Raw genomic sequence first — 57,671 nt, 5'->3', positions numbered from 1 at the left:
GTTCTGGCACAAAAATTAATTAAAGATGTGTGCCCAGATGCAGAGAGAGGCTGGTTAACTTTGGCTCAGCAACTAGCTGTCAGTCCAGATGCGCTCCCCGCACTTGAAATCGATAATGCAGCATTGGTTATTCAAGCCACGTTAGCAGGGCAAGGTATTGCATTGGTAAGACGGCGCTTAATCGAAACTCAACTTCAACTTGGTCAGCTAGAGATTTATCCAAACTTTGAATATCAATGCCAATTTAAGTATTACCTTGCTGCGCCGCCCGATCATTTTAAATGGCAAAAAGTACGGCTGTTTAAAGCTTGGTTGCTTGAGCAGTTTGCTATGGATGATCAGCAGTTTGATAGTGGAAATAATCAATCTGAAGACTTTTAATAAGTATTGCTCGTGGGATATGTAAAAGCTTGCACTGGTAATTTATCAGTCTTTTAGGTGGGTTTAGCGCAGATTTCTTGCAGTTTTATTAGAAACTGCTAATCTGTACCCCTAACTTTTACAGTGACGTAAATTAATGATTAAACGGATTTTAATGACAACAGCGTTGTTGTTGCCTAGTTTTGTCTGTGCGCAGCAATCAACTCCTTCAGAAGCTTGCCAATCTATGCAAGCAGAACGTGTAGAGTTACAAATAGCCCTGCGCAAAACCAATCTTCTCGACAAAATTGAAGCTTATAAACAACGCATTCAAAGCTTGTCGGCACGAATATCTGAAACATGCTTTAGTGAAGAGCAAATAGCAGAGCTTAAATCGTCTTTGTATAACCCTGACATTAATGAGCTTGAAAACACTTTGGCAGAGCCATTAACTGAGCAAGCCTACATTAGCAAACAAGCTGCATGGGAGCGCTTTTATGTTATGCCGCCACGTTGCGCTGCTCGCTCATTACAGCTGCAAAATCTAGAGTCGTGCTTTGAAAATAAGCAAGTTCAGTTTCAGCAGTTTGATATGTTATGGCAGCAAAAAAATGCTCAACTTGCCCGAACAGAAGCAAAGCCTACTGACCCTTTTCATGAGTTTGTATTACCCAGTAAAGCTGAGCGCGCAAAAATTAGTATGGAGCAAGAGCTAAAGCGCTACAGTTATGGTACAGATTCGTTTTTACCAACTAACATAATTGTGTTGTGTGTTTTAGCTGTACTGGTGTTTTTTGGTTTGATATTTGTGTTTCATTGGATAATGCGCCCACGTCCAATTGTAAAGTGAGCCAAATGGGAAGTTAGCGAGAGTAAAGGGGAAAGTTGCAAGGGGAAAGGTTCTAGGCAAGATAAACACTGTTTTTAGTCGTTAGATGTTAGGTGTCAGCCGAGCTATGGGGTTGGTTAGGTCGGGTGTTCTTCCCAGCGATTTAAGCCTTGTAGGAGGTACTTTAGTGCCGAATAGAATCAAACATAATCCATGTAAACCTTTTCAAATTTTCTATATTCAGACGCGCGAAACAAGTTTCACGCCTACGGGGGGAAGCATAGGCGTATGGGTTTAGGCGCTAGGACGCGATGTAAAATCGCTGCTACAGACTAGCATCTCGTTTCTCGCTACTTTTCCCTCGTAACTTAAGACAATTCCCGGCTAAAGCCAGTCCTACGGGCTTTAGCCTCGAAACTTGTAACTTTCCCCTTGTAACTCGTAACATTATCACTCATCCGTTTTAAACTGTTTGGCGCGCTCTTCTGCGTCAATCAAGGCTTGTGATTTTGGCTGTTTGGATTTGCTTTCAATCACAGGCTTCTCGTCTGAACTGGGATCCCAAGCAGGGTCAAGTGATAAGTTGGCAAATGGGTTATGTGGCTTATCATCTTGTTGCTCTAACTCTTTATCAGCCTCTTTAAGCTCATCGTCGTCATTTAACTCTTTAGAAACATCAACCGTTTCTTCAATTGGCTGTGTCGGCTCTTCTAAACTAAATGAAGCGGGTTCATCTTGCAGCTCTTGCTCAAGTGCTTGTAAAGCTTTAGCTAAATCATCATCGCTAATATCGTCTTGATCAGCTGTTGTATTTGGTGCAGTGACTGTTTGATCTTGTTCAGTGAAATGATCAGTAAAAGATAAATCATCATCCATTAATGAAGATAAGTCATACTCAGGTACCTCATCTTTTGCAGGTTCATCATCAGCGATAGGCTCTTTAGTTGAGTATTCATCAAAACCAAACGATGAAGATGCAGTAAAGCTAGGCTCTTCTATTTCTGGTTTCTCAAGTTCGTCAATTTCAGGTTTTTCAAGCTCTTCTACCTTAGCTAAAACTGGCTCATCGTCAGCGATAGGCTCTTTAGTTGAGTATTCATCAAAACCAAACGATGAAGATGCAGTAAAGCTAGGCTCTTCAATTACTGGCTTTTCAAGTTCGTCAATTTCAGGTTTTTCAAGCTCTTCTATCTCAGCTAAAACTGGCTCATCGTCAGCGATAGGCTCTTTAGTTGAGTATTCATCAAAACCAAACGATGAAGATGCAGTAAAGCTAGGCTCTTCAATTGCAGGCTGATCAAGCTCACTAATTTGAGGCTTTTCAGGCTTTTCTATCTCAGCTAAAACTGGCTCATCGTCAGCGATAGGCTCTTTAGTTGAGTATTCATCAAACCCAAACGATGAAGATGCAGTAAAGCTAGGCTCTTCTATTTCTGGTTTCTCAAGTTCAGTTATTTCAGGAGCCTCTAGTTCTGGCTCTTCAAATGGCTGGGTCTCAGTGATTCGTGGTTCGTCTTCTGCGATAGGCTCTTTAGTTGAGTATTCATCAAAACCGAAAGAAGATGTAGTAAAGCTTTGCTCTCCTAAGGCCGGTTCATCTTGTTGAACGTCATCAGATTGACTATCTACTTCTTCGTTAACGGTGAACGATGAAGAAAGGTTTGCGAGTTTAAGCTCTTGCTCTAGCTCGCGTTGTTCATCTAAAAAGTCATCTTCAGAATCATGCGTGTTTTTCTCGTCGTAGCCAAGTTCAAGATCTTTAAATTGATGGGCATTAGCAAAATCATCTGCAGGAGCGGGTTCTTCTGATGTTTTAGATTCTTGCTCGTCTGTATCATGCTGAGCACTAAAGTGCATAAGTTCAGATAGTTCATCACTGCTTTGTGTTTCGATTGCCGAAAAAGCATTGTCAGGTACTATATTGCTGTCCGCATGCGGATGATCTTGTTCTTCACTAAGCACGGCGGCAGTTGCATTTTTTAACTCTTCAGCTTCTTTTTCAGCGGCAGCTTGCGCTTCTGCTGCGGCTTTTAATGCTTTAGCTTGCATCAAGCTTTGTTCAAGCTCTGAGTCTTCGTCTGCTTTTTTGCTTTGACGAATACGCACAATCACTAAACCTGCAACAAGTAGCACCAACAACACAATTAGGCTTGGCATAAATAATGAGCTTGAAGAGCTATCATTGTTTTCTGGAATTGGAGCTGGAGTTGGTGCCGGAATAGGTATTAGCGCCGAATCTACTTTTGTTTCAGGTTCAACTGGTTTTTCAGCAGGTGCTGTTTCAGCTTCAGCACTTTGGGGTTTAACTGCAACAGCTTGCTCTTGAATTGCAGGGTTGGTAGTTGATTCTACTACAGGTTCTTCAGGAGCATCAGAAATCGTAATTCGATCAACTTTTGCTGGCATTTCTGTTTGCTCTGCAGGTGTTGAACTTTGCTCTATTTGCTGTTGCTGTGATACAGGCTCTTGAACTTGGGGTTCTGCAGCTAATTGCTCTGGCTGAGTTTGCTGTTCGTTGATTTCAGAAGGTTGCTCAACAGCTGGTGTAGTCTCTTCTTCAGGCGTAGCTAGAATTGCACCAGAATGTACATTAGGGTTGGCTGCTGTCGCTGAATTAACAGGAACGATTTCTTTAGTTTGTTGTTCTAGTTTTTCAAAGCCAGCTGCGTTATTTACAGGGGTGGGATTTTTACAGTTTTTTTCATAGTTTCTGGCAGCAGATCGGTAGTTCTTATTGCTGGTATTAAAGCGATACTCGTGCATTTGCTGTTTTAACAAAATACACATAGCTTCGTTGTACTGCGCTTTACTCGTAAAGCTTAAGCTTAGGAGTAATAAGCAAAAAGTTGTTCTAATAATTGGCATAAGTTCAGACCAGTAAGGTTTAATTGATGAGCCGACAGTTAATTAATTCTAAGCTGAGACGGGTAATTTATCCACATTAGGTTAACAAATTACGACTATTCGTATTAGCTAATCAATTACCATGAGCGCACGGTATTCGTCGTAAGCAAATTGGTCGGTCATACCGCTGATATAATCTTGAATTAGGCGGCAGCGATAATAAAATTCGTAGGCGGCAAAATGATCTGGTTCGGCTTTTAGGGCATCAATGGCTTTTTGGTAACTATTTAAATGTTTATTAGACAGCTTTTTAACTAGGCGTGTTTCAATTAAATAGTTTTGATCGCCTCTTAAAACACGCTTAAAAGCTTCTGCATCAAGGGTAAGTAAAGGTTTATAGCAATCGAGTAAACCGCTAATAATACGGTAACCTTGCAGCTCTAAGCGCTCTACTTCTTTGTGGCAAAATACATGCTTTAAAGCTACCTGTTTTAAAGTGAGCGTAACGGCGTGCAAGTGACTGCGGTCTTCTAATAAAGCCTGATTAAAATCACCGTGATAAATGGCTTCTATATTATTAATAAACCGGTCTGCCGCGTAACTTACCAATGGGTGTAGCAAAGTAACTCGCAGATAGATAAAAAACTCACTGTTAAAATTGTAGGGCTGCTCTTGAGCTTTACTTAATGCATAATCAATCGCTTTTTCGGCAAAGTCACTGTGCTTAGTATCGTTAATGGTTAGGTTAGTGAGTGTGCGGGTGTATTGATCTTTTAGCTTTTCACATAGCGACTCAACACTAATAATGCCCTTTTCTACGGCATCTTCAATATCGGCTAAACAATACGAAATATCGTCGGCAGCTTCCATAATATAGCTAGCAGGATGACGGCAGTATTGCTCAATTTCGAGCTCAGTTTGCAGTGCATCTATAAAAGGTTTTTCGCTAAAGTAATAACCCACTTTTTTCATCAGGTAATTTTTATCTTGCGGACTGTCTTTTTTCGTCATGCTGGCCGGGCGGGTGTATTTTAAAATTCCGGCACTTTGGCTGTAGGTTAAGTTTAGTGATAGTAATGAATGAATTATGCGAATACCTTGGGCATTACCTTCAAAGCTTTTGATGTCTTGTGCTAGGTGTTTAAAGATCACACTAATGCCAATACCTTTACAGCGCTCTGGTGTTAGTGCGTCTAAGTGTTTTTCAAACCATTGGTTGATGGCTGCCTCGCCAAAGTGACCAAATGGCGGGTTGCCGATATCGTGCATTAGGCACGCCATTTCTACTAGGCTTTCAAGCGGTCGTTCAAGCCCCGCTAGGCCATACTCTTTTTGTTTTGCATCACTAAGCTTATTAAAAATTGTTTGTACTATAAAACGGCCTACTTGTTGTACTTCAAGCGAGTGAGTTAGTCTTGAGCGCACTGCGGCGTTGCGTTCGAGTGGAAAAACTTGGGTTTTTTGTTGCAAGCGGCGAATTGCAGCGCTGTTAATAATGCGGCCCCGATCACTTTCAAGCGCAGTGTGTAAATTATTGGTAGAACGCATTTCGCGTGCTGGAGTTATTTTCTTACCAAAATCGATCATTTCTCATTCCCACAAAGCGGTAAAATCGGGCTTTTGCGTGTTGTTAGCAAAATTTTGCCAGTTATTAAATTAAATCTAACAGCTTGTATCTTAAATTAAAATATCCATTTTTATTAAAGTTATTACTTTAAATAAGGACCTTTATTCATATATTATTCAGTTCTACGCACTTCTTTATTATCTTTAATTAGAAAGGAAAGCCTTTTGGCTGTATAAAAATGATGTCGGAAGTGACAGATTTAAAGTAAATGGTTCACGTTTAAAACGTAGTGTGAAAAAGCTAGAAAGCATGATCACAAAATTTTCAAAACAGTTTGATAAAGTCACTGAGCAAATCAACAAATTGAATTAAAAAGGGTTTCGCATGCGTATTTGGCAATTAGTTTTAGCAAGTTTATTAGCGTTCAGCTCGATAGTAAAAGCGGAGCAAGAACAATCGGTCGTACTTATTTCGATAGATGGGTTTCGTTGGGATTACATTGAAAAACACCATGCAAAACATTTAAAAGCAATCAGTGAGCAGGGTGTTAGAGCAACTAAAATGCGCCCTGTTTATCCGACCAAAACTTTCCCTAATCATTTGTCGATTATCACCGGTTTATTACCTGTTAATCATGGCATTGTTGAAAACCGCTTTTGTGATACTGAGCGCAACGATTGCTACAAAATGGGTAAAGGGAAAGACGATAGTACATGGTTTAGTGGCATTCCGCTTTGGAACCTCGCACAAATGCAAGGCTTAAAAGCAGCAACCTACTTTTGGCCTGAGTCAGATGCGCGCTTTAACGGCATGCTGCCTGATTACTTTTATCATTATTCTAAACACAGTGATTACCAAAAGCGTGTTGATCAAATTATTCAGTGGTTAAGCTTGCCAAAAGCACAGCGCCCACGTTTGGTGATCAGTTATTTTTCGCTGGTAGATAGCATGGGACACGAGTTTGGTCCTGATGCTAAAGAAACCTATGATGCGGTGCAAAAGTTAGATAGTTTAATGGCGGATTTATCTAGCCGCTTAAAAGCGCTTGATGAAAACATTAATCTAGTGATTGTGTCTGATCATGGTATGGCGTCTGTTGATCCAAACCTTAGTATTAAAATTGATAGCCTACCTCAAGACGAAAACTTTATAGTGCAAAACACCGGTCCACGTGTTTTATATTATGCAAAACCAGATAGTAAAGCCGACATCAGTGGGTTTAGTAAAAAGCTCGCAAAAGCGGCTGAGGGTCGTTACATCGTGCTAACTGAACAGCAAAAGCGTGGTTATCACTATAATAAAGGCCCGCGAGTTGGCGATATTATTTTGCAAACCGATGCACCTCGTGTGTTCACTGATAGTAAAATGGCAGGCTATTTGGGCACTCATGGCTATGCCTATAGCGAAGATATGGCTGCAACTTTTATTGCCAACGGACCTGCCTTTAAACAAGGCCTACGTGTAGATGAAGTAAGTAATTTAGATGTATATCCGCTTATCGCCAAAATCCTTGGTCTTGAGATTTTAAGCCCAATCGATAGTGACGGCGCAAGTTTATTCCCAGTGGTAGTTGAAAAGCTGTGAGGGGAAAGGAAGCTGTAAGCTTTAAGTCATAAGTTTTAATTTAGTTTGTGGCTGACCTTGCCAAGGTTAAATACGATATCGTAGGCGTGAAATTTATTTCGCGCGAAACAAGTTTCACGCCTACGAGTGAAAACGTTTGGCGCTGGGCGCTAGGATTTAGGCTCTTTGACGCGATATAAAATCGCTACTACAGACTAATATCTCATATCTCGCATCTCGAAACTCGTAACCTATAACTTTGTCACCCAGCCATATTCACCATGGCTTTGAAATTTATAACTTTGGTTATTGGCATCAAATTGGCCTTGTAGGGTATTTTCTGTGAGGGTCATCACCGCTTGATAGTCAGCTTTAGCATGAGCATTGACCTTCCCAAACACACTTCTATCGCCATTACTGGCTTCTATAATGTTACTGATCTCTACGGTGTAACTAAGATATTCGTCTATTACTAAAATAAAGTTATCGCCGGGTTGTAAGGTTTTAAGGGTATCTAAATCAAACTCGCTGAATGCGGTGTTTGCTAACTGTTCGGGTAAACGGCCTTGTTTATATAGGTAATCGTGTGCGCGGTCAGATAACTGGTTAAGGGGCGCAGTTAAGTTCACAATTGGCTGCGGGGCTATTTGATCTGCTTCAGCTTTGTAAGAGGCAATAAACTGCTGAGTGCTGGGTTTTGTTTTAAAACCATCACTTTGAATATGCCATTCATTCAGTGCAAAGGCTGTAAGCGGCAAAATAAAGATTAATGCAAGCGTCCTGTTCACATGTTTCTCTTACGGGTTTTTATGTTAACTTACTGTTAGTTTTTACCTTAAGTTAACAAGTTGGTCAATAGATAATCAGTAAGTAGTTGCTTTTATTATCGTGTCGATAAAATTAATTTGTTTTACTCGATTGCTAATGCTGAGCATAATCCGCGTTTTTTTGTCACTGAAACTCCAAGATTAGAGGTACCGACCATGCGCGGCTGGATCATTTATAAAGATAGCCAAGGTTTGTTAAAGCAAGAAACCTATGAAGTAGAACGTTTACTTGCGGCAGCAAAAGAAGAGGGTATAGAGTTACAGGTTTATTCGCCTGATCAATTTGATCTCACTATCACTCGTGAAGATGGTAAAAGTATTTTAATTGATGGCCAGTCAGTACAACTACCAGATTTTGTTATTCCTCGCATGGGTGCAAGTACAACGTATTTTGCGCTGGCGATTATTCGCCACCTTGAGCGCTTGGGTGTTTACTGTGTAAATAGCTCGCAATCAATTGAAACAGTTAAAGACAAACTGTTCGCGCAGCAAATTCTAGCTGAGTGTAATTTACCAACACCAAATACTATGCTGGTTAAGTTTCCAGTGAATATTGATTTAGTTGAAAAGCAAATTGGCTTTCCTGTGGTTATTAAAACCTTATCAGGCTCGCAGGGCAGTGGCGTATTTTTATCAAAATCAAAAGAAGAGTTTGATGACTTAATGCAGCTTATTGAGGCTGCAAATCCACAAGCAAACATTATTCTACAGCAGTTTGTTAAGTCCAGCCATGGCCGTGATTTGCGAGTACTTACTATCGGTGGTAGAGCGGTAGCTTGTATGGAGCGTAACTCACAAGGTAAAAACTTTAAAGCCAATGTGAGTGCCGGTGGTACAGGTAAGTCATTCCCTATTACACCAGAAATTGAATGGCTTGCAACACAAACTGCCAACGTACTTAATCTTGATGTAGCGGGCATTGATTTATTGTTTGATGAGCAACACTTCAAAATTTGTGAGGCAAACTCAAGCCCAGGTTTTGAAGGCTTAGAAGGTGCACTGGGTATTGATGTAGCCAAAGAAATTTTGCACTTTATTCGCATTCGCTTAGGTATTTTCGATAAGCCTACCGTGGTCAAAGAGCCTTGTTTAGAGGTGGTTTAATTTTGTAGAAGGCGTGTTACTAACACGCCTTTTTTGTCTCATCTGTATAGTAATCAAATCTTAAAATACTACAAAAGTGTACAGTGCCATTTAGCAAATCATAGGATATGGTAGATTTTTAATTGCCATGGAGTATGTGTACATGAGTCAGCTCATCAGCCGAGCAACTGCGGGGTTAGTGGCCGTTATTATTGGCTTTACCAGCTCAATAGCGCTTATTTATCAGGTTGTTATGGTTTTAGGTGGCACGCCTGATTTAGTTGCTAGTTGGGTGCTAATGCTCGGTCTTGCTATGGGATTGAGCTCAATTGCTTTGTCTTATTATTATAAAGTGCCCATTCTTATCGCTTGGTCAACAACTGGTGCGGCACTACTTATTTCAAGTGCCCAAGGGTATAGCTTAAATCAAGCTGTTGGCGCGTTTATGTTCTCTGCGGCGCTGGTGTTTTTGTCTGGCATTACTGGCATATTCGAAAAAATGATGAACAAGATACCAAGCCAACTAGCTTGTGCCATGCTTGCTGGCGTACTGGTGAATTTTGGTATTGATGTATTTAATTTTATGAACGAGCTACCTTTAGTGATTGGTTTAATGGTGGCCGTATATTTGTGCGGGAAACGCTATTTCCCGCGTTTTGCTATGCTTGCCGTGGTTGTGGCTGGCTTTTTAATGGCAGGTCTAACGGGGCAAATCGATACAACTAGTTGGCAATGGAGAATGAGTGAGTTTGCTTATATTGCTCCTGAGTTTGATCTTAACGCTATGATAAGCGTTGGTTTGCCGCTATTCATTGTGACCATGACATCGCAAAACTTACCAGGTATTGCCGTGTTAAAAGCACACCATTATAAAGCACCCGTGTCGGCCGCTTTAAATGTTACCGGGCTATTAAATGTGATTATTGCGCCATTTGGTGGCTATGCCATTAACCTTGCGGCCATCACCGCTGCCATTTGTATGAGCCCTGAGGCTGATAAAGACCCAAGCAAACGTTATTGGGCAAGCATTGCTGGTGGTGTGTTTTACATTATTATGGCGCTCCTTGCAGCTACGCTAGTTGGTTTGGTAGCAAGCTTGCCACAGGCATTGATTTTGGCGTTGGCAGGCATTGCCCTATTTGCAACCATTGCCAGTAGCTTACAGCAAGCATTAACTGAGGCGTATTATACCGAAGCCGCTATCGTGACCTTTTTAGTCACAGCTTCAAACCTAACCTTATTCTCGGTCGGTTCTGCATTTTGGGGAATTGTTGCAGGTACGGTGACCTTAGTTATGACACGTAAAGATTGATGTCAGGTTTCTATATTAAAAAGGCCCTAGTTACTGTATATAATAGCTAGGGCCTTTCGTTATTTAAGTAATGGTTTTATCACTTCAAACATGGCATTGATATGGTCATCACGGGTATTCAATGCAGGTATATAACGGTATTTATCACCGCCTGCATGTTCAAAAATTTCGCGATTTTCACCTTCTATTTCTTCTAATGTCTCTAGACAATCGGCACTAAATGCAGGGCTGATGATTGCAATATCTTTAATGCCTTCAGCAGGGTAGCTTTCAAGTGTTGCGTCAGTGTAAGGCTTTAACCATTCTGCTTTACCAAAACGGCTTTGGAATGTAGTTACAGCAAAGTCTTTCTCAAACCCAAGTTTTTCGGCAACTAAACGAGTAGTTTGCATACAAAAGCAATAGTATGGGTCGCCATTTTCTAAAAACTGTTTAGGTGTACCGTGGTACGAAAACACTAGCTTTTGTGGTGTGCCGTGGGCATTTAAATCTTCGCTAATGCTAGCAGCTAAAGCATCAATGTATATAGGGTTATCGTGATAACCATTAATAAAGTGAAGCTCTGGCACCCAGCGCCACTTACGCAGTACATCTGATACCGCATCAAACGTTGAACCAATGGTAGTGCTTGAATATTGCGGGTACATTGGCAGCACAATAACGCGTGTGATGCCTTTTTCGCGAAGCTCTTCAAGGCCAGCTTCAATTGATGGGTTACCGTAGCGCATCGCCATAACTACATCGGTGTCTTGGTGTCCTTTTTCCTTTAAAAGGGCTGCCAGCTTTTTGCTTTGCTCTCGGGTAATGTGAGTCAATGGTGAGCCGTTTTCAGTCCAGATACTTTTATAAAGTGCCGCTGAGCGTTTTGGGCGTAAAGTAAGTACAAAGCAATAAAGGATGATCATCCAAATAAAACGTGGGATCTCAACGATGCGAGGATCTGATAAGAATTCGCGCAAGTAAGTTCTAAGTGCCGCGGTAGTAGGTGCATCTGGGCTACCTAAGTTGGTCAATAAAATGCCCGTTTTTTTGTTGAATCGGCCATCATGTGGCTTATCGGTTATGGCGGAAAATCGCGACACTGAGTGCTCCTTTAGAAGTAATCGTAATATAAATCACATTGTAACGAAGTAAGCTGAATATGTGATCACTTTATTCGCTAATTTTTGATCATGATTCTGAAAGGATTTGGTTTTTTCGTTTCAAGTTGTTGTAGCTTAGCAATTGATTTGGCACCGAACACATGCCCTTTTGGTAAAAGCAAGATACCATCATAGCTTCTAAGTGCATGGCCGAGTACCATGCCGTTTTTAAGATCCTGTGCCGTGAGAATCTTCATAGTGCCCACTTTTTGATCACTAGCACAGCTGATTTTAAGGCTCCCTAACACTTCTAAAATCTTTGGGTGGTAGTGAGTACCGCTATATAATTGTAGCTGATCGAGTGCGCTTTCATAACGGCTGTTGTCATTTACTGTGATATGAGCAATTGCTTGCCAAAAATCACGCGCTACAGCTAATATCATTGCCGTAATTGGAATTTCTTTACCTTTTAAGCCCTTAGGTGTGCCGGAGCCATTGTAGTGTTCAAATTGGTAATAAATTGCTTCAGATACATCATGTAAATGGGGAGCGGGCATTAGCATTAGCTGAGCGGTACTAGGGTGTGTGTAAAATAACTTTTTTTGGTTCTCTGTAAGCTCTCTGGTTGGCTTTTTATAAAGCTCAGGCTCCATGGCGAGCAAGCCAATTTGTGCTAGGTAGCCTGCCATTTCTGCCATTTCAATATGTTTTTTATCTAAACCAAGATGTTCAGCAATTTGTTTGCTGGTAGTGGCAATGTTTTGTGCTTGCATACCATCAAGGTATGGGTTGGCATTAATAAAGTTATATAAAATCTCAAAGGTACTGCGATGCTCGTGTTTTTCACGTTCGTTTACTTCTTCTAGTTGTTTGAGCACTTTTCGAATTTGTAGAGTGCGCTTTTCGACCATTTGCTCAAGGTTGTTGTTTAGCTCTTTTAACTGGCTATTTTGCGCTTTTATTTTTTGCTCTAACTGCTTGTTTTGGCGCTTTAATGAGGTTTTTTCTATGCCATCACTGATGTTGCGCAGCAGTAACTCATTTTGCCAAGGTTTTTGAATGTAAGCATGGATCCTACCTTTATTAACAGCGGCAATGGTGTTGTCGATATCTGAGTAACCAGTTAACAAAATCCGTTGAGGCTCAGGGTCTATATTGAGTGCTTGCGCAAAGAAGTCAGCGCCATCTATGTTTGGCATTCGCATGTCGCAGATAATCACATCAAAACTATAGGTAGCTAAAATTTTTAGTCCCTCAAGTGGATCTGCACAGGCTTTTGCAGTGATGTTATTCGCTGATAACAATCGCAAAAGAGTCCGCAAGACGATTTCGTCATCATCGATGCATAAAACCTGAATATGTTGTTTGCTAACTTTTTCAGCCATAGCGCTTTACTGTGAATCATCGTTAATCAATAACATAGCCTTAAATCCAGCCTTGTGCTAGGTTTTAAAAGAGACAAATAAAGTTTGAGATGAAAATGGATGACTTTAAGCAAGCCTACTTATTAGAAAAAGCGGCCAGAGAAGAAGCTGAGCAATTGCTTGCAGATAAAAGCAGGATTTTAGTGGCATTAAACAGTGAGCTTGAGCAAAAAATTGCTGATTTGAAACACCATCAAGCCATGTTTATTCAAGCTGAAAAAATGGCTACTTTAGGAACACTCTGCGCAGGGGTTGCGCACGAAATAAATAACCCGCTTGCCTATAGCATCAGTAATGTTGATTGTTTAAAAAACTATTGCGATTACTTTAGTGATTTGCTCGCTGTGTGCGATGAGTTTGCTTGTAGTGAAACCGATAAAGTAACATTCTGTAAGCAATTAACTGAGCTAAATAAATTGCATTCATTTCGCTTTGTAGCCGAAGAGCTACCTGACTTAATTAGCGATACCTCACAAGGATTGCAAAGGATCAGTAAAATTGTTGCTAATTTATTAGATTTTTCGCGGCCCAAAGGTCACGACAAGCAATTTGCTGATATGACAGATGCAGTAAAAAGTGCCGTAAAACTATTAGCAAACCAACTGCGTGATTGTAATTTACATACCCAGTACAGCCCTATATCACAAAGTTGGTGTAACTTACCTGCAATAAGCCAAGTGATAGTCAATATCCTAATTAATGCAAAACAAGCCTGTGATAATCAAAAATCAAATGCTGAAATATCTGTTGCAGTATATGAGCTCGAACAGCATATTTATATAGATATTGAAGACAATGGCGCCGGCATGTCAGAAGAAACCATTGCGAAAATATACGATCCCTTTTACACCACAAAACCTGTTGGAGAAGGCACCGGCATGGGGATGACCATGGTGTATGCCATAGTGCATGAACATCAAGGCTGTATTGATATTCAAAGTACAGAAGGAATGGGCACACGAATTAGCTGCGTGTTTCCTGTGCAAAGTCAGGTCAGGAAAACTGTAACTAGCTGACAGTATTTCAGTTGTTGCAAAAATTTGTGAATTCGCTAGGGTAGGAATACACCCATAGCAAACCAACATGCAAAGGCTCAATATGCTAAATCAACAAAGTTCGGATGTGTTTAAAAACTACCTCGCGAGTCAAAGCGAGACTAATCAAGTTAGTTTGGACCAAGTGCTTGGTTATATGTCTGGTCTACTGGCCTGCTCAGAGTTTTTTGGGGAATCAGAATTAGCAAATTATATTGCTGACAATGATGAAGCGGTATTCAACACCTTAATGACAGATTCAGAGCCTCGCGATGCGATGATTGAATTGCTTGATAACATCACCGAAGCACAAGTTGAACAAAAGAAAATCTTAGCCGAATTATACCCAAATGAAGTAAACAGCAATGAGCCAAGCCAAGCATTGCAGGACTTTTGTAGCGGCTATATTGCGGCGTATATTGTGAACCAAGATATTTGGCACAGCGACTTACAATTTTTACTTAAAGCTGATGATCAGCAAGATAATGAAAGCGAAGATGGTCAGCTGTTTATTGATAATTTTGAAGCAACTCTCGATTTACTAACGACCTTCGCGATGTGGGATCAGGCGCTGGCAAATCACCCTGAACCAGAAAAACTAGGCGAAGGGTTTGTCACCTTCTTTAATGCGCTAGACGAGAGCTTATCTGAGATTGCCACTATGGCGTTAATGCTTGAAGATGAAAAACTGGCGATGCTTGAGCAAGATCAGTAAACATTTCCCTTCTCAGTAGAGATAAGCTGATAGTTGCATTATTTTGCTTATTTCTACTGAAAAACGAATAATTTCTGTTTGTAAAGTCCTATTAATACTACAAATGGGAATGTTTATACCTAAGTCGTACCTTATTTTTCTTCCCTTTTGTGTATTTGTTGATAGGATGTTTTGTAAGAGTTAACTCGCAGGCTTGAGTTAACTTTCAAAAATCGTGATTTCTAAAATCAACAACACGTGCTTAGTGCTTTTCTTAATTTCTCCAAAAGGGGCGTTTTTTTGTTTTAAGGAAAGCCGGAATATCAACAGGATACACATGACAACACATTCTTTAAGTATGCTGGCCGTTGCGGTTAGTGTGGCTGTTTCTGCGACTTCAGTGCAGGCAGCAGAGCAAGCATCTGCTGCTAAAGCAGATAAAAACATCGAACAAATCTCAGTATTAGGCTCACGAGTTGCCAATCGTACGGCTACCGAATCAACATCGCCGGTTGATTTGATTGATGCTGACGACTTAAACAAAGGTGGTTTCACTGAACTGGGCCAAAGTCTGCAAGCGACGGCTCCTTCATTTAACTTTTCTCGTACGCAAGTGTCAGATGGCTCTGACTTATTTAGACCTGCGACTCTTCGTGGTTTACAGCCAGACCAAACGTTAGTGCTTATCAATGGCAAACGCCGTCATAACCAATCTATTTTTGGTTTAAATGGTACTGTAGGTGCCGGTGCTGCGGGTACCGATATGAATGCGATTCCTCTTACTGCGTTAAAAGGCGTTGAAGTACTTCGTGATGGTGCTGCTGCGCAATATGGTTCTGATGCGATTGCCGGTGTTATCAACTTATCGTTAAACGATTCAACCGGTGTTACAACGGGCTATGTGCAAGCTGGTAGCACTGGTGAAGGCGATGGTGACACTATTTCAATGGGTTTAAACCGTGGCTTCGACTTAGGCGATGAAGGCGGTTTCATTAACTTTTCTTTGGAATACCGTGATGCGGATGGCACCAACCGCGCAGAGCGTGATATTGGTGGCTCAGTTGATGTGCCCGCTGGGACGCTATCTGATGATGTTCGCTGGGGACAAGGTAATGCTGATAGCGAATTTACCTCTGTGTTTTATAATATGGCGTTACCTTTTGGTGAGACCGAACTTTACTCATTTGGCGGATACTCAAACCGTACTGCGCTAGGTAATGGTTTTTACCGTAATTTTGACCAAGCAGCGAAGAACGTTGTGCAAGTATATGGCGATGGCTTTTTACCTCGCATAGATAACGAAGCCGAAGATATTTCGTTTTCACTTGGACTGCGCGGTGAGTTAACTCCAGATTGGAGCTATGACGTATCTGCCGTATATGGTGAAAATAGCTATGATTTCACATCTAAAAACACGCTAAATGCGTCGTATGCTGCTGAATATGTGGCGAATAACCCTGATGCAAGCGATGCTGATATTGTTGCAAATGCAGGCCCTAACGGCGGGTACTCAGGGGGTTTTAGATTTGACCAAACGACTATAAATGCAGACCTCAATGGTATTGTCGATATTGGCCTCAGCGAGCCTTTATATGTATCTGTGGGGGCTGAATATCGTAAAGAAAACTATGAGATCGTGCCGGGCGAAGAAGCCTCTTATGCGTGTGGTTTAGCTAATTCAGATACTTCATACCCTGCGGTAAACGACAGTAGCGTATTCGCTGAGTGTGGTTTCCAGGCATATAACGGTTTACGCCCTGAAGCATCAAACAAAGAGAGCCGCCACAGTTATGCATTTTATGTAAATGCCGAAACGCTGATCACTGACGCATGGCAAGTAAGCACAGCGCTTCGTTATGAAGATTTCTCTGATGCCGGTGATGACATCATTGGTAAGCTCGCAACCCGTTATGAAATTACCGATGACTTTGCCGTTCGTGGTGCCATTTCTTCTGGCTTTAGAGCACCATCTCTACAACAAAGTGCGTATACAGCTTACACCACAAATTTAGGTGCTGGTGGCGTATTACTGCAATCATTTACGGCAACAGCAGGCTCTGATTTCCCCTCAGCACTGGGTGTTGATAACCTCGGTCTTGAAAGCTCAGAAAACTTAAGTGCAGGTTTTGTTTATAACGTAACAAGCGATTTATCACTGACCGTTGATTTTTATCATGTTGCAATTAAAGACAGAATTACTCTTGGCAGCTTAATGTCTGCGGATGATGTGGCATTTAGTGCCGAAGCTGTCGCTGCACTTAATGCAACAGGGGCACAGCAAGCTAACTATTTCTCAAACTCGGTTGATTCAACCACCAAAGGTGTTGATATCATCGCTTCGTATCGCACTGATTTGTACGATGGTAATTTCTCAGCAACGTTTGCAGGTAACATTAACGAGACTGAAATTGATGATGTGAATGCACCGGAAGGGATTCCTGAGTCAATTGCCCTTGATGATTTACAACGTAGTTTCTTAACAGACGGTCAACCAGGTGAGCGTGCAACGTTAACATTTGAATACGATCGCGGCGATTTCAACAGCATGCTACGCTTTAATTATTATGGTGAAACAGACGTTAAATACTTTGGTAATGACCACATTGGTTTGCCTGATGAGTTATCACCTACAGGTGAGTTTAAAGACACAAGCACTGTTGAGTCAGCAGTATTAGTTGATGTTAACCTTGGTTATCAGTTAACTGACGAACTGATGCTATCGGCGGGTATTGATAATATCTTTGATGTAACTCCAGACGAACTTGGCGAAGACGAAGCTCTTGATTTTATTACTAACCAAGCATTCAAATACCCTGTTCGTGCATTACCTTATGGTTTTGATGGTATGACTTACTACGCAAAACTGAGTTTTAGTTTTTAATTCCTAAGTTGAAGTGAAACTTAAATAGCGCCTCAAGGCGCTATTTTTTTGCTTAATTGTAGTATCCGACATTTGTCGCTATAATAAGTGACAGTTGTCTTTTTGGCGAGGTGGAAAATGAATGCTGTTGAAATTGATTATTTAGGTGTGGTGACTGATGGGCGAGTGACTATCAATTCAAATACTCTTGATGAAATAAGTGTTGCAACACAAGGCGTGACAGTCAGTGCGATTAAATCACTCGCTAAAGAGCTAAATTGGGACGCTAATAGCTTAGCAGCCTCAATCGGTACCACTATGCGTACACTCGAAAGATATAGTAAAGACCGAAAGCGGTTGAATGCCAAGTTGAGTGAAAATGCGTTAGAAGTGGCACGTATTTCGTCACAAGGGATTGCTTATTTTGGTGATGTTAAACGCTGGAACGAATGGCTTAGCACCCCTAATATTCAATTTGCTAATCAAGAGCCAAAGTCGGTGATCCATACAATCCGCGGTCGTGAGCTTATTAAACGCGTGATACTAGGGCTTGAGTACGGGTTTACCGCTTAATGATTTGCTACCGAATAGCACCCAAAATACATAATGATCTAGCTAACGCGTTATCTGGGCTGGGTGGTTTGTATGCACAAGGACGGTGGCATTTTGTTGGTAAACCTATTGTGTATACGGCAAGTTCACGCTCTTTAGCAATGCTTGAGCGATTAGTGAATGACACAACGGATATTTTAAGTACAAACCTGAGTATTACAACGATTCAAATCCCTGATGATCTCAAGATTATTAGGCTAGTAGCTAGCGAACTTCCAAAAGCATGGGATGATCACCCCTACATTACAGAGACGCAAGCGTTAGGTTCTGATTGGCTAGCATCGATGGATGCAGCCGTACTTCAAGTTCCTTCTAGCATATGTCCTGACGAATACAATTTTTTAATCAACCCATTGCACACAGACATAAGCAAAATAAAATGCATTGATAGTAAAGAATTTTTCTATCCAAATCGATTGGCTGTAAAGCTTTGAAATAGTTATTGAGAGGAAAGTTTGCGTGTTTCGAGGTGCGATACGAGACATGAGACAAGAGATGCGAGGTACGAGTCTGTAGCAGCGATTTTATATCGCGTTTCTCTCGCACTTTTTTGGGTTTCCACCTGCATTTAAACACTCCAAAATCTGTCTAGTAGAATGCTTCCAAATAACAAAATCCAACCTGCAACTATAATTGTGTAGTAGACAGTCGAGTTTATTATTGGCTCTAAAGTGAAGTGTGGTGAAAATAATTTTTTTAGCGGTTTAAAGAATAGCTTTGGGTTTAAGCTACCCGCTAAAATTATAAGTGAAATTGCTAGACAACTAATGAATTCGAACCAGTTTAGACTTTGTAATATAAGCGAATTAACACCGACAGTTAAATTAATAATTGCTGCCAATCCGAACAAAATAGATAGCAGCTTTTCCTTTTTATTAAGCGTTTCCATACTGTAATACTCCTTATTACATTATTTAATACCTTATATTTCGGTAAGTTACGAGAAACGAGTTTGTAGCAGCGATTTTATATCGCGTTTCCTCTCGCATCTCACACCTCATATCTCAAGTCAGCAGGTCTTCCTCACCAATGTCGCGGAATAAAACCGCTGCTACGTAGGCGTTATGCTTGCATGGCGCGCGAAACAAGTTTCACGCCTACGTCCAATCGTTTTACATTTGTGTGGTGTTTGAGAGTTCATGGCTGAAGCCATTCCTACAAACGACATTAAATTTGTAGTAGCGATTTCATATCGCGTTTATTCTCGCATCTCACACCTCATATCTCAAGTCAGCAGGTCTTCCTCACCAATGTCGCGGCATAAAGCTACTGCTACGTAGGCGTTATGCTTGCATGGCGCTACGTCCAATCGTTTTACATTTGTGCGGTGTTTGAGAGTTCATGGCTGAAGCCATTCCTACAAACGACATTAAATTTGTAGTAGCGATTTTATATCGCGTTTCCTCTCGCATCTCACACCTCATATCTCAAGTCAGCAGGTCTTCCTCACCAATGTCGCGGAATAAAACCGCTGCTACGTATGCGTTATGCTTGCATGGCGCGCGAAACAAGTTCCACGCCTACGTCCAATCGTTTTACATTTGTGTGGTGTTTGAGAGTTCATGGCTGAAGCCATTCCTACAAACGACATCAAATTTGTAGTAGCGATTTCATATCGCGTTTATTCTCGAACCTCACACCTAGCTCCTAGTACCTTGTCCCTAGCCCCTCTAACCTCGAAACTAGTTACTTGTAACTCGCTCGCAAATCTCGCGCATTTGATGTTTTATTTCGGGTTCTTTTTCATCGAATATTTTATTGATACGTTCGATATAGGCATGGTTTTCTTCGAATGGTACGCCGATTTCGTAGGCATCGGCGGCTTCGCGTAGCATTTCTTTATCAAACTCACTGAAGATATTGATCATTTCTTGGGCTTTTTCTCGCTCAATACCCAGTGCCTCAAAGGAAGAGCGACCCATGCGCATAGTGCTGTCATATGTTTCGCGGATAATATCGCGACAGCCGTAAGCCCATAAATCGTATACATGATGGCGATCTACAGCGCGGGCAACCACATGTAAATGCTGATAATTTTGCATCGCATAGCGGACTAATTTAGTGATTTGTTCGGCATCATCAAGCGCAACAACCAGCAGTTTTGCATCTTCAATACCTGCAGCACTGAGTAGGTCAGGTCGAGTTGCATCACCAAAAAAGTTGCGAATACCAACACGCTCCAGCGCTTCAAGTTGTTTGTAGTTGTAATCAATCACGGTGGTTTTATAGCCGCCAGCTTGTAAAATACGGTCAACAAGGCCACCCATTCTGCCTGAGCCTGCAATGATCACATGGCTATCATCAGGGAACTCTTCTTCATCTCGTTTGGCTTGTTCACAAATAAAGCGCGGTGCTATCACACGTTGATACAGAATGAATAAGCCCGGCGAAAGCAGCATGGATAAAGTAACAACCAGTAATAGTTGGTCGGCAACGGCTGTGGCTAAAACATTATTAGACACACTGTAAGCCAGTAGTACAAAACCAAACTCACCAGCTTGTGCGAGCCCCAGTGCTAGTAACCAAAGTGCAGCGCCTCTTAGCCCAAAAATACGGCCTAAAATTAACAGCACAACTGTTTTAGTTACAATCAGTGCGCCAGTTAATAGCATTATGGTAGTAAGGTTATCTGCGAGTAATTGAAAGTTGATACTTGCGCCAACGGTGATAAAAAATAGCCCAAGCAGTAACCCTTTGAAGGGATCGATATTACTTTCGAGCTCATGTTTATAAGGTGAATTTGCAAGCACTACACCTGCCAAAAAGGTACCAAGCGCAGGTGATAAGCCAACTAATGACATCATCAAAGCGATACCAATAACAAAGAATAAAGCCGTTGCGGTAAATAGTTCACGAAGCCGTGCTTGTGCTACAAATCTAAAAATGGGGGCGGTTAAATAGTTACCACCAAAAACGACGAGCGCTATCATACCTAAAGTAACCAGTGCAGCTTGCCAGCTCTCAAGACCTGCTACCAAGCTTAAACCAGCATGACCGTCTTCGCTTGCATAGGCTGTATCTGCCATTACGGGTGCTAATTCTGGTAAAGCTAGCAATGGAATTAACGCCAACATAGGAATAACAGCTATATCTTGGGTGAGTAATACGCTAAATGAGGCTTGGCCACCATCTGATTTTAATAGCCCGCGCTCTGAAAGCGTTTGCAGTACAATTGCGGTAGATGAGAGCGATAAAATTAAACCTATTGTGAGTGCCGATTGCCAAGCATGACCAAATGCTAAACTAATACCAGTAAAGGCTGCGGCTGATAAAACCACCTGTCCGCCACCAAGACCAATAAGCTGTTTTCGCATTGACCAAAGCGCTTTGGGCTCAAGCTCTAAGCCAACAATAAACAGCATCATTACCACACCAAACTCAGCAAAATGCTGGATGGCAATCACATCAACATTTAAAAATGTCAGTGTTGGCCCAATAATAATACCCGTGAGTAAGTAGCCAAGCACTGAGCCAAGCCCAAACTTGCTGGCGATAGGCACGGCAATAATGCCTGCAATAAGGAAAATATAGGCTATTAGGAGAAAGTCAGTCATCGTAATCCTGTTTGTTTTTAATTAACTATGATTGTTTTCGCTAGTTTTGCCAGCAGTTAGGTAGTGAATGCAATCAAAATACGAATTTAGTCAGAAAAATGACAACAAGGCATGGTGTTTAGTAAAAGCGCTTAAGACAAAATAAGTGGGGAAATCATCGTTTTTTTCTTAAAAACCGCTTGCGTAGCGCTTAGGTAGGTATATACTCGCAACACTTTAAATAGGAGCAAAAAATGAGCAAAAAGAAACAACGTACACAAGGCCAAGTTGATACCGGTCGTGGTGTAATTAACGATAATGTGTACGCCGCAATGGTGACATCTAAGCTGTTCACCGCAAAAGTAGAGAAACCTAAAAAAGGTAAAGGTGCATATCAACGTAAGGCAAAACATGCAGGACGAGAGTCCTATTTAATCGCTGCTTAATTAAGTTGTGATCAAATAGGATTTTTGTGAAAAGCAAACACTGAGTGTTTGCTTTTTTTACGACTAAAATTTGTGTTAAGAATAACTTTCACTGAATTTTTATAGAAATTTTTACCTGAAAACTAATTTATTCGTTATATACCCATAATCGATACGATAATTATTTTCGCCTACCCTCACACAAGCGTTGCTTGTTTTTTATACAAGCTAGAAGTGCCGCGCTTTCCATGGTTAAATTATTGTTAATTTTATGTTCATTTTTACTCGGTAGAATCATTCTCGTTTTTGCTTTTTGATGAAAATAATTAATTCTTTTTTAGTGGTTTTAAATAAATCATACACCAAAAAGTGCGTTTATTTTACCTGTTATAGGTAGAACTGGGCTTGACGAACTACCACTTTGTGTTACTTTAAAGTTGGATTTGTAAAATAAATGTTATAAAACTTTGGGCGGAGGGAGCGAATGAGCTCGCATAAATTAATAAAAAATGCTTTTAAACTGAGTGCACTGTCACTGGGTTTATATGGCTTTACAGCACAGGCTGCGATTGATTGCAGCAGTTTAGAAATTTGGCAACAAGGGCAAACTCATGTTGGTGGTGATCAGGTTCAGGCACAAGGTAGCGCTTATGAAGCCAAGTGGTGGACGCAAACTAATCCTGTGGAGACTTCTGGTGTCGATCAAGAGTGGCGTTTATTGGGTGTTTGTGACAGCGTTGTCAATGAGAATCAAGCGCCTCAAATTAGCAGCTTAACACCAGCAGAGGGTTCTTTATTTACCATTAGTGACAGCGTTGTCATAAGTGCGGTTGCCGCTGATCCTGATGGTAGCGTGGCAAGTGTAGAGTTTTTTGTTGATGGAACATCGCTGGGTGTTGTGACAAGCACACCTTACTCAGCGAGCTGGCAAGCAACCCAAGGCAGTCATGTGATTAGTGCGGTCGCAACGGATGATTTAGGCCTAACCTCTGCAGCCGTTGCACATTCAGTGAGTGTGTCTGATGACGTTGAGCCAGTTAACCAATCGCCGGTGGCGAGCATTGAATTTAGCTCACTGCCATCGCAAGTAACGGTGGGTGACAGTGTGGTGTTTGCGCTTTCTGGCACTGATAACGATGGCCAAGTAACTGCGTTATCGTTAACTGAAAACAGCACCGAAGTTCATCAAGCAAGTGCTGCTTCTTCAAGTTATACCTGGCAGGCACCTGCAGTTGGGCAATTTTCATTTACCTTAACGGTGACCGATAACGAAGGCGCGACGGGGACACAAAGCAAAGTTGTTAATGTTGTTGAAGCAACAGAACCAGGTACAGATTGTAAACCGCAAGGCTTATATCAAACCCCAGGTGTGAATACCCCATACTGTAGCGTATATGATGCAAATGGCCGTGAGAAAATGGGCGCAGATCACCCACGCCGTGTTATTGGTTACTTTACTAGTTGGCGAAATGGTGCCAATGGTCAGCCAAGTTACTTAGTTAATGATATTCCATGGGACAAGATCACCCATATTAACTATGCCTTTGCGCATGTTGATGGCAATAACAAAGTATCGATAGGTGATCCAAATGCAGCTGGCAACCCAGCGACAAACATGACTTGGCCGGGCGTTACCGGCGCTGAAATGGATCCAAGCTTTAGTTACACAGGTCACTTTAACTTACTCAATAAATTTAAAAAACAACACCCAGATGTCAAAACCTTAATCTCTGTAGGTGGCTGGGCTGAAACCGGTGGTTATTTTGGTGCAGACGGTACTCGCGTAAATAGCGGTGGTTTCTACACGATGACAACCAATGCCGATGGCTCAGTGAACCAAGCGGGGATTGATGCCTTTGCGAAAAGTGCTGTTGAGTTTATTGAAACCTACGGTTTTGATGGTGTCGATATTGATTACGAATACCCATCGTCAATGAATGACTCAGGCCACCCTGATGATTTTCCTATCTCTAATGCACGTCGCGCAGGTCTTAATGCCTCTTATCGTGTATTGATGCAAAAACTACGTGAAGAACTTGATATTGCAGGTGAAAAGGCTGGTAAGCATTACTTGTTAACGATTGCTTCGCCATCTTCAGGATACTTATTACGTGGTATGGAAACATTCCAAAGCGTGAAGTATCTTGATTACGTTAACATCATGTCTTATGACTTACATGGTGCATGGAATTCACATGTAGGCCACAACGCAGCCTTGTTCGATACTGGTCTTGATTCTGAATTAGCGCAATGGGGCGTTTATACCACTGCGGAGTTTGAAGGAATTGGTTATTTAAATACTGATTGGGCTGTGCGTTACTTCCGCGGTGCGGTCTCTGCTGGTCGCATCAATATTGGTATTCCATATTACACTCGTGGCTTTAAAGATGTATCTGGTGGTACTAATGGTTTATGGGGTCAAGCAGCGCTGCCAGATCAATCAAAATGTGCTAAAGGGACCGGCGTTGGTGAGAAAAACCAATGTGGTAATGGCGCACTCGGCATTGATAACCTATGGCACGATAAGAACGATGTTGGTGAAGAAATGCCAGCAGGTTCAAACCCGCTATGGCATGCGAAAAACCTCGAAAATGGCATTAACCCTTCTTACCTTGAAATCTATGGCCTCACGCCAGAAACCGATGCAGACGATGTATTAACAGGAACTTATACACGTTTCTACGATGATGTAGCTGTTGCTCCATGGCTTTGGAATGCAGAGAAAAAGGTATTCTTATCAATTGAAGATGAGCAATCAATGGCAACCAAAGTTGATTATGTTATCAACAATGGCCTAGGTGGCATCATGTTCTGGGAGCTTGCCGGTGACTATGATTATGACTCAGCGAAAGGTGAGTACTTCATGGGCTCAAGCTTAACCACACTTGCTTACGATAAATTTAACCAAAGTGGTGTGGCTTACAACACTCATCAAGGCAATGTCGATTTCACCATTCCTAGCGAAGCTGTTGACGTAAGCTTTGCAGTGAAAGACTTCCCAATTGGTGATGATAACTACCCAATTTCACCTACATTCGCATTCACCAATAACTCAGATATCGACTTAAGCGGCGCGAAAATCAGCTTTGATGTGCCCGTTTCTACCTCTGCGATTTTCAAATCAAATTGGAATGCACAAGAAAAGCTCGGTATGGCTGTTGAAGCGAATGGCTCTAATGCGGCTGGCGATAATATCGGCGGCTTTGAAAATGAGTTCCATCGTTTTTCAATCACTTTAGTGAATGAGTGGGGCGGTATCGAAAAGTCATTTAACACAGGTGAAACCGTTGAAGCACAAGTTATGTACTACATGCCAATTACAGGGCCAACTAACTTCACTATTGAGAAAAATGGCAAAACCTACGCCTTCAAATACGAATACCCAATGCTACCGGATGGCACTGCCGGCAGTGGTGATACTGGCGGTGACACCGGTGGTGGTACGGGTGGCGAGGGAAGCTGTAATGGTGTTGATGTAGCGAGCATCCCAGTGTATCCAAATTGGCCGCAAACTGATTGGGCTGGTAATCCAAGCCATGCTGTTGGCGGCGACCTAATGTATCACAACAACGTGATTTACGAAGCAAAGTGGTGGACGAGCACAGAGCCAGGCACATCTGCTGACTGGACGGTGAGTTGCACGCTTTAACCAACTAAGCGGAGCAAGGACTTTGCTCCGCATTTCTACAGCGAGAACAACAATGAAAGTAATGAAATCAAAGGCATTGTCTTTATCGGCAGTGGCAACCAGCATGCTGCTTGCCTGTGCATCAAGCCATGTGAATGCCCACGGATTCTTAGAAAGCCCAAAGGCACGCCAAGCATTTTGTAATGCCGATGGCGGGTACTGGTGGCCTGCTGATGGCACGGGTATTCCTAATCTTGCTTGTCGAGCAGCGTTTGTTGAAGCAGGGCATGTGCAGTTTGTGCAAGACATTGAATTTTCGGCTAATACCATTGATTACACAAACCTTGCGGCAGTTAAACAAAGTGTACCTGATGGCCGACTATGTGCAGCAGGCGACCCAGAAAAACGCGGTATGGATTTACCTTCAGCGCATTGGCAACGCAGTGAGGTTATTCCTAATGCAAATGGCGATATTTTAGTGCGCTTTTTAGCGAGTACGCCGCATAACCCGAGTTTTTGGCAGTTTTATTTAACAAAACCGGGCTTTGATAGTGCGACTCAAGTGCTTACTTGGGATGACCTAGAGCTTGTCGAAGAGTACGGTAATCTTGATTTTAGCATTGATGCTAATAACGACCGTTACTATGAAATGAGTGTGTCTATCCCGCAAGGGCGCAGTGGCGATGCTATATTATATACGCGTTGGCAACGAGATGATGCCGGTGGCGAAGGCTTCTACAACTGTAGCGATATTAATATCGTTAGCGATGCGACCCCGACAGAGCCAAGCGATTGGACAGCAATCAGCTACTTTGTTCGTCAAGGACAAGACGCTGAGGTTGGCGGTAGTGTGTCAGCTCGGTTATTTGATGAAAATGGCCAAGAGTTACTTACTCAACAAATGCAGATCACAGCTGATAATCAAGCTAATTGGCAGGCTGAATTTGCGGCGCTGTTAAACCTGAATTACGCGCACTTAGTTAATATTGGCGTGCAAAATAGCGCTGGAGATATTGTCTTTGATGCTACAGATTTACTAACTAATCAGGTCTTTACAACGAATGAAAATTACAGCTTTGCACTAAGCGTACAAGCTGCACCTGACAATACCGCGCCTAATATTCATCAACCAGACGACCTTCAAGTCGAAGAAGGCAGCAGCACAGCGATACACCTTCATGCCTTTGATGATCAGCAAAGCACATTAATTTATAGCTGGGATGTACCTTCACCACTGAGCTTTACGGGTAATGATGCCAATATCACGCTAACAGCCCCTGCTGTGGATGCTGATGCAAGTTACACCGTGAGTGTATCGGTGTCAGATGGCGAGCTCACAAGCCAAGTAAGTTTTACCGTGACTGTGCTTAATAGCGCGGTGGTCGACCCTGACCCTGTTGATCCGAGCGTGCCTGCTTGGAATAGCACAAGCCAATACAACACGGGCGATAAAGTGAGTTTCAACGGCGGCGTTTACAGCGCGAAATGGTGGAATCAAGGCGAACAACCAGACAGTAGTGATGCATGGCAGCTTGAATCTGGCAGTGCATCAATCGAGTGGAACAGCGGCAAAGCCTATCAAGGCGGCGACGAAGTAACCTATCAAGGACAGCGCTATCGAGCGCAGTGGTGGACCCAAGGAGATGTACCGGGTGCCAGCCAAGTATGGACAGAAATCTAAAGTTTTGTAGTTCAAACTTTATCAATAACAGCGTAACGCTATATAAAAACAGATAAGAGAGAATCATGAATATAAAACAATTAAGCGCAGCCATTGGTGTTGCACTCTTTGCAAGTGCAGCGAATGCGGCACCTTCAACACCAACCATCATTTGGGAGCCACAAGAGTACTCATTTGTTGAGGTTGATCTTGAAGGCACAGGTTCATATAAGAGTTTGGTGAACCGTGTTGATGAAGTAACTATCAGCATTGAATGGAACGCATGGAGTGGTGATGGCGGCGACAGCTACAAAGTGTATTTTGATGATATGCTGGTTAATGAAGGTTCGCTTGCCGCAGGCACTAAAAGTGGTGTTATTAGCTTCCCGTATGATAAAGCGGGTCGTCACACAATGTATTTAGAACTATGTGAAGGCGGCACCACCTGTGCTCGCAGTGAAGGTAAGCCAATCGTTATTGCCGACACAGATGGCGGCCATTTAGCGCCATTGCCGATGGATTATGATCCAAACAACCAAGATATCGGCACCAAAGACGGCCTTGTAACCGGTGCCTACTTTGTTGAGTGGGGGATTTATGGCCGTGACTACGATGTAACCAATATTCCAGCGCAAAATCTCAGTCATATCTTATATGGATTTATTCCAATTTGTGGACCTAATGACTCGTTAACAGGTGGCCCTAAAAACGCGCTAAATACCGCATGTGCTGGCTCGCAAGATTTTGAAGTAGTGATCCACGACCCATGGGCAGCGATTCAAAAAGCGCTACCAGGTGTTGATAGTAATGACCCAATTCGTGGTACCTATTCGCAGTTAATGGCGTTAAAGCAGCGTTATCCTGATCTGAAAATTTTACCATCAGTAGGTGGTTGGACTTTATCAGACCCATTTGCTTACTTTACCGATAAAGCAAACCGCGACACGTTTGTGGCATCAATGGAAGAGTTTTTAAGAACGTGGAAGTTCTACGACGGTGTTGATATTGACTGGGAGTTCCCTGGTGGTGATGGTGCTAATCCAAACCTAGGCGACCCAGTTGCTGATGGCCCAGCATACGTAGCGCTGATGCAAGAGCTTCGTGCGATGCTTGACAAACTCGAAGCAGAGACAGGTCGTGAGTATGAGTTAACATCAGCGATTGGTGCAGGTTATGACAAAATTGAAGATGTTGATTATCAAGCCGCTAGTCAGTATATGGATTATATCTTTGCCATGACTTATGACTTTTATGGTGCATGGAGTGGTGTGACGGGCCACCAAACAGCGCTTTATTGTTCATCGCATTTCCGCGTTGGTCAATGCGATGGCACAGGTGTTGATGAGGAAGGTGTTCCATATAAAGGCCCGGCTTACACAACCGACAATGCAGTTCAGTTATTGCTAGCGCAAAACGTACCATCGAAGAAAATTGTGGTAGGTACCGCTATGTATGGTCGTGGTTGGGAAGGCGTTTATCCAACAGGCACAAGTATTGATGGAAATCCAATGACAGCAACAGGGACCGGCCCACTTAAAGGCAGCACTGCGCAGGGCGTTTGGGAAGATGGTGTTATTGATTATAAAGGCATTAAAGCCAATATGATCGGTGCTTCAGGTACTGGAATTAATGGCTTTGAAGTGGGGTATGATCAGCAAGCAAAAGGTGCGTATGTATGGAATCGTTCAACAGGCAAGCTCATTACATATGACAGCCCTGCATCAGTTATTGCTAAAGGTAATTATGTCAATCAGCATAATTTAGGTGGCTTATTTGCATGGGAAATTGATGCTGATAATGGTGATATTCTTAATGCAATGCATGAGGGGTTGGGTGGTACAGTCACTGAGCCTAGCAATAGAGCGCCCGTGCTATCTGTATCAAGCTCCGTATCTGTTAATGCGGGCGAAAGTGTATCTGTGACTGCATCGGCAACTGACGCAGATAACGATCCACTAAGCTTTAGCTGGACAGCTGACAGCGCGTTAACAGTAAGCGGTGAAAATTCAAATACACTTGTTATTACTGCACCATCAGTGACTGCTGATACGCAATACACGGTTGCTGTGAGTGTTAGCGATGGTGAGGCAAGTGTAAGCCGTAACGTTACAGTGAATGTTGTAGCACCAACAACAGGTGAGAACCAAGCACCAGTGGTTGCGGCCATTGCAGATAAAACAGTGGCTGAAGAGGCGAGTGTGGCTGTAGCGGTTTCGGCATCTGATGCTGATGGCGATGCGCTTTCATACAGCTGGACAGTACCAGCAGGCTTAACGTTAGTGGGTTCTGGTGCTGATGTAAGCTTACAAGCGGGCAGCGTTGATGCAGATACTAGTTATGTTGTGTCGGTTTCGGTAAGTGATGGACAAACAGCTACAGCTGTGAGCTTTAATGTCAAAGTGACAGATTCTGGCACAACAACTCCGCCAGGTGGTGAAACTACATGGGATGCAGCGGCTATCTATGTAGGTGGTGATACGGTGACTTATAATGGCGTAGAGTATACTGCTAAGTGGTGGACACAAGGCGACCGCCCTGATTTAGGTGGCCCATGGGAAGCAAGTTCACAACCAACTGACGGTAATGGTGATGTTGTGTGGCAAGCTGCGGGTATCTACAACGGTGGCGATCAAGTCACTCACCAAGGTAATAAATACGAAGCGAAATGGTGGACTCAAGGAGACGAGCCAGGTGTCGCAGATGTATGGAAAGCACTTTAAGTGTAATAACCACATTTAATGCCCATCATTAAAATGTGATTTCCCTTCAAAGCAGCCTTAAGGCTGCTTTTTTGTGGGAGGAAGTTAGCGAGGGGAAAGAGTAAAGTTAGAAATGGGAAAGGCGTTAGGATCTAGGCTCTAAGGGAAAGTTTGCGAGATACGAGCGAATGTTTACGATATGGTTTTACTTTCATGATTACTAACTCCAAACAGGTATCTACTTTTATGCAGTCAGATCATGAAACTTGAAACTCGCCAACAATTAAACCGTTTTCTTTGGCTCAACCGCGAACCACATGATGAAGCCGCACTTTTTGCACGATAACAAAGACGCGCTGTCATTTGCCCAATCTAAATTCAAAAAAGTCATACCTGCGGTATTTAATTGTGCGTGACCTAGCTCGAAGTGATGATGCCCGCAATGAATGCATTTCGCTTTTACGTTGTTTACTTGGTATTCGTCTGATTTTACGGCGCTCATAGCACCTTTAAGGCCCTTGCCTAACTTTGAAATAAATGACATCTGTAACCTATTTATTAATTGAGAAATTTAAGACAACCCATAAAAGAAAAAGAGAATGGTCCTTTTTTGGCTGTACCTTTTTATCATACAATTGTATTTGTAGCTAATCGAAATAAGTAGCCATGACGTGATGTAAAATCGCTGGCTTTTAGTCTTTAGATGTCAGTCCAGCTGTGGGGTTGGTCAGGTCGAGTGTTCTTCTCAGCGATTTAAGCCTTGTAGGAGGTACTTTAGTGCCGAATAGAATCAAACATAATCCATGTAAACCTTTCAAATTTCTTATCTTCAGACACGCGAAACAAGTTTCACGCCTATCTGTAGCAGCGGCTTTATGCCGCGACAATTAAAGCAAGATAACGAGACAATTAAAGCAAGATAACGAGACAAGAAAAAACAAGATAAACGCGATGTAAAATCGCCGCTACAGACTCGTACCTCGTAATTCGTTTCTCGTAACTTTCCCCTTGAAACTCGCTAACTTAAGACATTTCCCGGCTAAAGCCAGTCCTACGGGCAGTCACCTCATACCTCGTAACTTTCCCCTCGTAACTTAAAGCTTGCTAACTTTCTGTTTCTTATTTCATACATTGGTCTTTCAACAATTATCAACCATACTAAAAGAAAGTCAGTTCTAAGTACTTAAACTAAGGTGTGTTGATGGTTTTAAAAGTGCTGTTATTAATTCTTACTGCTTTAATAAGTGCTTCTGCTTTTAGTTGTGAGAAAACCTTAAAGGTAGGCATTAGTCAGCAATGGGCGCCTTATGCATTTACCCAAAATGATCAGCTGACTGGCATTGATATTGATATAGTAAACCTAATACTAAAGGATGCGGGCTTTTGCGCTAAATTCGTTATTATGCCGTCTTCAAAGCGCGGTTTTGCTGAGCTAAAACATGGTAAAATTGATGTGTTGCCAGCTGCTAGCTATAGCAAAGAGCGTGATTCATTTAGCTTCTTTTCAGAGCCTTACCGTAATGAGGTGATGCGGTTATTTTGGTATCCCCATAACCGTTTAGACGCTCTAGACTTAAAAGGGTTACTTGATCATCAGCAAGTAATTTTGACTAATAGCGGTAGTTATTATGGCCCAGAATTTACTCAGTTAGCTCAACAAGCTAAATACAAAGAACAACTCGTTACAGTGGCGTCCTTACGCCAGCGCCTCGCTATGCTAGTTGCTAGGCGAGTCGATTTTTTTGTTGATGATGAATTAGCTGGTTTATATTTAATTCAAAAAAATAAGCTGCGGGGTATCGAAATCTACCCTTATATTGTCCACAATGACAGTGTTCATCTAATGCTTAATGAAATTAACTTGTCAGCAGAAGAAAGAGCAGCTATTGATTCTGCTATTCTAAAAAATCAGCAAGCGATAATCGAAATTACCGCTCGGTATGTAATTAAGTAATTAACCCAAACGAGTAACGCGCAGTTTAATCCGCCCCGCATTCGCCCCATAAAAGCGGTTTAGGTCGTTGGCAAAAGGGCAAAACTCGCCAGATTTAGTAATACGAATATCGGCACCCTCAGCAATCTCAAATAAGTGATCGTCGTTGTTATCGATAGCGCCAATCAGCGCAAACCATTGTGCGTGCGGTAAACGTCTAAATGGCTCTAGCACGGCCATTGGAATTTCTTTCACACCAAGTTGGATATTATCTCGATGCCAGCCTGCTGGACCGCAGCTAATACCATCGTCATACCAGGTTTGTTCAGGATAAGGGGTGAAGCGATAAGTACCGCCTTGCTCCAACATTAAGCCTGTGTGGTTGTACTTTTCGGCACCATACACAAATACATCTTTACTCTCATCAATACTCAGCACCGTCATATTTTGCTTATCAAGCGCAATATGCGGGCTTAATCCCTTAAAATTTAAGCGCGTTTCATCATTATATAGCACATCGTAGTGAAGGCTTTTTAACGACTCTGGACGATAGCTTGTTAGGCGGTTAATACGCTCTGCGACGGTGTAATGAATGGTTGGCGCGAACGTGCTTTGTTCGTTATCAACCAGAACACAGCATTCGCGGTCTACTAGTTTAAACAGGGGGTTAAACCAAAAATAATTTTGCTGATGACTCAGTGCCAGCGGATCAGGGGTAACGGTCACATCATCTTGGGCGATGAGGTTACTGTGCTCTTCAGGTAATAAGGTGTTGTAATTGATATCTGCGCTGGTGAGCAGGTTTAGCGTTACGGTTTGTTCAATAAGCCACTCAATCGCATATCGAAGACAAATGTCGGCTAAACCATCTCGATAGTATCCGCCGCCAACATCTGAATGAGCGCCCGCAAACCAGATCTCTTGAACGTGCGGTGCTTTATTTATAAGTGTCGGTTCAAATGCACGGCGCTTTTCATCGAGAGCAACGCAATGAAGGGCTGCTTTAACATTATTTGCTAGCGTGTAGTTTTCAAAAATAACGTGCTCAGCACCACGGGTTGCCTTAGTTACTTTTGAAAAACCAATAGATGCAACGGTATCAAATACACACAAGTACACATCATCACTAATAAGTGGCTCTAAACACTTGGCAAAGCGTCTTGCTAGCGCTGCACCGCGGCTAAAGCCAGTGAGTAGTATTTTATCGCCAACAGTGTAGTAGCTTTTAAAGTCGCTCAGCGCACGGTTTAAAATGCTGGCAACGTCATCACCTCTAGGCGCAAGTGCTTGGTTAAATAAGCGTCGAAAGCGGCTACCTTGGGTGCCTATGCCCTGATAATAAAAGCTAAGTTGGGTTGGAAATGGTGTTTCGGGTTCGCTATTGAGTGCGCCACCAAAAAGTAAATGAAGTTTAAGAATATTAGAAATACTGGCGTCTTCTTTGAAGTGTGCAGCGCTGAATTGTTCAGCATCACGAGGCTCACTGCCTGTGCCATCAAAGTTGAAAATCAGCGTTTTAGCGGTCATAGCGTCATTCCTTTAGTGGTTTGTATAAACATACTCCCACTTTATGAAAATTAGAAGACAAATATGCGGCGCTTTAATGAAAAATGGGCTTTGATTTTCAAAGCCCATTTATTTGCTATTAATAAAATTAGCCGACCCTGGCTACGGTATGCTTTTGTAAAATTTCTAACAAAATCTCGTAGTCTTTTTCGATTTCGAGTAGCTTAAGTTGAATATCTTTTAGCGTATTGCCCTTACTTGCGGCCAGTACCTCTAGTTCAGTAAAGTGCAGGTGCAATTTGGCTGCGCCCACATCGCCGCAGGTTCCTTTAAGCGCATGGCTGGTGGTTGCAATCGCATGGTAGTCTTTGTCTTTGATTGCTTGTGTTAGCAGCGTTATTTTTTTATGTGAGCTTTCTAAAAACATCTTACTCACTTTGTTTAATAGCACCTCGTTATTCATCAAACGACCGAGGGCAGCTTCGCGATTCCAATGCTGTTTTTCTTCATCGATTAATTCTTCTTGCAGTATAGCGGGCGACTGATTTACCTCAGGCACGGCAATCGTTTTTGGCGCTGTATGATGTTTAGGGTACGTTGATGCAACCCATTTCGCCGTAGTGGTAATCAATTTATCTGCACTGATAGGTTTTGTGATGTAATCGCTCATACCTGCATTTAAGCACTTTTTACGCTCACCGAGCATGGCATTGGCTGTCATGGCAATAATTGGGATCTCGCTATGGTACTCTCCACCAGCCCCTTTGCGTATTTGTGCCGCAGCATCATAGCCATTTAACACGGGCATTTGGCAGTCCATTAACACGCAGTTAAATGGATCGTCTTCAGGTGCACTGGCCAATATTTCAATGGCTTGCTGACCATTCGACGCCATTTCAAAGCGCAGTGCCAAGCTCATTAATGTGCCTTTGGCAACTGCAGCATTTATATCGTTATCATCAACAATGAGCACTTTTGCGCCTGCAATATCAACATCTATGTGAATTTGCGTATCAGTCTCGCGACGAAGTGGTGTTGTGTCTTGAGCAGGCTGCTCTTGTATGAGTCGTTCATCAGCTAGTTTTAATAAAAACTCAGAGATAAGCACAGGTTTAGATAAGCGCATAAAGGTGCAGAATTTAGCTTGCGGTGGTGGTTCGGTTGGGTTTATAAGCACCACTAATTTAAAGGGTAGGCTATGGTCATAGGTATTTTCAGTAAAGCTATCAAGTTTTGCGAGTAACGGATTGCCAGGCTCTAAAATTAGCGTATCAAAGGGCATGTTATCGCTTACCTCAAAGCTTTCTAGGTCAACATTCGTGAGCTGTCCACCGCAATGAGAGATTAGTTTTGTTAAGCTTCGTTCAAGCTCTGGTTGTTTAACTGACACAGCAAATACATTGCCTTTTAAGCGGCTACTTGGTTGGCGTTTTTCTACATTTTGGCTATCCAATTTAATCGTAAATGTAAAAGTACTACCCTTGTCCTTCGTTGATTCAAAGGATATGTGCCCATTGAGTAAACTGGCTAGTTGCTTACATATTGATAAACCAAGTCCAGTGCCGCCATATTGTGAAGCAACACTATTATCGGCTTGGGTAAAAGCACTAAACAATTTATTTTGGTGTTCAGGCGCAATACCAATTCCGGTATCTTGAACTGTGCAGCATAGCTCAACGTTATCATCGCTAAGTCGTTTGCTTGTGGCGGTAAATTTTATAAAACCTGTTTTAGTAAATTTAATCGCGTTATTAATTAAATTGGTAATCACTTGTGAGTAGCGATGAGGGTCTGTAACAATCGAGCTGTACTCAACATCGGCAATATCTAAAATAAATTCAAGGTTTTTCTCTTGTGCTTTAACAGCCATGCTGCCACTTAAGCTTTCAAAAAACTTAATAGGATTAAACGCTTTTTTGTCCAAGTCGAGTTTGCCAGCCTCAATTTTTGATAAATCAAGAATGTCGTTAATAAGTACGTTCAAGCTATTAACGCTTACCTCTGTCATTTCTAAATAATGCTGTTGTTGATTACTTAGTGACTCTCGTTTTATTAAATTGAGTGTGCCAATAACACCGTTTAGTGGTGTTCGCATCTCATGACTGATATTTGATATAAAAGCGCTTTTAACTTGGCTGGCTTTTTCTAGCTGGGCAGTTCTTTGTGCGACTTTAATTTCGAGTTCGTTATTTATTTGCTTAATTTTGTCGCTCGCTTGCTTTTCAACGGTAGTGTCGCGAATGAGGATGGCTGTGCCGTTGTGTTGATGATGTTCATCAAAGATAGCTGAAAAAGCGAGTGCTAAATGAGTCGTGTGTTGATTGCTTTGCTGATAGTCGACTTCAATTTCATGTTGCTTTCGTCGGCTTTTAACCTCGTTACATACCTCTTTAATGTTAATATTTGGAAATAGATTCAGTTTGTTTATATCTGCCCCTAAGACTTGTTCACGTTGAAAACCAAACAATTCAGTGGCTGCTTTATTCCAACTAGACACCAGACCGATATCACTTATTGCAATAATGGCATCTTTTGAGCCGCTAATAATGGCTGAAGATACCGCTCTTGCCTCGGCAAGCTCGCGGTTACGCTTTAAATTTCGATGCAAAAATCCAAGTACAAACACCAAAAAAGCAGATACGCCTAACAAAAATGCATAAGTGCTGATCCTCTGTTCGCGTTCCATCGCATTTATTTCAGAATGAGGAAGCATAATGTGGGCATCTATAAACCCTGTTTCTAAATCTCCAGTAAATGGAATGCGTTTACTTAATGCTTGGTATTGTTGCCCGCTTGCAAGGTTAGAGCTAATGCTGAGTATATTTTCTAGATAGGCGGGTTCAGATTTATACACTGAGTCCCAGCGTTTGTTTGGTGCTAAGTCGCGACTAAAGCGTAAGTCTTCATTTGGGTGTACTAAAAAGTAGCCTTCGCTGTCTGTTAGGATCAATGAGTTTGGTGCTTGTACCATCGCATTAAGAGATGCAAATAGGTGAGAGGTGTTAATGTTTGCAATAATCAGCCCATAGCGCTGCATATTTTCATCAAAAATGGGTAAGGCAATACGTAGCATAGGTTTATAAGGATAGTCGAGCTTTCCATATTCACGGTTGAGTGTTATTGCTGATAAATACATATCACCCTGTGGTAATTGCGAACTTTGCTGATAATAGTCACGGCCACTTTTATCCTGTAACTGATTATCAGCTTTTACAACTATGCCACCGGCAGCTCTGTCTACTCTGATCAGTTCTTGTCCTGCTTGTTGCGTACTGATGATACGTAATTGCTCGAACTCAGCGTTGGATTGTAAAAACGCGACAAATATCGTTTCTAAACGTTTTTTCCATTGCTTTGAGGTGGTGCTATCTAGCGGATCATTGCCATCGTTCGCAGCGGCTCTTGCAAGCCCTGCTATGGGTGGGGTGGAGTATAAAAACTGTAAATCGTTTTTGTATTTATTAATACTCTCATTTATCTGCACATCTACGGTAGCGCTTGATTCTCTCAGTCGTTCAGCAACACTGTTATTAATATTTTTATGAAGTTGTAGCTCGAAAAAGAAGATTGCTGAGCACATAATGGCGCCGATAAAAGCAATCGCTAATGGCACTAAAAAGCGTCCTTCAGAGGTTGTTGCTTTTTTCTGGTGTAATACTTCGTAATCCATGGTTTAGCCCTCCATACCGAAAACGTGAGTCGACAGTAAGGTTTGGTTTAGCTTAAAAACTAAAACTGGGTTCAGCAAGTATGCAAACACAGCGGTTTCTCCCTTGATGCTTGGCTTGATAGAGCGCTTTGTCGGCACAGCGAATTAGCTCGTCAGTGTCGATGGCTTCATGCCCAGGAAATGTTGCGCTACCAATACTAATAGAGAGTACTCCAGAGGTTGCATGTGGGTGTTCAATATTTAGTTCACGAATGTTTGCCAAAAGCTTATGAGCAATAAATTGTGCCCCTTGAATATCGGTGTCTGGCAATACACATAAAAATTCTTCACCGCCATAACGAATAGTAGTATCGGTTGGGCGGTTAACACTTTTTTTGATTTCATCAGCAACACGTTTTAGGCATTCGTCACCTTGTTGATGACCAAAAGAGTCGTTGTATTGTTTAAAGTAATCAATATCGAGCATTAATACTGAAAGGGCATTATCGTTTCTGACGGCTAAACGAATGTTTTGATCAAGGGTGTTTTGTAAAAATCGTCGATTGTTTAAACCTGTTAGGCTGTCGTGCTCACAAAGACTTTTGAGTAAGTCGGCTTGTTTTTTTAAGGTCAAATGTGCTTTTACGCGATTAAGTAATGTGGCGCCATAAACCGGTTTTGATACAAAATCGACGGCGCCTGCTTGCCAGCACCTATTTTGGTCATCTTGATCCATAATGGCGGTGATAAAAATCACCGGAATATCGTTGTACTGGGAGTGTTTTTTTAATAGCTTGCAAACATCTAGACCGCTCATGGAGCCAAGCATCACGTCAAGCAGTATTAAATCAGGTTTTAGGGTTTCGCACAGGTGCAGCACGTTTTCACCGCAATCTGTGGTGTGCGTTTTATAGAAGGGCGCGAGCAAACTTTCTATTACGGTTGTATTAATTGGTTCATCATCAACAATCAAAATAACAGAATCATTTAGCTTTAAATCTGTGCGACTAGCTACCGGTTGCAAACTATTCCCTCCACGCGATGAATAAAGCATAGACTGGATTCTGGGATTTTCTACAACTTAATAATTAAAAAAAAGTTATTTTTTTTGGCGAGACTGGTGAGATAGGACTAGAGTTTTTTTAGGTATAGATTCTGAGGGCGATGGATATGCTTTTTTCTCATCATAATAATTCACACAACAAAGTGCTTGTTGTTGATGATGAGCCAACTAGTTTATTAATAATGGCGGAGTCGCTGAGCGATCTTGGTGAAATTGTTTGTTGTGATAATGGCGCTCAAGCCATTGAAAAAGCCGCTTTCTTTCAGCCCGATGTGATTTTGCTCGACATTGAAATGCCCGGCATGAATGGCTTTGAAGTATGTCAAAAGCTTAAAAACAACCCTAAAACCGCACAAAGTCATGTGATTTTTGTCACCTCTCATAATGAGCAAATTTTTGAATATCAGAGTTTTGCAAGCGGCGGAATTGATCTTATTCATAAACCCGTTGATTTAAATATTTGCCGGCTCAGAGTGCAAAATCAATTAAAGCTTAAACACCAAGAAGCACAAATACTGGCTGCAAAAAATGATATTTCGACACTCGTTGCGCAAGTACCTGTGTATATATCTTACTGGTCAAATACAGAGGAAAACCTCTTTAGTAATGATGAAACCGCCCATTGGTTTTCAAAAAGCAGCGAGCAAATGTTAGGTTGTTTCGCCAAAGATGTATTACCCGATGAATTATATGAGGCTTTTCATCGCTGCTTAACTGAAGGAATTGAGCAAGAAGTTTTAAATATTCAGTTGCCCAGCCCTCGCAATAGAATTGAATATGTTCGAGCGCAAATAAATTTAAGAATAAAAGAGCATGAAGTTGTAGGTGTTATTCTTACTCTTTCGGACATCACTTCAATTACTCATACAAAAAAACTACTATCGAATGAATCTGAACGCTTACGGGTTATGCTTAATTCTATTGGTGATGCCGTAATTGCTACGGATAATAATGCAATTATTAACTTTATGAACCCCATTGCTGAGCGATTAACAGGTTGGCACGTTGAAGAGGCAAAAGGGCGCCATATTGAAGAGGTAATGAAGCTCGTTGATGCAACATCGAACAAAACACTCGTCAATCCTATATCTGTTGCTTTAAAAGAGCAGCGTATAGTTGCCATGGCGTTAAATAGTCAATTAACTGGGCTTGATGGGCGAGTTTATAGGGTCGAAGATTCAGCTGCGCCAATACGTGATGTTGAGGGTAACATTATCGGCGGTATTATTGTGTTTCATGATGTCAGTGAATCAATCGCGATGGCTGTGAAAATGAGTCATTTAGCAAATCATGACTTGCTAACAGATTTGCCTAATCGGGTGTTATTACACGACAGGGTCACTCATGCTTGTAAGGTTGCAAGTAGCATGAATAAGAATGTAGCGTTAATGCTGATTGATATCGACCACTTTAAGTACTTAAACGACACTTTAGGGCATCACCAAGGTGACTTAATCATAAAAGATGTTGCAAAGCGGCTTGAGTCTTTAATTGATCTCAATACGACATTGGCAAGAATTGGTGGTGATGAATTTGTCATCTTATTACCCGATGTAAAGAGCGCCTCTGTAGTTGATGCCATTGCCAGCGATATTATTAACACCATGAATGAGCCATTTCGTATTGATAGCCAAGAGTATACTTTATCGGTTAGTGTGGGTGTGAGTGTTAACCCTGCGGACTCCACTCAAGCAGAAGAGATGATGACTCATGCAGATGCAGCAATGTACCGTGCTAAAGAGCAGGGACGTAACCGTTTTTGCTATTACTCCGATGACTTAGAGTATCAATTTAAGCAGCGTCAAAGCGTTGAAAAGCTGTTAAGAAATGCTATTGAGCAAGATAAAATAGAGGTGTTTTATCAGCCGAAACTAGAGCTCGCAACCCGGAAGATCATGGGGGTCGAAGCTTTAGTACGACTTCGAGATAACGACAATAAGCTTATTTCACCACTGGATTTTATACCCCTTGCTGAAGAAACCGGACTTATTCATGCCTTGGGTAAATCGGTGCTTAAGCAAAGCTGTAAAGCGGCTAAAGAGTGGGCCGATAAAGGGCATAAAATCAAGGTTGCCGTAAACATTGCTGCAAAACAGTTTACCGATGGTAATTTTTGTAATCTAGTTGCTGACACCATTGAACAAGCGGGGCTTGCCAGTGAACTGTTAGAGCTTGAAGTAACCGAAAGCGCGTTGATGCATGATTTTGATGAAATAAAAGTCATGCTTAATAAGCTCGCTGACTTGGGGTTAACTATTGCTATAGATGACTTTGGTACGGGTTATTCAAGTTTGTCTTATCTAAAGCTTTTTCCTGTCGATGTACTCAAAATAGATCAATCTTTTGTGAGAGATATGCTCAATGATACGCAAAGTATGGACATTGTTAGAACGATCACCAGCTTAGCGCATACTTTGAATTTACAAATAGTGGCTGAAGGTATTGAAGAAAAACAGCATTTAAATAGTTTAATCGACTTAGGCTGTGAGTTTGGGCAGGGGTACTATTTTCATAAGCCCATGCCCAAAGAAGAGTTTGATAAGCTATTAGGTTAAGCCATGGTGTGGCTGTAAAGGATGCCACAGCCGATAAAGATAAGTGCAACACCGCCGATTGCTTCGGCTTTTTTGCCAACCCAGCCACTCATTACGTTACCAAGTAGTGCGCCTATGGTAACCATAATTGTGGTTGCTAGGCCTATCATGGCGGCAGCTAAGTAAATATTTACTTTCATGAAAGCAAGGCTGATACCGACTGTCATCGCATCTATACTGGTACCAACGGCGGTTAACACAGTAGCAATAAAAGAGCGCTTACTATTAGGAGCAAGTTCCTCTTCATTATCGTCATCTTTACGACTTTCAAGTAACATATGAATGCCTAGACCCACTAACAGCACAAAGGCAATCCAGTGATCAAACGCTTCAACGTAATCAGCACCGGCACTGCCAATCAGCCAGCCAACAATCGGTGCAATGGCTTCGATACAGCCAAACAATAAACCAAGCTTGATTGCACTTAAAACGCGAGGATTTTTAAGCGTACTGCCTTTAGTGATTGAAGCTGCAAAAGCATCAGTCGACATTGCAAGCGATAAAACGCTTAGCGTAATAATATTCAATTTTTTGCGCCCCACAAAAAGTGCGTATTATACGCGGCTGAGCCGTAAACAGATAGGTTAATTTACGGCTCGAATAGGTAAAGGGGAGCTTAATAAGCGCTGTACTGGTAGTGATTCATTTGAGTGCCATCCTTAGGGGCAAGCTTTGGCTCAAGTTTAATAAGCTCTTTATAGACATTAGGCGTAAACACTTTAAGTCGCTTAGCACGACGAAAGTGATTAGGCTCATATTGGCTAACTAGTTTTAATGCACTTGGCATATAGTCAGCGAGGGTTTGCGTGTTGTAACTTTGCTCAAGTGCTTGGTCAAGGATATCAAGCCCAGGTTTAGAAAAATCATGCGCAACTGCAAGGCTTATTAAAAACTCAACTGCTGCATTTGAATGCATACTTGCATAAAAATACATATCGTTGTTTTTCATGTCTTTTAATGAAAAATCAAAGCCGTTATCAGCTAATGTTTGCCATTGTGCTAATGGTAAATCAGTAAATGAATAAAGAGTTTCTGGTGGCGTTGGATCTATTCTGTTTTGCCAAATAGACGTCAATTGTTGACTATCTTCTATCGTTGCTGCAAGCAACATATTTGTCTGATGGGTACTAAGTTTTGCAGTTTGTGTAATAGTTGCTACCGTATTAAAGTCTTTTTCAATAATCGCTTCCCTAAAGGCTAAATACTGAATCGATGTTTGATGTTTATATTCATTCGAATGCAAAAATTGCCAATTATGAACCTGTACAGGGTCGATTGCCTGAAGGGTGTCGGGTGTCAGTGAACTTTGCTGGACTTCAAGCTTTTCTATTTCTTTGAGTGCCTGAGAACGTGTTTTTATTGCCTCAAGTGAATTGATCCGCTGATCTATCGTTTCACACTCAGGAGTTATTTTTTTGGCTTGCTGTTTATGTAGCTCATATGCACTGAGTGCTTTAGATATTGCAGAGTTATCTTTATCTTTACGCTTAAATGCTTGGCTACTTGGAATTAGCGTTATATCTTTTAACTCAGTAAAAGCATCATTAGCAACTTGGTCGCCAACGAATAAAAGACTACTCGGTAAAAATGAAGATTTAAGCATCAGTAGCTTATCGTTTGGTGTGTCGCGCACAAGCTCGCCGTGAGCTCGATAACCTTTATTTTTTAGATAACTTAGTGTTTCTAAGTGTTTGCTCTCTAGTGGCTTCACTTCGCTATTTGAGCTGCCTTTTAGGTTTACAATGGCAATATCCATCGCCGTAAATACATTTGGCTGATTAGTTGGCTCAATACCTCGCTCACTTAATAACTTTAAAATTGGTACATTAAATTCACTAACGGCTACATCAGCAAGGTTTAAATACAGTTGTTCATCCATAAAGTCATCACTCATTGCTGTAGGCGAGCCGCCTAGCTGTGCAGTTTGAGAGATCAGTGCTGTTAAATACTCATTAGGTAAGTTGCTTTTTAAAGCGACAGCAATGTCGTTAACAGTAAACTCTTTGCTGGATATTGCGTTTTCAAATTCAGTTAAGCTAAGCGCATGAGCATTAACAAGAAACAAAACAGATGGCGAAATGAGTCGTGATGGACCGATTTTAAACGGTGTTTTTAAATAGGTATTAAAGTCATCATTGTTATCCAATAGTTTGTACAGTGCTGTTTTGTTTACTTGCTCAGGTAATGGAACATTAAACATCATTGAGCCAGTATTTTGACTAAGGGGTCCATTAATTACCGTTAGTTGGTTGATTGTATCAGTATTAAAAGCCTCAATTATTTCAATCCCTTGCCAGCTTTTTAAGATACTTACTGATGCGGCATATTGAAATTGTTCTTCAGCATTCTCTTTGAGTGCATTAATAAGCAAAGTCTCAAATGAACGGTAAGATATTTTGACAAGTTCTGAATAACTTAAAATATCCTTAAGGGATTGACCGTCTTTTAGAGCTTGTTTAAGTGCAGCTTCGATTTGGCTATGATCAGCCGCTGCTTGAGTGGCTTTTAAACTTTGTTGCTTACACTGGCGTTTGGCTAGCTTGAGCTTAGCCAGCTTTGTTGCTTTACTATTTGGCTGGCTTGATGGTTCAAAGAGGCTAGTAGCTTTCTCTTGTTCAGCTACAGTACCAGTAGATGTTGAAACTTTATTGTTTATAGCTGCGATGGGAGTGGGTTTATCTAATGTCAGGTAGGTCCCAAAGGCACAAAGCCCTGCAAAAACGGTTAGCGAAATACCTTTTTTCATATTCAATCCGTGGATTTATCTTGCGTGAAGTGTATGGCTTCATAGTTTGATGTCAATGACTTGGGGACAAACTGCATAAATAGCCGACAAACAACTAATTTGCCGGCTTTATGCTGTAGCTTAATGTAGTTTCATTTTTGGTCTAACAACTCTAAGTACTTTTTCACTGATCCACAGTGCAAAGGTTTTGGCGCTGCCGTGGATTGCACGTTGATGCATACGGTAGAGCGAAATATACATAAATCGCGCTATTTTTCCTTCAATAAAAAAGCTATTACTGGTTAAATTACCCATTAAACTACCTACTGTGCTGTAGCGTGACAAGTTAACTAAAGAACCATGGTCACTGTAGGTAAACACACTCAGGGGCTGGCCTTTGAGTGTCGCAATCAGGTTTTTTTCAACACATTGTGCCATTTGATGGGCCGATTGCGCTCTTGGTGGCACTTGTGAACCATCTTCTTGGGTGAATGCACAGCAATCACCAATTACAAAAATGTCGTCGTTAACACTACTTTGCAGGTATTGGTTTACCTTAATTTGGTTATTGCGAGTGAGCTCAAAGATACCAATGTCTTTAATGAAATCAGGGGCTTTTACACCCGCAGCCCAAACCATAATATCGGCTTTAATATGTTCATCGTTTTTGGTGATAAAGCTGTTTTCTGTGGCTTCTTTTACTTGTGTGCCTTCGCGCACTGTTACCCCTAATTTAACCAGCTCTCGCTTAGCTGAGTTAGCAATGCGCTCGGGTAAAGCGGGCAAAATTCGCGGCCCTGCTTCAATTAAATCAATGTGTAAGCGTTTGGCGGTCATTTTATTTAGGCCATACATTTTTAGCATGTCTGACACATGATAAAGCTCAGCCGACAGCTCAACCCCGGTTGCACCACCACCCACTATGGCAATGGTTAAAGAGTGCTGTGGGTCGTCATCTTGATGTAAACGGGTGAAGTTATCGAGTAGAGCATGCTGAAAGCGCTCAGCTTGTTGGTTTGAATCAAGGTAAAAACAGTGCTTGTTAACACCTGGGGTATTAAAGTCGTTACTAACACTTCCAATGGCAAGTACGAGGTAGTCATAGCTCACTTGGCGCTCAGGTAAAATACGGTGGCCAAGCTCGTCTTTTAATTCGCTTAAAGTAATGGTTTTGTTGGTTTGATCTAAGTGGCAAAAGCTGCCGAGTTGAAAATTATAATGGTGTTTTGCTGCATGAGCTGAGTATACAACGCCGTCTAAATCGGCATCAATCGACCCCGTCGCTACTTCATGAAGTAACGGCTTCCAAATATGGCTGCGGTTTTTATCGATTAAAAGTATCTCTGCTTGACGTTTTTTCCCGAGTTTGTGTCCTAATTGTGTTGCTAGTTCTAAGCCACCAGCGCCACCACCGATTATCACGATTTTAGGAGGTTGGTTAATCATTACGTTGCCCTCAAAAGTATAATACCTAAACACTCTTGCGAAAAAGCGCTTAGGTATTGCAAGTCCATCCATCAATACCCCATGGCAACGCGCCCATTGTGCGCCTTTTTACTGATTTTGTCAGTACCTGTTAAGAACAATATAGTGCGCTTAGTTATATCAATAGCCTTGGGAGATAGCGTTAAACAAGTTAACATGGCTAATTCGCAGTAAGAGACCTATCATTACCTGAAAAGGGGATGACAGTGAGGGATCAGGATGACTACACCACTACACACTTCGTTGAATCAATACTTTGGCTTTAATGAGTTTCGCCAAGGTCAGCAACAAACCATTGAACAGTTATTAAATCAGCAATCGTCGTTGGCAATTTTTCCAACTGGATCAGGTAAATCTTTGTGCTATCAATTAACCGCATTGCACCTACCCAATTTGACCTTAGTGGTTTCGCCATTATTGGCGCTGATGAAAGACCAAATCAGCTTTTTAAATAGCAAAGGTATTTATGCGGCAAGCCTTGATTCAAGCCAAACCAGTGAGCAAAGTCATACGGTAATGAGTGATGTGCGAGCAGGGAAGGTGAAAATTCTAATGGTCTCAGTTGAGCGCTTTAAGAATGAACGTTTTCGTGAATTTATTAAACAAGTGCCTATTTCGATGCTGGTGGTTGATGAAGCGCACTGTATATCTGAATGGGGTCACAACTTTAGGCCTGACTACTTAAAGCTGCCGCGCTATCGTGAAGAGCTTAATATTCCATTGGTACTGCTACTTACCGCTACCGCCACTAAAAAAGTAAAGCGTGATATGTGTGAGCGTTTTGCTATTGCCCCAGAATGTGTAGTACAAACTGGCTTTTACCGAAGCAACCTCGATTTATCAGTGCTTAGTGTTGCAAGCCAAGAAAAATCTCAGCAATTAGCAAGTATCATAGCCAGCCAACAAGGGGCTGGAATTGTTTATGTCACCTTACAACATACCGCTGAGCAAGTGGCCGAAGGTTTGGCTAGAGCGGGCTTTAATGCGGTGGCTTATCATGCAGGCCTTGAGGATAATAAACGCTGGCAAATTCAAGATGATTTTATGGCGGGTAAAATCAATATAGTCGTGGCAACCATTGCTTTTGGGATGGGCGTTGATAAGTCAGATATTCGTTTTGTGATCCACTATGATCTACCAAAATCGATTGAAAACTATAGTCAAGAAATTGGTCGCGCAGGACGAGATGGTGCCTCATCAAACTGTTTTACGCTAGCAAACTTAGATGGCTTAAATACCGTAGAAAACTTTGTTTATGCTGACACTCCCGAGCAAAGTGGTATTGAATATGTCATTAATAACATTCGCAACGAGCAAACAAACAACCAATGGGAAATGCAAGAGTACAGCTTATCAAGCGAAAGTAATATTCGTGCTTTGGCGTTAAAAACCTTACTTGTGCAGTTAGAAATCCAAGGGGCTATTACACCTTTATATGCCTATTACGCCGATTTTAAATATAAGTTTTTAACGGATAAAAATGAGCTGCTTAGCCAGTTTGATGCTGATCGACAAGCCTTCTTACAACACGTATTTAAACACACCGAGTTTAAGAAAATTTGGGGCACACTTAATTTTGATGCGCTAACAAGCGCTACTCAAGTTGACAGAAAACGTGTGGTTGCAGCGCTCGATTATTTAGCAGAAAAAGGCCATATAGCACTTGAAACTAAACGTATCACGCAAGTGTATGAAGTTAATAACTCGGTAATAAACCACGCTGATTTAGCGCAGCAACTTCACCAATACTTTATCGAAAAAGAACAGGCCGAAATTAAACGTATCGCCACTTTAGTACGCTTTTTTGAGCTAGATAGCTGCTTAAGTTATAACTTAGCCCGCTATTTTGATGACCAAAATGCACCACAGCAATGTGGTCATTGCTCAGTATGTAGAGGCCAGCACGTAAAACTCAGTTATTCATTAGTGCACAAAATGCCTGAGCAAAATGTGATTGGCAGTAAAGTTGCTGAGCTTAAACGGCACTTAGCCGCTAAAGGGATTGGTGATGTCAGCATCGACACGCAGTGCCGATTTTTAGCGGGCATGAGCGTGCCTTTATTTACTCGTAACAAAGTTAGACAGCTATCAGGCTTTGGCCTTTGCGAACAGCAGCGATACAGTGACATTAAAGCCCTGCTACAGCAGTTGTAGCAGGGTTTTAAATTGTCAGCACATCTTCCTTGGGTTGTGCAATTATGTTTATGTGTACTGTTTTAAATTCGTCAGAGAGGGTCTTTGAAACATTGTTCACCAAGTGTTTCTTAGAAGATAGCAAAGTTTAAAAAAGCTTCATTTTAGCAATAGATACAGGATTGGTGGTTTGTTTATCAATCAGTCCTGTGAACAAAGAAGATCATAAGTAAGATGCATTTATATGCTCAAAAGGCTTATAAAGACATATTACAGTTGTGTTTTTACTTCCTCCAAAAGGTACGCGTAAAAAGAGCAAAAACAGTAAAGTATTCCAAACGACCGACAAGCATCGCGCCGGTTAATATCCATGTTCCTGTGTCTGAAACTGGCGCAAAGTTAGCGCCTACTTCACCAAACCCCGGTCCGAGAACATTGACACATGCTGCAACTGCAGAAAATGCACTCCAAAAATCCAGCCCAGTAAACATCAGCAATAATGTAAACAGCATGCTTGATCCTGCGGCAAAGGTCATAAATGCCATAACGGCATGAAGTACGTCATCTTTTACAGGGCTGCCTTGGTACTTAATGGTGAATATAGCGCGGGGGTGAAGAAGTTGTTTAAAGTTATAGTTGAGCATTTTAACCACAAGAATGTTTCTGATGATTTTATTTCCGCCAGCTGTTGAGCCCGCGCATCCACCTAAGTAGCCGGTGATGATAAGTAAAAATCCGACAGCTTCTGGCCATTCAGTAAAATTTGCAGCACCAAACCCTGTGCTGGTTATAAACGACACGATATGAAAGGCTGAAAAACTTAATGACTCAAAAATAGAGGAGTAGGTATTGTGACTGTATAAAATAACGCCCGACAACGCTGAAAGGGCAGTAATGATGTATATAAAATAACGAGTTTCTTCATCAGCATAGTAACTACCGAGCGCTCGTTTGTGGACGACTCTAAAGTGCAGGGCAAAATTAATAGCTCCTGCAATCATAAATAAGTTGGCGATCCATAAAATTAAATGACTTTTGTAAAACCACATACTGGCATCGTGGGTTGAGAATCCTCCCGTTGAAACGGTTGTTAGCGCATGAGCGATTGCATCATAAAAGGTCATGCCTGCAAAATAGTAAGAGACAGTACATAACACGGTTATGCTTAAGTATACACTCCATAGGTAATGCGCCGTGTTTGCAATACGAGGAGATAGCTTTTCATCTTTAATTGGCCCAGGTGTTTCGGCTTTTAAGAGTTTCATCCCACCTATATTAAGCATAGGTAGAATAGCCACAACGAAAATTACAATGCCGAGCCCTCCCATCCATTGTAAAAACTGGCGGTATAATAAAAATGTACGAGGTAAATCATCCAAGCCAGACAGTATTGTAGCGCCGGTGGTTGTTAATGCGCTTATCGACTCAAAGATGCCGTCTGTAAAGGTCACTTTGGTGACTAAAATGATTGGAATTGCTCCTAAAAAGCCAGCAATCAACCAGGTGGCTGTCGCATAAATCAGTGCATCCCTAAAGTTGGCAAGTGATGAATCAACATGCTGGGTTTTTAACAGTATGACACTTGCTGTAAAAAGCATTATTGACGCAGGTAATAGGAATGACACAGATACATTATCTTTAAATAAAAATGCCGATAAAGCTGCAAATATCAACTGCACTATGCTCATCCACAAAATAGGGAAAGCGAGTAATCGAAATGTGATTTTCCAATTGATCATATGTTTACTGATTTAATGAACGGCTATTAAACCAGCATGTTATTCAAGTAGGAGCCGATGTCTTTAGAGAGAGTGAAAGCTTTATAAAGATTTTATGCCGAGATAAAAAAACTTTATAAAAACTTTATAGTGACAAAATTGAAAACCCTTTAATCTAATAGGGACAAAAAATAAGTGAAAAAATGATGCAGTCAGTATTCAAAATACAGTATTTAAAAGCCGCATTTTTAAGTGTGTTAATGCCACTTGTGGTGGTGCTCGCGATATTTCCGTTTCGAGAACTGTTTACAACCACCGATATTGTCATGCTACAGCTTCTTTGGGTGACATGGGTTGCGGTTCAAAGTAATCGCCGTGTTGCAGCACTTACCACCTTAGTAAGTGTTGCCTGCACGGACTGGTTTTATGTGGTGCCGTATTTTACTTTTCATATCGAAAATATTGAATATGTGGTTACCTTTTTGGTGATGTTGATTGTGGGTTTAGTGATAAGCCACCTTGCAGGGGAGCTCAATACCAAGGTTCGCGATGTGCAAGCCCATGCAAGTAATAGTCGCTTGCTGTATGAATTAGCTAAAAAACTCAATGAGCTCGACAGCCTTGAGGAACAAAAGCAGCTGTTTTTAAAAACCATGGCTGCGCATTTAGGGGTTGCGTGTGATTGGCAGTTAATAGCATCTAAGCAGTTTATTTATTTAAATGAACATCAAGCTGAATTTGGCGGTATCGCGTTTGCTAAAGCACTCAATGCTGAGCAACACGCTTTGGCAAATACGGCGTGCTCTTTATTGTATCAGGTTCAGGAAAAAACCTTACTTCGTGAACAATCTGCGGCGATTAAAGTACAGGCGGAGCTAGAAAGGTCAAAAAACACCTTATTGCGTAGTTTATCTCACGACTTACGAACGCCATTAGCGACCATAATGGGGGCATCGAGCATGTTGGCTGATGATGATATTCAACTAAGCTCAGAGGTTATCAAAGAGCAAGCAGCTAATATTTATGAGCAAAGTAAAATTCTTAACCAGCACTTTGATAAAGTAATGGAGCTCAGTAAAGTTAATAAGTTAGCTGAGAATATAAAATGGCAAAAACTGCCCATTTTGACCTTAATTAGCGAAGCTAAATCACGCCGTCAGCAACAACTAGAAAACTTTAAACTTCGCATCGAGGCTCAGCAACAAAGCATCTGTTTTGGGGATGAAACCTTACTAGAAATTGCCTTGGCTAATATGCTCGAGAACGCTGCTCGCTACGGTGATGGTTCGGCAAGCATACAATTTATTGAAACGGAAAATGAGTACCAAATTGTGTTAACCAATTCTTTTGATAATAAGTATGAGACGAGTCAAGATGAAGGGGTTGGCTTAGGTAGTGTGATCTGCGATGTGGTTGCTAAATGTCACCAAGGATGTTTTGAATTAACCCTCAATGAGCAAACAAAGCAGGCAACAGCTATATTAATTTGGAGTAACCGCCGTGGCTAACATTTTGGTTTTAGAGGATTCACCACCTCTGCAAAGTTTTTTAAAAACATTGTTAAAAGCTAGTAATTATGAGGTTAGTGTATGCGCCAAAGGGCTTGATGCGTTTTCGCTTTTAAGCCAGCAGCAGTTTGATTTAGTATTGCTTGATTTAGGCTTGCTCGATATGGATGGGCAAGATTGGCTGGTAGAATTTAGGCTGTGGAGTTTGCTACCTGTGCTAGTACTTTCTGCACGTGACGGTGAAACAGAAAAAGTCACCGCCCTTGATAACGGCGCTAATGATTATCTGACCAAACCATTTAGTGCAAACGAACTGTTAGCTAGGATACGGGTACTTCTACGCACGCAAATAACACCAAGCCTGACCCTTAAGTGTGGTGATATTCATATAGACCCACATAAGCATGTGGTCCGCAAAGGCGATGAAGAAGTAAAATTAACTAAAAAAGAATACGCTATTTTGCTGTTATTTTTTCAGCAAAAAGACAAGGTGTTAACGCATAACGCCATTTTATCTGAGGTGTGGGGAGAGCAGTATATTAATCGCCCTGAATATGTACGTGTTCATATTGGTCAGTTAAGACAAAAGCTAGAAAAAAATGCAGCGAGCCCTAAACATATTTTAACCGAGCCTGCTGTAGGTTACCGCTTAGTTGAATAAATTATCTCTTTACATCCCTTTAAGTTGAGTTTGTAACTCTACTTAGGTAATGTTTTAGGAAATAACAATAATAAAGTGGAAGTCTATTCATTGGTTATGTATCAAAATACTGGGCAAGGAATCAGTTCATTGTCTAATACACAGCTCGAAGACGTTATCGGAGAAATCGAGCAAGCCATTGAATGGCATCAATCTTGGTATAGAAACTTATTAAGGAGCTTAATTGCAGATATACCCGCAGATGATCAAGACTTAAGCGATAATGCTCATAATCTTTGTCGCTTTGGGCAATGGTTCAATAAACTTCCTGAGCAGACCCTAAACCTTCATCCTTATTTTTCAGAAATCGCTTCAGCGCATCAAAAAATGCATCAAGGAGCCAAAGTCCTATCATCGTTAAAAGAGTCTAATTCAGCTATTCCTGTGAATTTATTGGACCAATTTCATACTGATTTAGATAGTTTGCGAGATTATTTTGAAGCTATCAATGATGAGCTTTATGAACTGTTACACACCCGCGACCCTTTAACCGGTGCTACAAACCGAGCAAACTTAGTTGAAAACCTACAAAAAGAGCAGGAACTTTGTAAACGTAAATCTTTGAGCTGTGCGCTAATAATGATCGACCTTGATCACTTTAAGCGTGTGAATGATGAGTTTGGCCATGGCGCGGGTGATAAAGTGTTAATAGCGCTTGTTAAATGCATTAAATCCCACTTAAGAGAGTACGATCAATTGTATCGCTATGGCGGCGAAGAGTTTTTAGTATGCTTACCACACACAGAGCTTGAAGGTGCCAAGTCCTTTTCTGAGCGACTGCGAGCAGCCGTTGCAACTTTAAAAATCGAAATTGGCAATGATAAACACATTAATGTAACTGGCTCATTTGGTGTCGCGCTAATAAATGCCAATGATGATATCGAAACTGCAATCGAAAGGGCTGACCAAGCCATGTATCAGGCTAAAAAGTCAGGCCGTAATCGAGTTTGTACGGTTTAAATTAACCTTTGACACCGGTGAATGCTTTTATTAAGCCTGCTTGATAAAAAGGATAAACGCTCGTAAAGCCCGACGCGGCGATAATTTTTTCAATGACTTGAGTTTCTCTTAGCGCAACGTCATTCTCATAAGCCTGTTTTACTTTTTCAATTTGTTTAGGGCTGACTGCGGCTGATGACATAACACTTAACCAGTGACTAAGCTGCTCTGGGTAAGTTTCGGCACTTTGATTGGCGCTTAAGTCTGCACTGATCAGTAACCCACCAGTTTTTAAACGTTTATGTATATCAGCAAAAAATGCCACCCGTTTTGGCTCATCAACAATAAACTGCGACACTAATACGGCTGTTGCTGCATCAAAGGGTATTAAGTTTTTGAGTGAACTTAGATAACCATTATGAAACTGGCATCGTTGTGCTAGCCCTGCTTGCGTTAAGTTGTGTTTGCATACTTTGAGCATCTCAGTCGAGGGTTCGACAGCGGTGAAGCGAAATGCTGGGAATGCCTGTGCTAAATGCAAAATTTCATTTCCGGTACCTGCTCCAACGCAGAGAATATGCGCATTGCTTGGCAGTTTGCAGAATAAAGGCGACATCATAAAATACAAGGCTTGGCTAATAGGTGCCATGTTTTGCCACTGTGAATCGTAATTAGCTGCTTGTTGATCAAATAAGGCGGTGACTTCGTGTTGTTGCATAGTAAAAAACCAATAGGTAACTTTTAGTGTTACAGAAGTGGTTAGCTTACTTTGTTTTAGGTAACTTTAAAAGTTTCTTAATGAGAAATTCAAGTGAAATGGTGATTTAAAGCATACCAATTCACTTAATTTTTAGGTTGAATGTGAGACTGAGCTATATCGCCAACAGTGTTTCGACTATGAAACGATAATAGCTTTGAAAATTCAAAATCAGTAAGTTTAATGTCGTTATTCGATGTCCAGGTAACTTTGTAGCTGTTGTTACTTGGGTGCCCGTCTAGTGATAGCAAGATAGTTTGGTCGCTTGGTTGCGCTACGCGACTGATAGATATCAGTGTTTCATAGTTTGTTGTAGCACCACAGTTTATGACTGATACCACGGCTTGTTTATCTTTATCTGGTGATAAGAACACCTCATATTGCTCTTCACCACACCAGTTTGGTGTGATAGATGAAATACCCCAAATAAGTAACGCTAGAGTGCTAAACCCCCAAAAAATAGCAGCACCAACATGCCAAAGTATTTTTAGTGCTTTACTCATGCTCATCCTTTAGTTTTGATTATTAGGCTTTAATAATGAAAAGAGATGCGCATTAAAGAATTGCTCATGCTTGAACATCGCATTTTTTAAAATGGCATCTTGCTCGAACCCTAGCTTTTGCAATAACTTCATTGAAGCGAGGTTATCTTCGCACACATAGGCAAACACTCTGGTGATATTGGTTTTAGTAAAAACAGTATCAAGTAGTATAGATGTTGCTTTTGTAGTAATCCCTTGTTGCCAATACTTTTTTGCCAGCCAGTAACCTAACTCACCTGAGCGATTGAACTCAAACTCGCCGGCTAATACGCTCACACAGCCAATAAGTGTGTTGTTAAATATAATCGCTTTAACGAGTTCACCTTGGCTACCTTCATTTATCCACCATAAGGCATCCTCTTCAGTATATGGAGAAGGGATTTTAGTTGATAGATATTGAGTTACATCTTTATCGTTAAGTATAGCGATAAGCTGCTCGGTATCTGACTCTATAAAATTTCGTAGCGTGATCACAACTATCCTTGTAATGCTATTAAAGCGAAAGGTGCAAAGGCACTATAACGTACCTTTGTCTATTATCATCCGTATTTTTCTTCTAACTCATTGGCTGTATGATAGCTTTCATGTGTTTTGAGCTGTTCTAGATAACGCGATAATTCTGGGAAGTGTGTTAGCACGCCAGATTCGGCGACTTTTTCAATAACAAAAGACATCATAAAGTCAGCGCCAGTCAACGTCTCACCAACAAGGTATTGCTTGCCTTTTAATTGCTGATTTACATAGCTCAAAATTTTGCCAATTTCATGGTCAGCATAATCAGCTATAAAGTTAGTTTTACAACCATCTTTAGTGATAAACAGTTTTAGTAATAAAGGCACCATAGCTGAACTTTCTGCAAAGTGAAGCCATTGCTGATAACTAAAATACTCATCAGACTTTGGGGCTGGCATATATTTACCTTCACCATAAGTAGTAATTAGATAATCAGTAATAGCCCCTGATTCGGTAATTATCTTTTTGCCATCTTCAAGCACCGGCGCTTTACCTAGCGGGTGAATCTCTTTTAGTTCATCAGGTGCAAGGAATGTCTCTGGGTTACGTTGATAAGCAACAATATCGTAATCGACACCTAGCTCTTCTAGTAGCCAAATAATACGTTTTGAACGTGATTTATTTAAGTGGTGAAGTTTTATCATAAGTAATCCTTTTAAGTTGCGCTGCTCTGCAGCGCTAAGTATTTAATAAAGTTATAAAGGTTGCTGCACTTGAACAACTGTTTTGCCGAAATTTTCACCATTTAACATCGCGTTGAAGGCATTTAAAGTATTTGTAAAATCTGGCTCCATGTGTTCTTTATATTTGATCTTTCCTTCACTAAGCCATGCTTGCATGTCTTTGGCAAACTCTGCGTAGCGGTGGCCGTAATCATCAAAAACAATAAAGCCCTGTACTTTAATACGCTTAGTTAGTATTTGCCCCATTAACATTGATAAACGGTCTGGACCTGGAGGTAACTCAGTTGCGTTATACTGTGATACCAAGCCGCAAAGAGGGATTCGTGCTTTAGTATTTAACAGCGGTAAAACAGCATCGAATACATGACCACCCACATTTTCATAGTAAACATCAATGCCGTTATCACATGCTTTGCTTAACTGTTCACTAAAATCATTGGCTTTATGATCAATGCAGTAGTCAAAACCTAAGTTCTCAACGGCGTGTCGACACTTTTCCTTACCACCTGCAACACCAACAACTTTGCAGCCTTTGATTTTTGCTATTTGTCCAACGGTTGCACCTACTGGTCCTGTTGCTGCCGCGACAACAACAGTTTCTCCAGCTTTTGGCTCGCCAATATCAAGCAGCCCCATGTAAGCCGTAAAACCTGGCATTCCTAAAATGCCAAGTGCATATGATGGGTTACTGGGGGCCTCACCAAGTTTCATTAGACCTTCAGTGTTACTAATTGCATATTCTTGCCAACCTGTATAAGCGAGCACCCACTCACCTTCAGTGAAATCAGGATGAGCTGATTGCTCTACCTGACACACGGTTGCCCCGACCATCACATCGCCAATTTTTACAGGGTCGGCGTAAGATTTTGCGTCACTCATTCGACCCCTCATATAAGGGTCAAGAGATAAATATATGGTCCTTAACAGAACCTCACCCTTTTCAGGGGCTGGAATGGAGGTTGTTTTTAAGTGAATATTACTTTCGTTTGCTTGCCCATTTGGGCGGGAGGCTAGAATAAATTGACGATTTTGAACATCAGACATACTTGGCTCCTACTGCCAGGTGTAAAAAGAGGTTTACTAATGTTGTGAGGACAAAGGAACAAAATTCAACAATGAAATTGTAACTATATAAATAATGACAATCCCTCAGCTGCAATAATCAGTTTTGCACTGGAATTAGGAACGGTGTATGCTAAATTTAGTTGAAGCTCATTAAAGGATTGATATGAAGCGTACTTTACTATTTTTTTCAGCGCTTTTTGCAACCAGTACTCAAGCAAATACTGATGTGTTGTCAGTGGATCCAGTGATGCTCTCTGGCAGTGCTTTTTCATTTGAGAATGATGCCAAGCGTTATCCTAAACAGAGTCAATTTAGCATTGTCCATAGTGTATTAATGAGCAGTGAAAGTGGTCGCCGTTTAGCTGTTGTGACTATTGAAAATAAAGCATCAGGCTCGCGTATTTTACAGGCCGACCATATTATGGCGTTGTTTGCTGATGGGCGTCGTGTACACCCTCTGAGTTTTGACGAAGGTATTAAGTTAGATGATGGCGAAAAACGCTCATTGACCTTATCTTTTGGTGAAAACGAATACCCGATTTTAGCGGTTTACACGAGTTTAAATGAGTAAAAGGATGGCCCATGAAATTACTTAAGCCACTGGCTATTACATTACTATTAAGCTCACCTTTAACCTTTGCTGTTGATAGCCAAGATTTTGTTAAAGATAACGTTTTCACGCAAGGCGTTGAAGGACCGACTATGCATAACGGTGCCTTATATGCGGTGAACTATGCTCAGCAAGGAACTATTGGCCGCGTAGACAATATGGGCAAAACTTCGTTATTTGTTCGCTTGCCAAATGATAGCATTGGCAATGGCCTACAGTTTGACTCACACGGTAATTTGTTTATTGCCGATTATGTTAACCACAATATTTTAAAAGTACCTGCAGGCAGCAATAAAGCAGAAGTCTTCGCTCATAATAGCAACATGAATCAACCCAATGACATTGCTATCACCAAAACTGGGGTGCTGTTTGCAAGTGACCCTAATTGGGCGAACGAAACGGGTCAATTGTGGCGTATTAATGCTGATGGCAGCACTAAATTGCTTGAGGAAAACATGGGTACCACTAATGGAGTTGCTGTTAACAAGGAAAACACTAAGCTTTATGTGAATGAGAGTGTGCAGCGAGTTGTTTGGCAATATGACTTGGATGAGAACCTAAACATAAGTAATAAAAAAGTTTTGATTAAGTTTACTGATCATGGCTTGGATGGTATGCGTGTTAATAATCAAGGACATGTGTTTATTACTCGTTACGGTGCTGGAAAGGTGCTTGAAGTCTCGCCTACCGGCAAGGTGTTAAATAGCTATAAGTTAAAGGGTCAGCATCCAACTAATTTGGCCTTCGACGATATGCAAAGCAGAGTGTATGTCACCATGCAAAAACGTGGTGCAATAGAAGTGATTGAGCTTTAGCCTTGCTTTGCTCGCGCAATAGCGGCGGTGATTGCCGCCTTTGCTTGCGGGCTATTCTGCCAACAACTTGAATGTAGCATTGACGCTACTCGCTCAGCAATGGTGTTTTCATCAAACCCAGCTAACTCCTTAAACGATTCAATGCCAATTTCTTCAAAACGTTTTAGAACCGTAGGCCCAACACCTTTAAGTGCTAAAAGCGCGCTGCGTTCTTGCTCGTTAAATGGCATGTTTTTGTTCCTTGTTAGTGGAGTCTATAAAATGATGAGGGTTATCTAATCCTAGAAAAACAGTGTCGATATCATTCTGGGGCTCTTTAAGTGTGATTTTAATATTTGGATAGCCAGAGTAATTATAGCGTTTGATTGTTCGAGCGCGTGCAATGAAACCGGTATTTAAATCAATAGTTTTGATATTTGCTAAAGCAATATTGTATGCAGGATATAGCCCATAGCGAATAATGAGTTGCGATTTACTAATAGAAACAGGACGCCTTGCAACCGAACGGTACTCTGCAGTAAAGAATAAAAGGCTAAAAATAGTTAAACCAGTGATAATGTTTGCTGCTGATGGTGACCATATAAAGTGCAAAAAGAAGTGCATCATTGGCAACTCTAATAAGATTATAAAAATAAAGCCAAGTAAGTTAGCTTGTGATCCATCTTTTTTATGGTAACTAAAATGTTGTTCACCAGTG

The 57,671-nt window shown here is 41.4% G+C and carries 44 protein-coding genes (2 of these 44 only partly in view); 22 read left to right on the top strand and 22 right to left on the bottom strand.

The features are described from left to right. Positions 1-381: the 3' end of a LysR substrate-binding domain-containing protein gene (locus EVU92_RS20275; RefSeq protein ID WP_130052953.1), read on the top strand. Its footprint begins 543 nt before the window's first position; 381 of the gene's 924 nt are visible here — the last part of the coding sequence; its start codon lies beyond the left edge, outside the window; it ends in the stop codon at positions 379-381. Between the two features lie 136 nt (positions 382-517). Beyond that, positions 518-1,210, top strand: a complete 693-nt coding sequence (locus EVU92_RS20270) for a hypothetical protein (protein ID WP_130052952.1) — start codon at positions 518-520, stop codon at positions 1,208-1,210. Between the two features lie 429 nt (positions 1,211-1,639). Here EVU92_RS20270 and EVU92_RS20265 read toward each other — a convergent pair whose 3' ends face one another. Together EVU92_RS20265 and dgt are read right to left on the bottom strand one after the other, a co-directional pair. Next, positions 1,640-4,054, bottom strand: a complete 2,415-nt coding sequence (locus EVU92_RS20265; protein ID WP_130052951.1) for a hypothetical protein — start codon at positions 4,052-4,054, stop codon at positions 1,640-1,642. A 108-nt stretch (positions 4,055-4,162) separates the two neighbouring features. Further along, positions 4,163-5,620: a dGTPase gene (dgt, locus tag EVU92_RS20260; protein WP_130052950.1), complete on the bottom strand. Its 1,458-nt coding sequence runs from the start codon at positions 5,618-5,620 to the stop codon at positions 4,163-4,165. A 364-nt stretch (positions 5,621-5,984) separates the two neighbouring features. Here dgt and EVU92_RS20255 point away from each other — a divergent pair, with 364 nt between their 5' ends. Then, the gene (locus EVU92_RS20255; protein WP_130052949.1) at positions 5,985-7,184 is read left to right on the top strand and encodes an ectonucleotide pyrophosphatase/phosphodiesterase; all 1,200 of its coding nucleotides are present in this window, start codon (positions 5,985-5,987) and stop codon (positions 7,182-7,184) included. 230 nt (positions 7,185-7,414) lie between these two features. Here EVU92_RS20255 and EVU92_RS20250 read toward each other — a convergent pair whose 3' ends face one another. Beyond that, the gene (locus EVU92_RS20250) at positions 7,415-7,951 is read right to left on the bottom strand and encodes a hypothetical protein (RefSeq protein ID WP_130052948.1); all 537 of its coding nucleotides are present in this window, start codon (positions 7,949-7,951) and stop codon (positions 7,415-7,417) included. A 195-nt stretch (positions 7,952-8,146) separates the two neighbouring features. On the opposite strand from EVU92_RS20250, the gene EVU92_RS20245 reads away from it, so the two are divergent. Then, a complete protein-coding gene (locus EVU92_RS20245) occupies positions 8,147-9,094 on the top strand; it encodes a RimK family alpha-L-glutamate ligase (RefSeq protein ID WP_130052947.1) in 948 nt (315 codons plus the stop codon). A gap of 142 nt (positions 9,095-9,236) precedes the next feature. After that, positions 9,237-10,385 (top strand): benzoate/H(+) symporter BenE family transporter, encoded by a 1,149-nt coding sequence (locus EVU92_RS20240; protein WP_130052946.1) that lies wholly within the window; start codon positions 9,237-9,239, stop codon positions 10,383-10,385. 59 nt (positions 10,386-10,444) lie between these two features. Here the strand turns inward: EVU92_RS20240 and hemH are convergent, their stop codons facing one another. Together hemH and EVU92_RS20230 are read right to left on the bottom strand one after the other, a co-directional pair. Further along, positions 10,445-11,467 carry a ferrochelatase gene (gene hemH / locus EVU92_RS20235; RefSeq protein WP_130052945.1) on the bottom strand — a complete coding sequence of 341 codons (1,023 nt, stop codon included), beginning with the start codon at positions 11,465-11,467 and terminating at the stop codon, positions 10,445-10,447. Between the two features lie 77 nt (positions 11,468-11,544). Then, positions 11,545-12,852, bottom strand: coding sequence for an HD domain-containing phosphohydrolase (locus EVU92_RS20230; protein WP_130052944.1), 1,308 nt, complete (start codon positions 12,850-12,852; stop codon positions 11,545-11,547). Positions 12,853-12,947: 95 nt separating this feature from the next. Here EVU92_RS20230 and EVU92_RS20225 point away from each other — a divergent pair, with 95 nt between their 5' ends. The 5 genes from EVU92_RS20225 to EVU92_RS20205 all read left to right on the top strand — a co-directional run bounded on the left by EVU92_RS20225 (position 12,948) and on the right by EVU92_RS20205 (position 18,525). Then, a complete protein-coding gene (locus EVU92_RS20225; RefSeq protein ID WP_167657361.1) occupies positions 12,948-13,907 on the top strand; it encodes an ATP-binding protein in 960 nt (319 codons plus the stop codon). Between the two features lie 82 nt (positions 13,908-13,989). Beyond that, the gene (locus EVU92_RS20220; protein ID WP_168990047.1) at positions 13,990-14,640 is read left to right on the top strand and encodes a UPF0149 family protein; all 651 of its coding nucleotides are present in this window, start codon (positions 13,990-13,992) and stop codon (positions 14,638-14,640) included. 316 nt (positions 14,641-14,956) lie between these two features. After that, positions 14,957-17,500 (top strand): TonB-dependent receptor, encoded by a 2,544-nt coding sequence (locus EVU92_RS20215; RefSeq protein WP_130052941.1) that lies wholly within the window; start codon positions 14,957-14,959, stop codon positions 17,498-17,500. A gap of 117 nt (positions 17,501-17,617) precedes the next feature. Further along, positions 17,618-18,052: an antitoxin Xre/MbcA/ParS toxin-binding domain-containing protein gene (locus EVU92_RS20210; RefSeq protein ID WP_130052940.1), complete on the top strand. Its 435-nt coding sequence runs from the start codon at positions 17,618-17,620 to the stop codon at positions 18,050-18,052. Continuing rightward, the gene (locus EVU92_RS20205) at positions 18,052-18,525 is read left to right on the top strand and encodes an RES family NAD+ phosphorylase (protein ID WP_130052939.1); all 474 of its coding nucleotides are present in this window, start codon (positions 18,052-18,054) and stop codon (positions 18,523-18,525) included. Before EVU92_RS20210 ends, EVU92_RS20205 begins: the two co-directional genes overlap by 1 nt. Before the next feature lie 134 nt (positions 18,526-18,659). Here EVU92_RS20205 and EVU92_RS20200 read toward each other — a convergent pair whose 3' ends face one another. Then, complete coding sequence (locus EVU92_RS20200) at positions 18,660-18,980, bottom strand: hypothetical protein (RefSeq protein ID WP_130052938.1); 321 nt, start codon at positions 18,978-18,980, stop codon at positions 18,660-18,662. Positions 18,981-19,773: 793 nt separating this feature from the next. Then, positions 19,774-21,645, bottom strand: a complete 1,872-nt coding sequence (locus EVU92_RS20195) for a monovalent cation:proton antiporter-2 (CPA2) family protein (protein ID WP_130052937.1) — start codon at positions 21,643-21,645, stop codon at positions 19,774-19,776. Between the two features lie 233 nt (positions 21,646-21,878). Between EVU92_RS20195 and arfA the strand changes: the two genes are divergently transcribed. From arfA to EVU92_RS20175, 4 genes are all read left to right on the top strand, one after another. Next, a complete protein-coding gene (gene arfA, locus EVU92_RS20190) occupies positions 21,879-22,070 on the top strand; it encodes an alternative ribosome rescue factor ArfA (protein ID WP_054563243.1) in 192 nt (63 codons plus the stop codon). A 463-nt stretch (positions 22,071-22,533) separates the two neighbouring features. Next, positions 22,534-25,698 carry a glycosyl hydrolase family 18 protein gene (locus EVU92_RS20185; protein WP_130052936.1) on the top strand — a complete coding sequence of 1,055 codons (3,165 nt, stop codon included), beginning with the start codon at positions 22,534-22,536 and terminating at the stop codon, positions 25,696-25,698. A gap of 52 nt (positions 25,699-25,750) precedes the next feature. Continuing rightward, positions 25,751-27,358, top strand: coding sequence for a lytic polysaccharide monooxygenase (locus EVU92_RS20180; RefSeq protein WP_130052935.1), 1,608 nt, complete (start codon positions 25,751-25,753; stop codon positions 27,356-27,358). Between the two features lie 65 nt (positions 27,359-27,423). Next, positions 27,424-30,057: a glycosyl hydrolase family 18 protein gene (locus tag EVU92_RS20175; protein WP_130052934.1), complete on the top strand. Its 2,634-nt coding sequence runs from the start codon at positions 27,424-27,426 to the stop codon at positions 30,055-30,057. Between the two features lie 262 nt (positions 30,058-30,319). Here EVU92_RS20175 and EVU92_RS20170 read toward each other — a convergent pair whose 3' ends face one another. Continuing rightward, on the bottom strand, positions 30,320-30,580 hold the full coding sequence (locus EVU92_RS20170) for a zinc ribbon domain-containing protein (RefSeq protein ID WP_130052933.1): 261 nt from the start codon (positions 30,578-30,580) through the stop codon (positions 30,320-30,322). A 657-nt stretch (positions 30,581-31,237) separates the two neighbouring features. On the opposite strand from EVU92_RS20170, the gene EVU92_RS20165 reads away from it, so the two are divergent. After that, positions 31,238-31,990: a transporter substrate-binding domain-containing protein gene (locus EVU92_RS20165; protein WP_130052932.1), complete on the top strand. Its 753-nt coding sequence runs from the start codon at positions 31,238-31,240 to the stop codon at positions 31,988-31,990. On the opposite strand, the gene EVU92_RS20160 is transcribed toward EVU92_RS20165, so the two are convergent. The 3 genes from EVU92_RS20160 to EVU92_RS20150 all read right to left on the bottom strand — a co-directional run bounded on the left by EVU92_RS20160 (position 31,991) and on the right by EVU92_RS20150 (position 38,148). Further along, positions 31,991-33,496 (bottom strand): DUF2235 domain-containing protein, encoded by a 1,506-nt coding sequence (locus tag EVU92_RS20160; protein WP_130052931.1) that lies wholly within the window; start codon positions 33,494-33,496, stop codon positions 31,991-31,993. Positions 33,497-33,623: 127 nt separating this feature from the next. Next, positions 33,624-37,145: an ATP-binding protein gene (locus tag EVU92_RS20155; protein ID WP_130052930.1), complete on the bottom strand. Its 3,522-nt coding sequence runs from the start codon at positions 37,143-37,145 to the stop codon at positions 33,624-33,626. Between the two features lie 52 nt (positions 37,146-37,197). Next, positions 37,198-38,148: a diguanylate cyclase gene (locus tag EVU92_RS20150; RefSeq protein ID WP_239977215.1), complete on the bottom strand. Its 951-nt coding sequence runs from the start codon at positions 38,146-38,148 to the stop codon at positions 37,198-37,200. Positions 38,149-38,294: 146 nt separating this feature from the next. Here EVU92_RS20150 and EVU92_RS20145 point away from each other — a divergent pair, with 146 nt between their 5' ends. Continuing rightward, on the top strand, positions 38,295-40,742 hold the full coding sequence (locus tag EVU92_RS20145) for an EAL domain-containing protein (protein ID WP_130052928.1): 2,448 nt from the start codon (positions 38,295-38,297) through the stop codon (positions 40,740-40,742). On the opposite strand, the gene EVU92_RS20140 is transcribed toward EVU92_RS20145, so the two are convergent. From EVU92_RS20140 to EVU92_RS20130, 3 genes are all read right to left on the bottom strand, one after another. Continuing rightward, complete coding sequence (locus EVU92_RS20140; protein ID WP_130052927.1) at positions 40,739-41,308, bottom strand: manganese efflux pump MntP family protein; 570 nt, start codon at positions 41,306-41,308, stop codon at positions 40,739-40,741. The genes EVU92_RS20145 and EVU92_RS20140 overlap by 4 nt on opposite strands. 89 nt (positions 41,309-41,397) lie before the next feature. Beyond that, positions 41,398-43,527, bottom strand: a complete 2,130-nt coding sequence (locus tag EVU92_RS20135) for a hypothetical protein (protein ID WP_130052926.1) — start codon at positions 43,525-43,527, stop codon at positions 41,398-41,400. 120 nt (positions 43,528-43,647) lie between these two features. Further along, positions 43,648-44,952 carry an NAD(P)/FAD-dependent oxidoreductase gene (locus tag EVU92_RS20130; protein WP_130052925.1) on the bottom strand — a complete coding sequence of 435 codons (1,305 nt, stop codon included), beginning with the start codon at positions 44,950-44,952 and terminating at the stop codon, positions 43,648-43,650. Positions 44,953-45,210: 258 nt separating this feature from the next. Between EVU92_RS20130 and EVU92_RS20125 the strand changes: the two genes are divergently transcribed. Next, a complete protein-coding gene (locus EVU92_RS20125; RefSeq protein WP_130052924.1) occupies positions 45,211-47,145 on the top strand; it encodes a RecQ family ATP-dependent DNA helicase in 1,935 nt (644 codons plus the stop codon). 263 nt (positions 47,146-47,408) lie between these two features. On the opposite strand, the gene EVU92_RS20120 is transcribed toward EVU92_RS20125, so the two are convergent. Further along, the gene (locus EVU92_RS20120; RefSeq protein ID WP_130052923.1) at positions 47,409-48,863 is read right to left on the bottom strand and encodes a potassium transporter TrkG; all 1,455 of its coding nucleotides are present in this window, start codon (positions 48,861-48,863) and stop codon (positions 47,409-47,411) included. 182 nt (positions 48,864-49,045) lie between these two features. On the opposite strand from EVU92_RS20120, the gene EVU92_RS20115 reads away from it, so the two are divergent. From EVU92_RS20115 to EVU92_RS20105, 3 genes are all read left to right on the top strand, one after another. Next, the gene (locus EVU92_RS20115; RefSeq protein ID WP_239977214.1) at positions 49,046-50,350 is read left to right on the top strand and encodes a DUF4118 domain-containing protein; all 1,305 of its coding nucleotides are present in this window, start codon (positions 49,046-49,048) and stop codon (positions 50,348-50,350) included. Then, complete coding sequence (locus EVU92_RS20110) at positions 50,343-51,011, top strand: response regulator transcription factor (RefSeq protein WP_130052922.1); 669 nt, start codon at positions 50,343-50,345, stop codon at positions 51,009-51,011. The genes EVU92_RS20115 and EVU92_RS20110 overlap by 8 nt, the downstream gene beginning before the upstream one ends. 129 nt (positions 51,012-51,140) lie before the next feature. Continuing rightward, positions 51,141-52,010: a diguanylate cyclase gene (locus tag EVU92_RS20105; RefSeq protein WP_168990046.1), complete on the top strand. Its 870-nt coding sequence runs from the start codon at positions 51,141-51,143 to the stop codon at positions 52,008-52,010. A gap of 1 nt (position 52,011) precedes the next feature. Here EVU92_RS20105 and EVU92_RS20100 read toward each other — a convergent pair whose 3' ends face one another. From EVU92_RS20100 to EVU92_RS20080, 5 genes are all read right to left on the bottom strand, one after another. Further along, a complete protein-coding gene (locus EVU92_RS20100; RefSeq protein ID WP_130052920.1) occupies positions 52,012-52,707 on the bottom strand; it encodes a class I SAM-dependent methyltransferase in 696 nt (231 codons plus the stop codon). Positions 52,708-52,832: 125 nt separating this feature from the next. After that, on the bottom strand, positions 52,833-53,249 hold the full coding sequence (locus EVU92_RS20095) for a hypothetical protein (RefSeq protein ID WP_130052919.1): 417 nt from the start codon (positions 53,247-53,249) through the stop codon (positions 52,833-52,835). Positions 53,250-53,258: 9 nt separating this feature from the next. Continuing rightward, positions 53,259-53,762 carry a GNAT family N-acetyltransferase gene (locus EVU92_RS20090; RefSeq protein ID WP_130052918.1) on the bottom strand — a complete coding sequence of 168 codons (504 nt, stop codon included), beginning with the start codon at positions 53,760-53,762 and terminating at the stop codon, positions 53,259-53,261. 65 nt (positions 53,763-53,827) lie between these two features. After that, positions 53,828-54,445, bottom strand: a complete 618-nt coding sequence (locus tag EVU92_RS20085) for a glutathione S-transferase family protein (RefSeq protein WP_130052917.1) — start codon at positions 54,443-54,445, stop codon at positions 53,828-53,830. 51 nt (positions 54,446-54,496) lie between these two features. Beyond that, positions 54,497-55,528 (bottom strand): NADP-dependent oxidoreductase, encoded by a 1,032-nt coding sequence (locus EVU92_RS20080; RefSeq protein ID WP_130052916.1) that lies wholly within the window; start codon positions 55,526-55,528, stop codon positions 54,497-54,499. A gap of 184 nt (positions 55,529-55,712) precedes the next feature. Between EVU92_RS20080 and EVU92_RS20075 the strand changes: the two genes are divergently transcribed. Together EVU92_RS20075 and EVU92_RS20070 are read left to right on the top strand one after the other, a co-directional pair. After that, on the top strand, positions 55,713-56,120 hold the full coding sequence (locus EVU92_RS20075) for a hypothetical protein (RefSeq protein ID WP_130052915.1): 408 nt from the start codon (positions 55,713-55,715) through the stop codon (positions 56,118-56,120). Positions 56,121-56,131: 11 nt separating this feature from the next. Continuing rightward, on the top strand, positions 56,132-56,974 hold the full coding sequence (locus EVU92_RS20070) for an SMP-30/gluconolactonase/LRE family protein (protein WP_130052914.1): 843 nt from the start codon (positions 56,132-56,134) through the stop codon (positions 56,972-56,974). On the opposite strand, the gene EVU92_RS20065 is transcribed toward EVU92_RS20070, so the two are convergent. Together EVU92_RS20065 and EVU92_RS20060 are read right to left on the bottom strand one after the other, a co-directional pair. Continuing rightward, positions 56,971-57,204, bottom strand: a complete 234-nt coding sequence (locus tag EVU92_RS20065; protein ID WP_130052913.1) for a helix-hairpin-helix domain-containing protein — start codon at positions 57,202-57,204, stop codon at positions 56,971-56,973. The genes EVU92_RS20070 and EVU92_RS20065 overlap by 4 nt on opposite strands. Further along, positions 57,194-57,671, bottom strand: partial view of a hypothetical protein gene (locus tag EVU92_RS20060; protein ID WP_130052912.1) — the 3' end only. The gene runs 518 nt beyond the window's last position; 478 of the gene's 996 nt are visible here — the last part of the coding sequence; its start codon lies beyond the right edge, outside the window; the stop codon is at positions 57,194-57,196. The genes EVU92_RS20065 and EVU92_RS20060 overlap by 11 nt, the downstream gene beginning before the upstream one ends.

It is taken from the genome of Pseudoalteromonas sp. MEBiC 03485 (assembly GCF_004195145.1).
Taxonomy (GTDB): domain Bacteria; phylum Pseudomonadota; class Gammaproteobacteria; order Enterobacterales; family Alteromonadaceae; genus Pseudoalteromonas; species Pseudoalteromonas apostichopi.
The sequence above is the reverse complement of the archived record's forward strand: the minus strand, read 5'-3'. Positions and strand labels throughout refer to the sequence as shown.

Excerpts from the sequence above, each read along its gene's own strand:
- EVU92_RS20175 (WP_130052934.1), top strand. The coding sequence starts at position 27,424 with ATGAATATAAAACAATTAAGCGCAGCCATTGGTGTTGCACTCTTTGCA.
- EVU92_RS20065 (WP_130052913.1), bottom strand. The coding sequence starts at position 57,204 with ATGCCATTTAACGAGCAAGAACGCAGCGCGCTTTTAGCACTTAAAGGT.
- EVU92_RS20145 (WP_130052928.1), top strand. The coding sequence starts at position 38,295 with ATGCTTTTTTCTCATCATAATAATTCACACAACAAAGTGCTTGTTGTT.
- EVU92_RS20100 (WP_130052920.1), bottom strand. The coding sequence starts at position 52,707 with ATGCAACAACACGAAGTCACCGCCTTATTTGATCAACAAGCAGCTAAT.
- EVU92_RS20080 (WP_130052916.1), bottom strand. The coding sequence starts at position 55,528 with ATGTCTGATGTTCAAAATCGTCAATTTATTCTAGCCTCCCGCCCAAAT.
- EVU92_RS20180 (WP_130052935.1), top strand. The coding sequence starts at position 25,751 with ATGAAAGTAATGAAATCAAAGGCATTGTCTTTATCGGCAGTGGCAACC.
- EVU92_RS20085 (WP_130052917.1), bottom strand. The coding sequence starts at position 54,445 with ATGATAAAACTTCACCACTTAAATAAATCACGTTCAAAACGTATTATT.
- EVU92_RS20210 (WP_130052940.1), top strand. The coding sequence starts at position 17,618 with ATGAATGCTGTTGAAATTGATTATTTAGGTGTGGTGACTGATGGGCGA.
- EVU92_RS20070 (WP_130052914.1), top strand. The coding sequence starts at position 56,132 with ATGAAATTACTTAAGCCACTGGCTATTACATTACTATTAAGCTCACCT.
- EVU92_RS20155 (WP_130052930.1), bottom strand. The coding sequence starts at position 37,145 with ATGGATTACGAAGTATTACACCAGAAAAAAGCAACAACCTCTGAAGGA.
- EVU92_RS20160 (WP_130052931.1), bottom strand. The coding sequence starts at position 33,496 with ATGACCGCTAAAACGCTGATTTTCAACTTTGATGGCACAGGCAGTGAG.
- EVU92_RS20245 (WP_130052947.1), top strand. The coding sequence starts at position 8,147 with ATGCGCGGCTGGATCATTTATAAAGATAGCCAAGGTTTGTTAAAGCAA.
- EVU92_RS20255 (WP_130052949.1), top strand. The coding sequence starts at position 5,985 with ATGCGTATTTGGCAATTAGTTTTAGCAAGTTTATTAGCGTTCAGCTCG.
- EVU92_RS20075 (WP_130052915.1), top strand. The coding sequence starts at position 55,713 with ATGAAGCGTACTTTACTATTTTTTTCAGCGCTTTTTGCAACCAGTACT.
- EVU92_RS20170 (WP_130052933.1), bottom strand. The coding sequence starts at position 30,580 with ATGTCATTTATTTCAAAGTTAGGCAAGGGCCTTAAAGGTGCTATGAGC.
- EVU92_RS20130 (WP_130052925.1), bottom strand. The coding sequence starts at position 44,952 with ATGATTAACCAACCTCCTAAAATCGTGATAATCGGTGGTGGCGCTGGT.
- EVU92_RS20165 (WP_130052932.1), top strand. The coding sequence starts at position 31,238 with ATGGTTTTAAAAGTGCTGTTATTAATTCTTACTGCTTTAATAAGTGCT.
- dgt (WP_130052950.1), bottom strand. The coding sequence starts at position 5,620 with ATGATCGATTTTGGTAAGAAAATAACTCCAGCACGCGAAATGCGTTCT.
- EVU92_RS20125 (WP_130052924.1), top strand. The coding sequence starts at position 45,211 with ATGACTACACCACTACACACTTCGTTGAATCAATACTTTGGCTTTAAT.
- EVU92_RS20225 (WP_167657361.1), top strand. The coding sequence starts at position 12,948 with ATGGATGACTTTAAGCAAGCCTACTTATTAGAAAAAGCGGCCAGAGAA.
- EVU92_RS20095 (WP_130052919.1), bottom strand. The coding sequence starts at position 53,249 with ATGAGTAAAGCACTAAAAATACTTTGGCATGTTGGTGCTGCTATTTTT.
- EVU92_RS20265 (WP_130052951.1), bottom strand. The coding sequence starts at position 4,054 with ATGCCAATTATTAGAACAACTTTTTGCTTATTACTCCTAAGCTTAAGC.
- EVU92_RS20115 (WP_239977214.1), top strand. The coding sequence starts at position 49,046 with ATGATGCAGTCAGTATTCAAAATACAGTATTTAAAAGCCGCATTTTTA.
- EVU92_RS20240 (WP_130052946.1), top strand. The coding sequence starts at position 9,237 with ATGAGTCAGCTCATCAGCCGAGCAACTGCGGGGTTAGTGGCCGTTATT.
- EVU92_RS20195 (WP_130052937.1), bottom strand. The coding sequence starts at position 21,645 with ATGACTGACTTTCTCCTAATAGCCTATATTTTCCTTATTGCAGGCATT.
- EVU92_RS20270 (WP_130052952.1), top strand. The coding sequence starts at position 518 with ATGATTAAACGGATTTTAATGACAACAGCGTTGTTGTTGCCTAGTTTT.
- EVU92_RS20215 (WP_130052941.1), top strand. The coding sequence starts at position 14,957 with ATGACAACACATTCTTTAAGTATGCTGGCCGTTGCGGTTAGTGTGGCT.
- EVU92_RS20230 (WP_130052944.1), bottom strand. The coding sequence starts at position 12,852 with ATGGCTGAAAAAGTTAGCAAACAACATATTCAGGTTTTATGCATCGAT.
- EVU92_RS20120 (WP_130052923.1), bottom strand. The coding sequence starts at position 48,863 with ATGATCAATTGGAAAATCACATTTCGATTACTCGCTTTCCCTATTTTG.
- EVU92_RS20135 (WP_130052926.1), bottom strand. The coding sequence starts at position 43,527 with ATGAAAAAAGGTATTTCGCTAACCGTTTTTGCAGGGCTTTGTGCCTTT.
- EVU92_RS20220 (WP_168990047.1), top strand. The coding sequence starts at position 13,990 with ATGCTAAATCAACAAAGTTCGGATGTGTTTAAAAACTACCTCGCGAGT.
- EVU92_RS20200 (WP_130052938.1), bottom strand. The coding sequence starts at position 18,980 with ATGGAAACGCTTAATAAAAAGGAAAAGCTGCTATCTATTTTGTTCGGA.
- EVU92_RS20185 (WP_130052936.1), top strand. The coding sequence starts at position 22,534 with ATGAGCTCGCATAAATTAATAAAAAATGCTTTTAAACTGAGTGCACTG.
- arfA (WP_054563243.1), top strand. The coding sequence starts at position 21,879 with ATGAGCAAAAAGAAACAACGTACACAAGGCCAAGTTGATACCGGTCGT.
- EVU92_RS20205 (WP_130052939.1), top strand. The coding sequence starts at position 18,052 with ATGATTTGCTACCGAATAGCACCCAAAATACATAATGATCTAGCTAAC.